Annotated in this window: 45 protein-coding genes, 1 tRNA gene and 3 pseudogenes (2 of these 49 only partly in view); 21 read left to right on the top strand and 28 right to left on the bottom strand. The window is 72.2% G+C overall.

Features of this window, described 5'->3' with window-relative positions; genetic code table 11:
• The 4 genes from JS756_RS23420 to sp36 all read right to left on the bottom strand — a co-directional run.
• Positions 1-503, bottom strand: partial view of an NUDIX hydrolase gene (locus tag JS756_RS23420; RefSeq protein ID WP_205385146.1) — the 5' portion only. The gene continues 376 nt to the left of window position 1, outside the view; 503 of the gene's 879 nt are visible here — the first part of the coding sequence; its start codon is at positions 501-503; its stop codon lies beyond the left edge, outside the window.
• Between the two features lie 206 nt (positions 504-709).
• The gene (locus JS756_RS23415) at positions 710-856 is read right to left on the bottom strand and encodes a hypothetical protein (RefSeq protein WP_205385145.1); all 147 of its coding nucleotides are present in this window, start codon (positions 854-856) and stop codon (positions 710-712) included.
• Between the two features lie 130 nt (positions 857-986).
• A complete protein-coding gene (locus tag JS756_RS23410) occupies positions 987-1,448 on the bottom strand; it encodes a RidA family protein (RefSeq protein WP_205385144.1) in 462 nt (153 codons plus the stop codon).
• The gene (gene sp36 / locus JS756_RS23405) at positions 1,445-1,609 is read right to left on the bottom strand and encodes a Sp36 family protein (RefSeq protein WP_007383662.1); all 165 of its coding nucleotides are present in this window, start codon (positions 1,607-1,609) and stop codon (positions 1,445-1,447) included. The genes JS756_RS23410 and sp36 overlap by 4 nt, the downstream gene beginning before the upstream one ends.
• 125 nt (positions 1,610-1,734) lie before the next feature.
• Here sp36 and bagA point away from each other — a divergent pair, with 125 nt between their 5' ends.
• Both bagA and bagB read left to right on the top strand, forming a co-directional pair.
• On the top strand, positions 1,735-2,712 hold the full coding sequence (gene bagA / locus JS756_RS23400) for an ATPase BagA (RefSeq protein WP_205385143.1): 978 nt from the start codon (positions 1,735-1,737) through the stop codon (positions 2,710-2,712).
• The gene (gene bagB / locus JS756_RS23395; protein WP_205385142.1) at positions 2,709-4,163 is read left to right on the top strand and encodes an ATPase BagB; all 1,455 of its coding nucleotides are present in this window, start codon (positions 2,709-2,711) and stop codon (positions 4,161-4,163) included. The genes bagA and bagB overlap by 4 nt, the downstream gene beginning before the upstream one ends.
• A gap of 371 nt (positions 4,164-4,534) precedes the next feature.
• On the opposite strand, the gene wblA is transcribed toward bagB, so the two are convergent.
• On the bottom strand, positions 4,535-4,873 hold the full coding sequence (gene wblA, locus JS756_RS23390; protein ID WP_189874859.1) for a transcriptional regulator WblA: 339 nt from the start codon (positions 4,871-4,873) through the stop codon (positions 4,535-4,537).
• Positions 4,874-5,415: 542 nt separating this feature from the next.
• Between wblA and JS756_RS23385 the strand changes: the two genes are divergently transcribed.
• Positions 5,416-7,656: a transglycosylase domain-containing protein gene (locus tag JS756_RS23385; RefSeq protein ID WP_205385141.1), complete on the top strand. Its 2,241-nt coding sequence runs from the start codon at positions 5,416-5,418 to the stop codon at positions 7,654-7,656.
• A gap of 136 nt (positions 7,657-7,792) precedes the next feature.
• Here JS756_RS23385 and JS756_RS23380 read toward each other — a convergent pair whose 3' ends face one another.
• Positions 7,793-8,257: a GatB/YqeY domain-containing protein gene (locus tag JS756_RS23380; RefSeq protein ID WP_205385140.1), complete on the bottom strand. Its 465-nt coding sequence runs from the start codon at positions 8,255-8,257 to the stop codon at positions 7,793-7,795.
• 276 nt (positions 8,258-8,533) lie between these two features.
• Between JS756_RS23380 and JS756_RS23375 the strand changes: the two genes are divergently transcribed.
• From JS756_RS23375 to JS756_RS23365, 3 genes are all read left to right on the top strand, one after another.
• Positions 8,534-9,463, top strand: coding sequence for a metallophosphoesterase (locus tag JS756_RS23375; RefSeq protein WP_205385139.1), 930 nt, complete (start codon positions 8,534-8,536; stop codon positions 9,461-9,463).
• A 324-nt stretch (positions 9,464-9,787) separates the two neighbouring features.
• Entirely contained in the window at positions 9,788-10,582 is a 795-nt protein-coding gene (locus tag JS756_RS23370) for a Pr6Pr family membrane protein (RefSeq protein WP_205385138.1), read from the top strand.
• 33 nt (positions 10,583-10,615) lie between these two features.
• A tRNA-Pro gene (locus tag JS756_RS23365) sits at positions 10,616-10,689 on the top strand.
• Between the two features lie 105 nt (positions 10,690-10,794).
• Here JS756_RS23365 and JS756_RS23360 read toward each other — a convergent pair.
• Positions 10,795-11,964, bottom strand: coding sequence for a site-specific integrase (locus tag JS756_RS23360; protein ID WP_205385137.1), 1,170 nt, complete (start codon positions 11,962-11,964; stop codon positions 10,795-10,797).
• Positions 11,964-12,152, bottom strand: coding sequence for a helix-turn-helix domain-containing protein (locus JS756_RS23355; RefSeq protein WP_205385136.1), 189 nt, complete (start codon positions 12,150-12,152; stop codon positions 11,964-11,966). The genes JS756_RS23360 and JS756_RS23355 overlap by 1 nt, the downstream gene beginning before the upstream one ends.
• Before the next feature lie 123 nt (positions 12,153-12,275).
• Between JS756_RS23355 and JS756_RS23350 the strand changes: the two genes are divergently transcribed.
• Positions 12,276-13,007, top strand: a complete 732-nt coding sequence (locus JS756_RS23350) for a transposase (protein WP_205385135.1) — start codon at positions 12,276-12,278, stop codon at positions 13,005-13,007.
• Between the two features lie 325 nt (positions 13,008-13,332).
• Here JS756_RS23350 and JS756_RS23345 read toward each other — a convergent pair whose 3' ends face one another.
• The 5 genes and pseudogenes from JS756_RS23345 to JS756_RS36910 all read right to left on the bottom strand — a co-directional run bounded on the left by JS756_RS23345 (position 13,333) and on the right by JS756_RS36910 (position 20,278).
• The gene (locus tag JS756_RS23345; RefSeq protein ID WP_205385134.1) at positions 13,333-13,770 is read right to left on the bottom strand and encodes a hypothetical protein; all 438 of its coding nucleotides are present in this window, start codon (positions 13,768-13,770) and stop codon (positions 13,333-13,335) included.
• Positions 13,767-18,032, bottom strand: a complete 4,266-nt coding sequence (locus JS756_RS23340; protein WP_307790931.1) for a DUF6531 domain-containing protein — start codon at positions 18,030-18,032, stop codon at positions 13,767-13,769. Before JS756_RS23340 ends, JS756_RS23345 begins: the two co-directional genes overlap by 4 nt.
• Positions 18,022-18,387: a hypothetical protein gene (locus JS756_RS23335; protein WP_205385132.1), complete on the bottom strand. Its 366-nt coding sequence runs from the start codon at positions 18,385-18,387 to the stop codon at positions 18,022-18,024. The genes JS756_RS23340 and JS756_RS23335 overlap by 11 nt, the downstream gene beginning before the upstream one ends.
• 411 nt (positions 18,388-18,798) lie before the next feature.
• A pseudogene (locus JS756_RS23330) lies at positions 18,799-19,846 on the bottom strand (LacI family DNA-binding transcriptional regulator).
• Positions 19,847-19,897: 51 nt separating this feature from the next.
• Positions 19,898-20,278: pseudogene (locus JS756_RS36910) on the bottom strand (helix-turn-helix domain-containing protein).
• On the opposite strand from JS756_RS36910, the pseudogene JS756_RS23325 reads away from it, so the two are divergent.
• The 6 genes and pseudogenes from JS756_RS23325 to JS756_RS23300 all read left to right on the top strand — a co-directional run.
• Positions 20,265-21,092, top strand: a pseudogene (locus JS756_RS23325) (DUF5753 domain-containing protein); the annotation flags it as partial. The pseudogenes JS756_RS36910 and JS756_RS23325 sit on opposite strands and share 14 nt — an antisense overlap.
• Positions 21,046-21,186 (top strand): DUF397 domain-containing protein, encoded by a 141-nt coding sequence (locus tag JS756_RS36905; RefSeq protein ID WP_307790928.1) that lies wholly within the window; start codon positions 21,046-21,048, stop codon positions 21,184-21,186. The pseudogene JS756_RS23325 and the gene JS756_RS36905, both read left to right, overlap by 47 nt.
• A gap of 283 nt (positions 21,187-21,469) precedes the next feature.
• Positions 21,470-22,384, top strand: coding sequence for a hypothetical protein (locus tag JS756_RS23315; protein ID WP_205385130.1), 915 nt, complete (start codon positions 21,470-21,472; stop codon positions 22,382-22,384).
• A gap of 89 nt (positions 22,385-22,473) precedes the next feature.
• Entirely contained in the window at positions 22,474-22,842 is a 369-nt protein-coding gene (locus JS756_RS23310; protein ID WP_205385129.1) for a hypothetical protein, read from the top strand.
• A complete protein-coding gene (locus JS756_RS23305) occupies positions 22,836-23,174 on the top strand; it encodes a type II toxin-antitoxin system PemK/MazF family toxin (protein ID WP_205385128.1) in 339 nt (112 codons plus the stop codon). The genes JS756_RS23310 and JS756_RS23305 overlap by 7 nt, the downstream gene beginning before the upstream one ends.
• Before the next feature lie 319 nt (positions 23,175-23,493).
• Positions 23,494-24,678: an FG-GAP-like repeat-containing protein gene (locus JS756_RS23300; RefSeq protein WP_205385127.1), complete on the top strand. Its 1,185-nt coding sequence runs from the start codon at positions 23,494-23,496 to the stop codon at positions 24,676-24,678.
• A 419-nt stretch (positions 24,679-25,097) separates the two neighbouring features.
• Here JS756_RS23300 and JS756_RS23295 read toward each other — a convergent pair whose 3' ends face one another.
• Positions 25,098-25,886, bottom strand: a complete 789-nt coding sequence (locus JS756_RS23295; protein ID WP_205385126.1) for an alpha/beta fold hydrolase — start codon at positions 25,884-25,886, stop codon at positions 25,098-25,100.
• Between the two features lie 189 nt (positions 25,887-26,075).
• Positions 26,076-26,486, bottom strand: coding sequence for a hypothetical protein (locus tag JS756_RS36900; RefSeq protein ID WP_307790924.1), 411 nt, complete (start codon positions 26,484-26,486; stop codon positions 26,076-26,078).
• A 487-nt stretch (positions 26,487-26,973) separates the two neighbouring features.
• Here JS756_RS36900 and JS756_RS23285 point away from each other — a divergent pair, with 487 nt between their 5' ends.
• Entirely contained in the window at positions 26,974-27,360 is a 387-nt protein-coding gene (locus tag JS756_RS23285) for a VOC family protein (protein WP_205385125.1), read from the top strand.
• A 234-nt stretch (positions 27,361-27,594) separates the two neighbouring features.
• On the top strand, positions 27,595-28,848 hold the full coding sequence (locus tag JS756_RS23280) for a PP2C family protein-serine/threonine phosphatase (protein WP_205385124.1): 1,254 nt from the start codon (positions 27,595-27,597) through the stop codon (positions 28,846-28,848).
• Between the two features lie 504 nt (positions 28,849-29,352).
• Here the strand turns inward: JS756_RS23280 and JS756_RS23275 are convergent.
• Positions 29,353-29,805: a DUF7144 family membrane protein gene (locus JS756_RS23275; RefSeq protein WP_205385123.1), complete on the bottom strand. Its 453-nt coding sequence runs from the start codon at positions 29,803-29,805 to the stop codon at positions 29,353-29,355.
• Positions 29,806-30,110: 305 nt separating this feature from the next.
• On the opposite strand from JS756_RS23275, the gene JS756_RS23270 reads away from it, so the two are divergent.
• Both JS756_RS23270 and JS756_RS23265 read left to right on the top strand, forming a co-directional pair.
• Positions 30,111-31,433, top strand: coding sequence for a chloride channel protein (locus tag JS756_RS23270; RefSeq protein WP_205385122.1), 1,323 nt, complete (start codon positions 30,111-30,113; stop codon positions 31,431-31,433).
• A gap of 77 nt (positions 31,434-31,510) precedes the next feature.
• On the top strand, positions 31,511-31,972 hold the full coding sequence (locus JS756_RS23265) for a potassium channel family protein (RefSeq protein WP_205385164.1): 462 nt from the start codon (positions 31,511-31,513) through the stop codon (positions 31,970-31,972).
• Positions 31,973-32,204: 232 nt separating this feature from the next.
• Here JS756_RS23265 and JS756_RS23260 read toward each other — a convergent pair whose 3' ends face one another.
• From JS756_RS23260 to JS756_RS23235, 6 genes are all read right to left on the bottom strand, one after another.
• A complete protein-coding gene (locus JS756_RS23260) occupies positions 32,205-33,503 on the bottom strand; it encodes an ArsB/NhaD family transporter (RefSeq protein ID WP_205385121.1) in 1,299 nt (432 codons plus the stop codon).
• Positions 33,500-34,735: a cation:proton antiporter gene (locus tag JS756_RS23255; protein WP_205385120.1), complete on the bottom strand. Its 1,236-nt coding sequence runs from the start codon at positions 34,733-34,735 to the stop codon at positions 33,500-33,502. Before JS756_RS23255 ends, JS756_RS23260 begins: the two co-directional genes overlap by 4 nt.
• 161 nt (positions 34,736-34,896) lie before the next feature.
• Positions 34,897-35,361, bottom strand: a complete 465-nt coding sequence (locus JS756_RS23250) for a CBS domain-containing protein (protein ID WP_205385119.1) — start codon at positions 35,359-35,361, stop codon at positions 34,897-34,899.
• A gap of 135 nt (positions 35,362-35,496) precedes the next feature.
• On the bottom strand, positions 35,497-35,697 hold the full coding sequence (locus tag JS756_RS23245; RefSeq protein ID WP_205385166.1) for a hypothetical protein: 201 nt from the start codon (positions 35,695-35,697) through the stop codon (positions 35,497-35,499).
• A gap of 16 nt (positions 35,698-35,713) precedes the next feature.
• A complete protein-coding gene (locus tag JS756_RS23240) occupies positions 35,714-40,609 on the bottom strand; it encodes a DNA repair ATPase (protein WP_205385118.1) in 4,896 nt (1,631 codons plus the stop codon).
• 226 nt (positions 40,610-40,835) lie between these two features.
• The gene (locus JS756_RS23235) at positions 40,836-42,872 is read right to left on the bottom strand and encodes a flotillin family protein (protein ID WP_205385117.1); all 2,037 of its coding nucleotides are present in this window, start codon (positions 42,870-42,872) and stop codon (positions 40,836-40,838) included.
• 307 nt (positions 42,873-43,179) lie between these two features.
• On the opposite strand from JS756_RS23235, the gene JS756_RS23230 reads away from it, so the two are divergent.
• The 3 genes from JS756_RS23230 (at position 43,180) to JS756_RS23220 (ending at position 49,895) form a co-directional block, all read left to right on the top strand.
• The gene (locus JS756_RS23230) at positions 43,180-44,265 is read left to right on the top strand and encodes a PucR family transcriptional regulator (RefSeq protein WP_205385116.1); all 1,086 of its coding nucleotides are present in this window, start codon (positions 43,180-43,182) and stop codon (positions 44,263-44,265) included.
• 518 nt (positions 44,266-44,783) lie between these two features.
• Positions 44,784-48,875 (top strand): WD40 repeat domain-containing protein, encoded by a 4,092-nt coding sequence (locus JS756_RS23225; RefSeq protein WP_307790916.1) that lies wholly within the window; start codon positions 44,784-44,786, stop codon positions 48,873-48,875.
• Between the two features lie 234 nt (positions 48,876-49,109).
• Positions 49,110-49,895 carry a glycosyltransferase family 2 protein gene (locus JS756_RS23220; RefSeq protein ID WP_205385115.1) on the top strand — a complete coding sequence of 262 codons (786 nt, stop codon included), beginning with the start codon at positions 49,110-49,112 and terminating at the stop codon, positions 49,893-49,895.
• On the opposite strand, the gene JS756_RS23215 is transcribed toward JS756_RS23220, so the two are convergent.
• Entirely contained in the window at positions 49,873-50,067 is a 195-nt protein-coding gene (locus tag JS756_RS23215) for a ferredoxin (protein ID WP_205385114.1), read from the bottom strand. The two genes, JS756_RS23220 and JS756_RS23215, sit on opposite strands and share 23 nt — an antisense overlap.
• A gap of 106 nt (positions 50,068-50,173) precedes the next feature.
• On the bottom strand, positions 50,174-51,994 hold the full coding sequence (locus JS756_RS23210) for a S9 family peptidase (RefSeq protein ID WP_205385162.1): 1,821 nt from the start codon (positions 51,992-51,994) through the stop codon (positions 50,174-50,176).
• Between the two features lie 186 nt (positions 51,995-52,180).
• On the opposite strand from JS756_RS23210, the gene JS756_RS23205 reads away from it, so the two are divergent.
• A complete protein-coding gene (locus JS756_RS23205; RefSeq protein ID WP_205385113.1) occupies positions 52,181-52,987 on the top strand; it encodes an SURF1 family protein in 807 nt (268 codons plus the stop codon).
• A gap of 85 nt (positions 52,988-53,072) precedes the next feature.
• On the opposite strand, the gene JS756_RS23200 is transcribed toward JS756_RS23205, so the two are convergent.
• From JS756_RS23200 to JS756_RS23185, 4 genes are all read right to left on the bottom strand, one after another.
• Complete coding sequence (locus JS756_RS23200) at positions 53,073-54,437, bottom strand: hypothetical protein (RefSeq protein ID WP_240204218.1); 1,365 nt, start codon at positions 54,435-54,437, stop codon at positions 53,073-53,075.
• Entirely contained in the window at positions 54,434-55,111 is a 678-nt protein-coding gene (locus JS756_RS23195; protein ID WP_205385112.1) for a SigE family RNA polymerase sigma factor, read from the bottom strand. The genes JS756_RS23200 and JS756_RS23195 overlap by 4 nt, the downstream gene beginning before the upstream one ends.
• 345 nt (positions 55,112-55,456) lie before the next feature.
• A complete protein-coding gene (locus JS756_RS23190) occupies positions 55,457-56,509 on the bottom strand; it encodes an aspartate-semialdehyde dehydrogenase (RefSeq protein ID WP_205385111.1) in 1,053 nt (350 codons plus the stop codon).
• A 28-nt stretch (positions 56,510-56,537) separates the two neighbouring features.
• Positions 56,538-57,671, bottom strand: partial view of an aspartate kinase gene (locus JS756_RS23185; protein WP_205385110.1) — the 3' portion only. 144 nt of this gene lie beyond the right edge of the window; only the last 1,134 of its 1,278 coding nucleotides appear in the window; the start codon falls outside the window, past its right edge; the stop codon is at positions 56,538-56,540.

The raw sequence follows: 57,671 nt of genomic DNA, 5'->3' as shown, positions 1-57,671 counted from the left end.
AGCAGGTCCGAGCGCAGCACCAGGCCGCGGCGGTCGAGGAACTCCGCGAACGACGTCTCACGGGCCACCAGCGCCGTGCGGTCGGCCTCCCAGTCCGCACCGGTGGTGTCACCGACCACCGAGTCCGGCGTCGATCCCGCCAGCAGCACGCCCGCCTCCTCGAACGTCTCGCGGACGGCCGCGCAGACGATCGCCTGGGCCGCCGTCTCGCCGTCGACGCCGAGCCTTTCGGCCCACCACGCGCGCGTGGGGCCGGCCCAGCGCACCAGGTGGTCGTCGTCGCGGGGGTCGACGCCGCCGCCGGGGTAGGCGTAGGCGCCCGCCGCGAAGGCCATGGAGGCGCGTCTGCGCAGCATGTGGACGGCGGGGCCGGTACCGGCGCCGGAGTCCCTCAGGAGCATCACCGTCGCCGCGCGCTTCGCCGCGACCGGCGCGAGGGTGCCGGCCGCCAGCGCGCGGATCCGGTCCGGCCACTCGGGTGGATACCACTGCCCATTCGCCATGGCCGGAGGCTATCCCGTGGCGACCGAATGTTCGAGAGGTGCCCCTGGGGCGACCACAGAAGTAACAGAGAGGACATATGACGCGAATGCTCCCGCTGCCTCGTGCGTGCCGGGGCGGGAGGGCCGAAGCCCCCGGCCTCGGGATCTCGGGACCCGGGGGCTTCGGTCGGCGGTGAGGACCGCACCACAGCACCGCGACCGCCGCGTCACTGGGCGGGGACTGCGTCGACGTAGTCCCCGTACGAGGTGACCGGGGCGGTGGCACGACCGGCGAAGGCGTGGCGCCGGGCGCCGTCGACCGGGGCCGTGGTCGTCCGCAGATTGCTCTGGGAGTCCGTGGTGACGGTCCGCACGGGTACGTAGACCGCCTGACGGCCGAACCGGCGACGCCTGGGCCGTTGACGAGGGGCACGCCAGGGCCGGGCCCGCGGCGGACACGCCGGTGACGACCGGGCCCGTGGAACCGGGCCCGGCAAGTGGTCTCTAGGCCAGCTCCACCTGGATCTCGACCTCCACGGGCGCGTCCAGCGGCAGCACCGCCACCCCGACCGCGCTGCGCGCGTGCACGCCCTTGTCGCCGAGGACCTCGCCGAGCAGTTCGCTCGCGCCGTTGAGCACGCCGGGCTGACCGGTGAAGTCGGACGCGGAGGCCACGTAGCCGACGACCTTCACCACGCGCGCGACGCGGTCCAGGTCGCCCGCGACGGACTTCACGGCGGCCAGGGCGTTCAGCGCGCAGGTGCGGGCCAGGTCCTTGGCTTCCTCGGCGGTGACCTCGGCACCCACCTTGCCGGTGACCGGCAGCTTGCCCTCGACCATCGGGAGCTGTCCGGCCGTGTACACGTAGGGGCCCGACTGGACCGCCGGCTGGTAGGCCGCGAGCGGCGGCACGACCGCCGGCAGGGTCAGACCGAGTTCGGCGAGCCTCGCCTCGACCGCGCTCACGCCGCCTTCTCCCGCTTCAGGTAGGCCACGAGCTGCTCGGGGTTGTTCGGCCCGGGCACGACCTGGACGAGCTCCCAGCCGTCCTCGCCCCAGGTGTCCAGAATCTGCTTCGTCGCGTGCACGAGCAGCGGCACGGTCGCGTATTCCCACTTCTTGGTCATGGGCCGACTTTAACCGCTGTGGCAGGTGGGACCGTCGGCCGGTCGCGGCGCCCGCGGGCCGCCGCGAGCGGTGTTGTCCACAGCCTCCCGCTTGAGCGACGCCGGGACTGGTTACGCTCGAAGACGTGAGCAGGCTCCAGGTCGTCAGCGGCAAGGGCGGGACCGGAAAGACGACGGTCGCCGCAGCCCTCGCGCTGGCCCTCGCGACGGAGGGGAAGCGGACGCTTCTCGTCGAGGTCGAGGGTCGGCAGGGCATCGCACAGCTCTTCGAGACGGAGGCGCTGCCCTACGAGGAGCGCAAGATCGCCGTCGCCCCGGGAGGAGGTGAGGTCTTCGCTCTCGCCATCGATCCCGAACTGGCCCTTCTGGACTACCTCCAGATGTTCTACAAACTGGGCGGGGCGGGCCGTGCGCTGAAGAAGATCGGCGCCGTCGACTTCGCCACCACCATCGCCCCCGGTCTGAGGGACGTCCTCCTCACCGGCAAGGCGTGCGAGGCGGTGCGCCGGAAGGAGAGGTCGGGGCGGTTCGTCTACGACTACGTCGTCATGGACGCGCCGCCCACGGGCCGCGTCACCCGCTTCCTCAACGTCAACGACGAGGTCGCGGGGCTGGCCAAGATCGGCCCGATACACAATCAGGCCCAGGCGGTCATGCGGGTGCTGAAGTCGCCCGAGACGGCCGTGCATCTGGTGACGCTGCTGGAGGAGATGCCGGTCCAGGAGACCTCCGACGGCATCGCCGAGCTGCGCTCCGCGCGGCTGCCGGTGGGCCGGGTCGTCGTCAACATGGTGCGGCCCGAGGTACTGGACGCGGCCATGCTGGAACAGGTCCGCGGCACTCCGCGTACGGCCCTCGCCCGCTCCCTGTCGTCGGCGGGGCTGGGCGGGGCGCGGCGCGGCGGGCACGCGGAGCGGCTGGTGGATCCGCTGCTCCGGCAGGCCGAGGAGTACGCCGAGCGGTACGCGCTGGAGCACGAGCAGCGCGCCGTTCTGAGCGACCTGGGCCTGCCGCTGCACGAACTGCCGCTGCTCGCCGAGGGCATGGATCTGGCGGGCCTGTACGAACTCGCCACCGAGCTGCGAAAGCAGGGGATGTCATGAGTCCGGATGCCGCGCAGGAGTCCTCGCGCCGTCTCGCCCCCACGCGCGTGCTCGACCTGGACCCGCTGCTGGACGACCCGGAGACTCGGATCGTGGTGTGCTGCGGCTCGGGCGGGGTCGGCAAGACGACCACCGCGGCGGCTCTCGGCCTCAGGGCCGCCGAGCGCGGCCGGAAGGTCGTCGTCCTCACCATCGACCCGGCCCGGCGGCTCGCCCAGTCGATGGGCATCGACTCGCTCGACAACGTCCCGCGCCGGGTGAAGGGCATCGAGGACTCCGCCGGCGGCGATCTGCACGCGATGATGCTCGACATGAAGCGCACCTTCGACGAGATCGTCGAGGCGCACGCGGATCCCGAGCGGGCGGCGGCGATCCTGGGCAACCCCTTCTACCAGTCGCTCTCGGCGGGCTTCGCGGGCACGCAGGAGTACATGGCGATGGAGAAGCTGGGGCAGCTGCGGGCCCGGGACGAGTGGGACCTCATCGTCGTCGACACCCCGCCCTCCCGCTCCGCGCTGGACTTCCTGGACGCGCCCAAGCGGCTCGGCTCCTTCCTGGACGGGCGGCTGATCCGACTTCTGACGGCGCCCGCGAAGCTGGGCGGCCGGGCCGGGATGAAGTTCCTGAACGTCGGGATGTCGATGATGACCGGCACGCTCGGCAAGCTCCTCGGCGGTCAGTTGCTGAAGGACGTGCAGACGTTCGTGGCCGCGATGGACACCACCTTCGGCGGCTTCCGCACCCGCGCGGACGCCACGTACAAGCTGCTCCAGGCTCCTGGCACGGCGTTCCTCGTGGTGGCGGCCCCGGAACGGGACGCACTGCGGGAGGCCGCCTACTTCGTGGAGCGGCTGGCGGCCGAGGACATGCCGCTGGCCGGCCTGGTCCTCAACCGGGTCCACGGCAGCGGTGCCGCCCAGCTGTCGGCCGAGCGGGCACTCGCCGCCGCGGAAAATCTTGAAGAGCCCCGCATTGTCGATCAGGTGGGCGGGAAAGCTGGACTTCGTAACTCTCCCGACACGTACGGCAGTTCAGACTCGGCGGAATCTCCCGCATCCGAGTCGACCTCCGGCCCAGGCTCCCCCGCCACGGAGGCGGCCACGGACAGCGCGGACCACCCGGCGACGGACACCCCGGCGGGCGCGGCCGACGGCGACCACCCTGCGGGTGACCGCCCGGCGGACGCACGCGCCGCGGACGACCGTCCCGTGGACGAGGTCGCCGCAGGGCTGCTGAGGCTGCACGCCGAGCGGATGCAGCTGCTCTCCCGCGAGCAGCGCACGCGCGACCGCTTCACCGCGCTGCACCCCGAGGTGGCGGTGGCCGAAGTGGCCGCGCTTCCCGGCGACGTGCACGACCTCCTGGGTCTGCGGGACATCGGTGACCGCCTCGCGGCCAACCGCCCGGAACTGCCCGACAGCGCCGGCAAGACGGTCGACACGGAGTTGTGATCCGGCGTGTCCGGTCACTTCCGGTCACGGTGCACCGGCCGGCTTCGGCGGCCGACGCCGTACCGGCACGCGCGCACCACCGAGACGTTCGTCACACGTCGGAACCCTCGCCAGAAACCGCGCCGACGCCCGCGGAAGGACCGGCACCGTCGCCCGTGACCGGGTGCCACGCCCGGGACGACGTGCGCAGCGGGAGGCGTTCACATCACCGCGCCCACGAGCAGTACCCGCGGCTGTGCCTCTGAGCGGTCCTCATGGCCCTGTCCCTGAGCCGTACTCACGGCTCCGCCGACGGAGCCGTACCCCGTCGCCGAACCCGTGGTGACGGCCGGGCTCGGGCCGATGTCCGTGGCCGCTGCCCGGTGTCCCCCTCAGCTCACCGCCGCATAGTTCTCGTAGACCTCGTCGTCGTCGAGCGGCACGATGCCCGCACCGCGCTCGTACTCCGTGCGCGCGGTCTCCAGGAGCCGGCGCCACGAGGTGACGGTCGGCCGCCGGCGCAGCAGTGCGCGGCGCTCCCGCTCCGTCATGCCTCCCCACACGCCGAACTCGACGCGGTTGTCCAGCGCGTCCGCCAGGCATTCCGTGCGCACCGGGCATCCCGTGCACACCGCCTTGGCCCTGTTCTGCGCTGCTCCCTGCACGAACAGTTCATCCGGATCGGTAGTGCGACAGGCAGCCTGCGCACTCCAGTCGGTAACCCAGCCCATACCGGCGCCGTCCTCTCCCGAATCGAGGCTCCCCCACGGCGGCAGCGGCATATTCACCGCCGCCAGTTGAGGACGTTACGGAAGGTGGGGACAGTGCAACACCCCCAGCGGGCCCAATCTTGAATGGTCCGAACGGACTATGAGGAAGCGGCAGATCACCCGGGGGAGTGAGCTGGCGACATGTGTGATCATCCTGGCAAAACGGGACAGTATTGGTGCGCCACACCGGACGCCGCATGACACACGAGGCGGATTCGGGCACGCCCCCATCAGAAAATCGGGGAACCTCCGGAACGATTCGGGGTCGCCGGACGTATTGATACGTGACCGCACTGCTGTGACAGTTGAGAGCAGCTTAGGCCAAGGCCTGTACGCATGTCCGGCGAATGCAAACGCCGGTCCTCTCATGTCGCCGTGCCGCCGCGCGCAAGCGGGACGGCCGGGCCGGCAGACGCATACAGGCGCCGCCCCGCAAGGACGCGGAGTCGCCGGGGAGCGACCGCTCCTTCGGAACGCTCAGGAGTACGGATTAGGCTGCCCCCATGCCAAAGAAGCGCTCGGGCGGTGGTCTGTCGCCAACGCAGCAGGCCGCCAAGTTCCTCGGTGTCAGTGTGCTCGCGGGAGCGGTGCTGGCCGGCATCGCCCTGCCCGCGGTCGGCGCGCTGGGCCTGGCCGCCAAAGGTTCGGTGGAGAGCTTCGACGAGCTCCCCGCCAATCTGAAGACGCCACCGCTGAGCCAGCGCACCACGATCCTCGACGCCGAGGGCGGGCAGATCGCCACGGTCTACTCCCGCGACCGCACGGTGGTGCAGCTGAAGAGCATCTCGCCGTACATGCAGAAGGCGATCGTCGCGATCGAGGACTCGCGCTTCTACGAGCACGGCGCGGTCGACCTCAAGGGTGTCCTGCGCGCGCTGAACAAGAACGCGCAGAGCGGAGGCGTCGCCCAGGGCGCGTCCACGCTGACCCAGCAGTACGTGAAGAACGTGTTCATCGAGGAGGCCGGCGACGACCCGACGAAGGTCGCCCAGGCCACCCAGCAGACCATCGGCCGCAAGATCCGGGAGCTGAAGTTCGCGATCCAGGTCGAGGAGGAACTGGGCAAGAAGAAGATCCTCGAGAACTACCTGAACATCACCTTCTTCGGCGAGCAGGCCTACGGCGTCGAGGCCGCCGCCCAGCGCTACTTCTCCAAGCACGCCAAGGACCTCACCCTTCCGGAGTCGGCCCTCCTGGCCGGCATCGTCCAGTCGCCGAGCCGCTACGACCCGGTCAACGACGAGGCGGAGGCCACCAAGCGCCGCAACGTCGTGCTGCAGCGCATGGCGGAGATCGGCGACATCTCCCAGGAGGAGGCAGACCAGGCCAAGGAGAAGCCGCTCGGTCTGAAGGTCAGCAAGCCCAAGAACGGCTGCATCACGGCCGTCAAGGGCGCGGGCTTCTTCTGCGACTACGTCCGCCAGGTCTTCCTCACCGACCCGGTCTTCGGCAAGACCCGCGAGGACCGGGCGAAGATCTGGAACCAGGGCGGTCTGACCATCCGCACCACTCTCGACCCGCAGTCCCAGGACTCGCTGCAGGAGTCGGTCAAGGACCACGTCAAGAAGAACGACGACGTGGCCACCGCCGCCAGCATCGTCGAGCCGGGCACCGGCAAGATCCTCGCCATGGGCCAGTCCCGGCCGTACGGCTTCGGCAAGAACGAGACGACGATCAACCTCTCGGTCGACCGGAAGATGGGCGGCGGCGCCGGCTACCAGCCCGGTTCGACGTTCAAGCCGATCGTGGCCGCCGCCGCGCTGGAGGGCGGTACCCCGGCGACACAGATGTACTCCTCGCCGTACCGCATGCAGTACCCGCACCCGATCTCCGCGTGCGACGGCAGGATCTGGAACGAGAAGGGCGTCTGGCTCACCAACGAGACCGCGGCCGAGGTCGGCCCGTACTCCATGAAGGAAGCCACCGCCAAGTCGGTCAACACCTACTACGTGCAGCTCATCGCCGCCGTCGGCATCTGCCCGGTCACCGAGATGGCCCAGCGGATGGGCGTCGAGCGCGCGGACGGCGGCAAGCTCCAGCAGGCCCCGTCCATCGCCCTCGGCACCCAGGAGATGTCCCCGCTCACCATGGCGAACGCGTACGCGACCTTCGCCTCGCGCGGCATGTACTGCACGCCGATCGCCATCGAGTCGATCAGCCAGCGCATCGGCGACCAGACGAAGTCGATCGAGGTGCCGAAGTCGACCTGCTCGCGGGCCATGTCCGAGAACACCGCCGACACGATCAACACGCTGCTGCGGGGCGTCGTCGAGGACGGAACGGGCCGGCAGGCGGGCCTCGCCAACCGCCCCAGCGCGGGCAAGACCGGTACCACGGACGAGCGGTACGCCGCCTGGTTCGTCGGCTACACGCCCAACATGGCCGGCGCGGTGTGGGTCGGTGACCCGGCGCACAAGCGGAAGATGCAGCAGATCTCGATCGGCGGCGTCTGGTACGGCAAGGTCTACGGCGGTCAGGTCCCCGCGCCGATCTGGAAGGACATGATGGCCGGGGCGCTGGACGGCAAGGACGCCCCCGACTTCAACCTCGTCGACATCCCCGACCCGGTCAAGGAGAAGCCGGACGACGGCAACGGCGGCGACAACCGCGACAAGCCGGGCAACGGCGGCAACCACGGCGGCCCCTCGCCCGACCCCACCTTCTCCTTCCCCGGCGGCCTGTTCCAGGGCAACGACATCGGAGGCGGCACGGGCAACGGCCGCTCCGGCGGCAACGGGCCGTGACCCCGGGCCCGCCTCACCCGCCCCACACGACGACGCCGGGGGCGTCCTCCCCGTTCGGGAGGACGCCCCCGGCGTCGTCTGCCGTCTGTCTCCGGCGTCGTCCACCGCCTGCCGACGGCGGTGCGGGCGGTCGCCTTCAGCCGGCGAGCAGCTTCTTCACCGCGGCGGCGACCCGGCCGCCCTCGGCCTGCCCGGCCACCTTCGGGTTCACGATCTTCATGACGGCGCCCATGGCCCTCGGCCCCTCCGCGCCGGCCGCACGGGCCTCCTGAACGGCCTGGGCGACGATCGCGTCCAGTTCCTCGTCGGACAGCTGCTTGGGCAGGTAGTCGGCGAGCACCTCGCCCTCCGCCTTCTCCCGCTCGGCCTGCTCGGGGCGGCCACCCTGCGCGAAGGCGTCGGCGGCCTCGCGGCGCTTCTTCGCCTCACGGGTGATCACCTTGAGGACCTCGTCGTCGGAGAGCTCGCGCTTCTCCTTGCCCGCGACCTCCTCCTTGGTGATCGCGGCGAGCGTCAGCCGGAGCGTCGAGGAGCGGAGCTCGTCGCGCTCCTTGATCGCGGCGTTGAGGTCTTCCTGCAGCTTCGACTTGAGCGTGGTCATGGCTCTGATTGTCGCAGGTCCACGACACCGACCGCCCCCGCATTTACGGCAACACGGCACCTGCCGTCCGGAAACGGGGCGTGGGATCGGGGTCTGAGGGCTGGGGGGCTGGGGGGCTGGGGCCCAGGGTTCCGGGGGTCCGGGGGCCCAAGGTTCGGGGGTCCGGCGGCCTCGAGGGGCTCTGCGGGCGGGGCGCCGCGGGGATCGTGACCGACGGGTCGCCGTGAGCGGTGACGCCTGGTCCGGCTCCCCCGCCGGGTCTGACACGATGGGGACATGCGCGCGCGATACGGAGTTCCCCTGGGAATCGCGGCGGTTGGCGCCGCCGGACTGATCTACTCCGCGGGTTTCGAGCCCCGCTCCTTCCGCCTCCGAAGGGTCACCGTACCCATCCTGCCCTCCGGCATGCGCCCGCTGCGCGTTCTCCAGGTCTCCGACATCCACATGGTCGGCGGCCAGCGCAAGAAGCAGCGCTGGCTGCGCTCGCTGGCCGGCGTGCGCCCCGACTTCGTGATCAACACGGGCGACAACCTCTCGGACCCCGAGGGCGTACCGGAGGTTCTGGACTCGCTGGGCCCGCTGATGGAGTTCCCGGGGGCGTACGTCTTCGGCTCGAACGACTACTACGGTCCGAAGCTGCGCAACCCCGCCCGCTACCTGCTGGAGAAGGCGTCCGGCCGCCACGGCCTGAACGGCAACCCTCCGGTGGTCGACGCGATCCACAACCCGTGGGAGGGCCTGCGCGACGGCTTCGACGCCGCGGGATGGCTGAACCTGACCAACACCCGCGGCGTGCTGAAGATCGACGGCGGCCTGTCGGTCGAACTGACCGGCCTGGACGACCCGCACATCCGGCGTGACCGGTACGCCCGGGTGGCCGGCGGTCCGTCGGGCGCGGCGGACGTGTCGATGGGCGTGGTGCACGCCCCGTACCTGCGCGCGCTGGACGCGTTCGCCGCGGACGACTATCCCCTGATCCTGGCCGGCCACACCCACGGCGGCCAGGTGTGCATCCCCTTCTACGGCGCCCTGGTCACCAACTGCGACCTGGACACCGACCGCGTGAAGGGCCTGTCCACGCACACGGCGGAGGGCCGCACGTCGTACCTCCACGTCTCCGCGGGCTGCGGCGCCAGCCGCTACGCGCCGGTGCGCTTCGCCTGCCCGCCGGAGGCGACGCTGCTGACCCTGGTCGAACGGGACTGACACCGGTGCCGGCGCCGGCGCCGGCGCCGAGCGGGACAGGCAGGACCGCGCACGGCGGGCACCTCCCGCACGGGAGGTGGGCACCGCCGCGGGCGGAACGAGCGCGGACGCGTCGAGCACAGGCCGAGCACGGGAGCAGGCCGATCAGACACGGGCCGAGCGGACACGGCACCGGCGAGGCAGGCAGGCAGGCAGGCAGGCAGGCAGGCAGGGACCGTACCGGCCGGGGGCGGGGCGAAGGAGCCGCACGGTAGGACCGACCAGGGATCACCCGAACAGCCCGCCCGCATCGCCCTGGATGTCCGCTTTTTCTAGCGTGAGGGCATGACCGCCCCGATACCCAAGGACATCCCGGACCTGCCCGCGGTCCCGGGAACACCCGCCCCGCTGCGCTCCCCCGTCCCGGCCGCCGCGGTGGTGACCCCCGTACGCCATCCCCTCACCGCGGCCTACCGCCTGCTCGTCGCCGCCCTCGCGGCCGGCGGCGTGACCCTGGCGGTGATGCTCGGCAGCCCGGCCCGGGTCCTGAGCTACTTCACCGTCCAGAGCAGTATCCTGCTGTGCCTGGTGTGCCTCTTCTCGGCCCGCCGCGCCTGGACGGCCCGCCGCCCGCTCCCTTCGGCCGTGACCGGTGCCGCGCTCCTGTACGTGGTGCTCTCGGCCCTGGTCTACCACCTGGTCCTGACGAACGCGGCCCCTCCGTTCACGATGGCGGACGCCACCGCCTCGACGGGATGGCACACGCTCGCCCACCACCTCCTGCACACCGTCGTCCCCGCGGCGGCCGTCCTCGACTGGCTCCTCATGACCGCCCCCGCCGCGCTCCACCTGCGCCAGGCCGCGACGTGGATGCTCTACCCCGCCGCCTACCTGGTCTTCTCCCTGGCCCGCGGCGAGCTCCTCCTCCCCGGCACCCCGGCCCGCTACCTCTACCCCTTCCTCGACGTCGACCAGCACGGCTACAAGAGCATCCTCGCCAACGCGCTGCTCCTCGGCCTCTCCTTCTACGCCCTGGCCGTCCTGCTGGTGGCCGTGGACCACATCCGCCCCAACCTCGTCCGCCACCGCGCCCACCACCACGGGAAAACCGGATTTCGTCTCCGGCCGCCGGTGGGCTAAAGTAAACGACGTCGCCGCGACGAGCAGCGACGCCGGGGTGTAGCGCAGCTTGGCAGCGCGCTTCGTTCGGGACGAAGAGGTCGTGGGTTCAAATCCCGCCACCCCGACAGCCAAGTAGCAGGCCAGAGGGCCCTTACCGATTCGGTGAGGGCCCTCTGGCTTTGCTGCGTGTCTAACTGCGTGACTATCGATCTGTGAGTCTTACCGGGTGACTACGAGTGCTGCGGATCGGTCCCGAAGATCCCGTCCATGACCACGGCACCGGTCTGGATCACGGGCCGGATCTGCTTCCGGTAGACCTCCTCGGTCACGGCCGTCCCGGAGTGCCCGACGAGTCGGGAGATCTCCTCCAACGGGACGCCGCGATCGGAGAGCAACGACACGAAGCTGTGCCGGAGCTCCCGGGGCGTCCACTCGTCGACGTTGATGCCGTCGACATCCTTGAGCGCCTGGCGGAAGGCGCGGCGGACGTTGGCGGCGTCGAGCGGCTTGCCCACGGCCGAGGAGAAGACGAGGCCGTGTTCCTCCCACTTGTCGTCAGCGGCGAGCCGGTCCCAGCCTTGATCCTCGAATTGCTGCCAGAGGGCTTCGACGCAGCGCGCCGGCAGTGCGAGCGTGCGCCGGGACTTCCGGGTCTTGGTGTCTCCGGTGCACCGGAGACACCGCCAGACGGCGATGTGGGGAGGCTGCGGCGGGTCCATTTCGGGGCGACCCTTCAGGAAGACGTGGTCCCAGGTGAGGGCTCGCAGTTCCTCGGTGCGGGCGCCGGTCAGCAGGGCGAGGACGACATAGGCGTGCATCGAGGTCCCCTCGGCGCCCTTGAGCACGGCCTCTGCTTGCGCGAACGTCAGCGCTTTGGAGGGACGTCCGGCCCGCCCCTGGGGGACCGAGCACAGCTCGACGACGTTGCGCTTGACCTTGTCCCGCGCCATGGCCCGCTTGACTGCGCGGTTCAGGCACGAGTGGATCGATTGGAGGGTCCGGGTGCTGAGGCTCTGCGCCTTCTCGGCAAGCCAGCGGTCCACGTCCTCCGCGCTGAGGTCGCGGAGCTTGCGCGCACCGAGCGAGGGAATGACGTGCCTCTCGCTCAGGAGCGTGGTGGTTTCGACGGTGCTGGGGTCCAGGCCGGCCAGGCCGTAGGCGAGCCAGTCCGTGACCGCGTCCTTGACGGTGTAGTTGGTCGGCGCGACGGCGAGGCCGTCCTCATGGTCCCGCAGTACCTCCTTTAGCTTGTTCTTCGCCTCCGTCTTGGTCCTGCCGCTCCCCCGCTTCACGATCCGCTTCCCGCTCGGGTCGAAGCCGAGGTTCGCCGTGGCGATCCAACGCTGTCTCTTCTCGTCCCAGTGCAGGCCGCCGTCACCGCGGCTACGACGCTTGGTCATCAGGCCGCTTCTCCCATCTGGTGGCGGATGAAGGCGCGTACGGCGTCGTCCGGGATGCGGCGGCATCCGTCGACCTTGATGGAGACCAGGCGGCGGGTGCGGATGAGGTCGTACACCTTGGTGCGGCCGACCTTGAGCCGGGTCATGACCTCCGGCACGGTGAGCAGTTCGGGCGCGGCAGTGGTCATGCTGTGGCTCCTTCCAGGGCGAGTTCGTCCTTCAGGGCTTCGCGGGCGGTGTCCCTGGAGTGCCCGGAGCTTGCGTCGCCATCTCCGGATGAACCACGGCAGTCGGGCCGTCTGTCCGACCGGGTGCGCGAGCAGCACGCGGTCGTCCACGCCCTGATGGATGAGGGGCTCGGGCTGCGGCCGATCGCCCGTCGGCTGGGCCTGGCCCGCAACACCGTCCGCCGCCTCGCCCATGCGGCCACCGCGGACGAGCTCCTGGTGGGACGGTGGACCGGCCGGACCAGCATCCTCGACCCCTACAAGCCCTACCTGCATCAGCGGTGGGCGGAAGGCTGCACCGTCGCCCGTCGGCTGTTCGAGGAAGTCCGCGAGCGCGGCTATCCCGGCGGCGAAAGCGTGGTGAAAAGGTACGTCCAAGGGCTCCGCGAAGCCTTCCCGCACGACGATCCGCCCCGCAAAGCGCCGTCCGTGCGCGACGTGACCAGCTGGATCACCCGCCACCCCGACCGGCTCGACGACGACCAGGCCCAGCAGCCCAAGCAGATTCTCGCCCGCTGCCCCGCCCTCGACCGAACCGCCGAACACGTCCGTGCCTTCGCCGAATTGATGAACGACCGCCGGGGCCAGGACCTCGGTCAGTGGATGGATGGCGTGCAGGCTGACGACGTGCCCGCCCTGCACGGCTTCGTCACCGGCCTCGGCCAGGACCTCGACGCCGTCGTCGCCGGGCTCAGCCTGCCCTACAGCTCCGGTGCCGTCGAGGGCCACAACAACAAGATCAAGATGATCAAGCGGCAGATGTTCGGCCGCGCCAACTTCGACCTGCTCCGCAAGCGGGTCCTCCTCGCGGCGTGAGGCCGTTCATGATCGCGGTTGTGGTGACCCTCCGTGGCTGCGGCACGGAAAGTGATCCAGAACCAGGGTTCGGCCGTCGTCGAGACCGACGACGCCATGCCCCCGCCATCGTGCGCGTGTTCAACGGCACCTCAGGCACCTCAGCCTCCGCGTGAGCCGCCGCCGTCTGTCTGAATTGCAATTCCGGCTGTACCCGTGAGCCGGGGTGGCTCTCCATGAGCTGGGCGACCGCACCAGGCAACGGCGAGCGGGTCTCAAGGCGCGTGTACGTCCGGGGCAGGGTGCTCGACGTTTCCTCGGCCTTCGTCATCCAGGCTGTCGGCACTCATCCCTTCCTGCCCGGTACGAGAGGACGGAAGGCGGCGAGGGCAGCTTCCCAGTCGGATGCGACCGGGTCTTCCGGAGGGAGGGCGGGACCCAGGTCCTCTGCCGCGCGGATCACGGCGGAGGCGAGTTCCGGCGCCGTCGTCCGTGCGACGACTCCGTCCTTACCAGCGACCGACAGGCCGTCTTTGGTCCGTCGCACGACAAGGCCGAAGGAGGTGTCGGCACCGGTGAAGCTCAGCATGCGGGCGTTGCCCCGGAGAAAGGAACCCAGGCTGTCCAGCAACTGGACGGCCGAAAGGTAGATCATCATGCCCTGATCGGGGATATGGCCGGCCGAGTCGGCCGTGCCGAGATCCCCAGTGACGGCCATGTCGCCCAGATCGAACCCGCTGGCGTCGCCCTGACCGGGCCGTACGGTGAACTGCACATTGATCACGGGGTGTAGCTCTTTCCTACCGGGAAGAAGGTGATGACGCGGTTTCCGTCCTCGGAGTCGACGATGAGCCGATATCGGGCCGACATGCCGTTCACGGTCATCCTCTTCTCGAAGGTCTGGATCCGGCGCCCGGGATCCGATACCCGCTGACCTCGCTCGATCATTGTCCTCACAGCCTTCTCCACCTGCCCACGGGTGGTCGACGGGGGCATCAGATCGCCGTGGCCGCCTTGGGCGGTCCCCGAGATGTGACGTTCGTCGATGTGCTGCCACCCCTCCTTGGGGTTCCCGTTCTCCAGCCTTGGAGTGGTGCGGCAGAGCGCGAGACCGTAGGGGTCCGTCCAGGTGAGCGGATGAGGGCCGTACCAGTACGGGTTCGGACCGGCTTCCAGACCGAGCGGATCCGGGGAGAGGTACGCCGCAGTCTCGGGATCGTAGTAGCGGTGGAAGTTCTGGTTGAGACCGGATTCCGCATCGGCGTACTGGCCGGGGAAACGCAAGGGGCAATCCACGGACTCGGCGTCGTCTGCGGGTGTCGGAAACTGTGTGCCCCAGAGGGTAGTACGCCGCTGCCAGGCGACGTCACCGTCGGGAGAGACGAGTTCGGTCGGGGTACCGATGGCGTCCGTGATGACGGCGTGGAAGTGAGTGGTATGGTCGGCCGTGGTCTCCTCGGCGAGCCGGGAAAGGAAGGACGCACCCGCAGGACCGACCACGTGGCTGCTGGTGGTCTGGGCGACGGGGCAATGTGTGCCGGGGGCGTAGTCCCACGTCGTGACGCCGCCGCTCGTGAGGAGTTGCTCGGCGAGAAGAGTCTCCTCCCATGTGAAGTCCGTTCGGTCGGCCTCCGAACCATCCGCCAGACAGCGGAACTTGGCGATGCGCCGTCCCAGCGGGTCGTAGGCATACCGCCATCGGTCACCCTCGGGCGTGACGACCTCGACGAGCCGGTCCTCCGCGTTCCAGGCGTACGCCCACGTCTTCGCCTGCCCGCTCAACAGCTTGCGCGTTTTCTGGGTCCGGCGGCCCTGGGAATCATAGGAGTACGTGGTGTCGCCTGCCCGCCGCACCAGCATGCCGTCGATGTCACGACCACCTGCGGCGACATGGGCGGCCGCGGACGCGTCAGTGAGGTTGCCGGCGCTGTCGTACGCGTAGGTCTCGCTCCAGCCATGGGCGCGTACACCCGTCACTCGGCCCATCGTGTCGATGTCGAAGCGGCGCGTGCCCGTTGTGAGCTCTCGGATCTCGGTCAGGTGGCCGTCGGCCCGGTAGGCGTACGCGCGGTGCTGCAACAGGTTGTGCGCACCCGCTGTGAGAGATTGGGCTGTAAGGCGGTCGACCGCGTCCCAGGTCTGCGTGAGGGCCACACCGCTGCCCAAGTGACGTTGTGTCTCGCGCCCTGCCGCGTCATGCGTGAAGGTCAGCGCGCCCGCTTCGGAACACAGCTGTGTCGGCCTGCCCGCCGGATCGTATGTCCAGTGCGAGGCCAGCCCTGATGGGGTCTCGCGTCGGACCCGGCGGCCCAGCGTGTCATAGGCGTACGTGGTGGTGCGGCCGTTGACGGTCTCGCTCACTATGCGGCCCATCGCATCCCGGGTGAACGCGACGTCCGCATCCGCGTTCACCGCCTGTGCGAGGCGGCCGTCCGCCGCATAAGCGAATGTCGTGACGTCGTCCGCGTCCGACCGTTGCTCCACGAGCCGCCCCAACGCGTCCCGCGCGAAGCGCAAAGTCTCCCCGGCTCCGTTGGTCCGCGCAGTCACCCGACCTGCCGCGTCGTGCGTGTACGTCAGCGTGCGGCCGTTGAAGTCCGTCTCGGTCACGAGACGACCTGACTCGTCGTAGGTGTACGACCAAGTGCGGCCCTGCGCGTTGATGACCTCTGTCAGACGCAGTTCCGTGTCGTAGGAGAACGCGTAGTGGGCGCCGTCCGGGTCGATTCTCGTGGCCGGTACGTCGAAATGGGCCGCGGTGTGCAGGGTCGTATGACCTGCTGGATCAATGTGGGAGAGAAGGTTTCCCTCCGCGTCCCAGGACCACGACTCCCGGGTGCCGTCGGGCTGCTCGCGCAGGGAGGGCTTGCCCTCCGTCGTCCAACCGAGGCGTGTGGTGTGGCCCAGCGGGTCCGTCATCTCAACCACCCGACCGAAGGCGTCCCGGCGGATGGCCGTCGTGTGGCCCATCTCGTCCGTCAGGGTGACGGGCAGGCCGGCGTCGTCGTAGGCGACCGTGCGGGTGTGGCCGAGGGCGTTGGTGATCGCCGTGGGGCGGCCCGCCGCGTCGTTCGTGTACCGCGTCTCGGCGCCGACCGGGTCCACGGTGCTGAGCAGGTTGCCCCTCTCGTCGTACGTGTGCCGCCAGACCACCCCGCCGGGCTCGACCACTTCCGTGGGCAGGCCAAGCGCGTTGTACGCAGCCCGGGCGACCGAGCCGTCGGGCAGGCTAAGTCCGGTGATGTTGCCCGCGTCGTCGTAGGCGTAACGCGTGGTGTGACCCAGGGCGTCGGTGACCGTCATAGGCTTGTCGCCGTACTCGTCCCACTCCGTGCGGGTGACATGCCCGAGTGGGTCGGTCTCCTCCACCACCAGGCCCTCGGCGTTGTACCGGTGGACCGAGGTGTGGCCCTGGGAGTCGGTGTACGTCGTGGTGCGTTCTTCGTCGTCGTACGTCAGTGTCCCGGAGAGGATGCCGTCGACGCCGTCGGTGCGGACGACGCGGCTCCGCTCGTCGTAGACGTACGAGAACCAGGTGCCGTTGCGGCCGGTCCAGCGGGTGACGCGGCTCTCGGTGTCGTAGGTGAAGCGGAGGGGTTCGCCGCTGGAGTTGATGACCTCGGTGAGGTTGCCGGCGGTGTCGTAGGCGTAGCGCATGACGAGCGTGCCCTCGTCGGGCGCGGCTGATGGGCGGTAGCGGGAGGGCGGCTCGTCCAGGAGGCGCAGGGCCGTGATGCGTGGGCCCTGGGTGTCGACGGCAACGTAGTAGCCGCCGGAGTGGCGGATGCCGAAGGGGATGCCCTCGTCGCCGCGTTCGACGTCGATGCGGTTGCCGTTGCGGTCGCTCCAGGAGTCCAGCGCCAGGTGGAAGACGCCGAAGGTCGGGGAGGGGACAGGGGCGGCGAAGGTGCGCATCACGCCGGTCGCCGGGTCGGTGACCGTCATCGCGCCGTCCGGCTTGCCGTCCCACTCCAGGGGCCAGCGCGGGCCTTTCACCGGCATCGTGGGAACGCCCGGTTCGGGCACCGGGTACACCAGGCGCATGCCGTCCGCCGCGGCGAAGACGACGCCCTCGCCGTCGATCTGGAGGCACTCGTCCAGGGTGGAGATCCAGGTCGGGCCGAAGCAGACGCCACCCCGGTACGAGGACAGGTGCGTGCGCGTGAACTCGAAGGGGAGAGCGGCCGGGAGGGTCAGATCGGTCTGCGTCATGAGCATGGCGCCGGTCGCCACGTCGATCGGCTCGCCTACGCACGGGGTGCGCTCGGCGCTGCGGGCTGCTGGCCCCAGTTCCACCAGGTCGGGGCGGAGCGACGGCGGGCGCAGTAGCGGAGCGCTGTCGAACAGCGCGCCTTCCATGCCCGCCTTCAGCACTCCGCCGCCCGCGCCGAGCGCACCGCCGAAGATCATGCCGTCCTGTGCCGCCTGGTTGACCTCGTCGAGGCTGAAACCGTGCTGGAGGCCGGTCGCCATCTTCAGGGGCTGTGCCACGGCGAGGTCGACCGTGACCGACTCGACGCCGCCGAACGCCGCGGCGACCAGCGCGCCCGCGGCGATCTCGGCGATCGTCGTGGAGACCGCGACACCCAGCGTGGCGCCGAATTCGACGACCGCCTCCGCCGCCACGGCGGCGGCCCCCGAGGCCAGGCCCGCAGTGAAGAAGGCCAGTGCCACACCGCCCGCGATGACGGCCGCGTCGATGCCGATCTGCGTCCACAGCTTGTTGATCGCGTCGTCGATGGCGTCGGCGAACTTCTCGAGTGCCTTGGCCATCTCCCGCGCGGAGTCCGCCAGGTCCTTCAGCCAGCCGTCGTCGTGATCCGTGGCGTACCGGCTCCAGAACTTCTCGAACGCCTCGATCGACTCGCCCGTGTTGTTGTGGACGACCGACGACGCACTGCGGTGCACCGGTGAGCGGACGTCGTCGACGGAACCGGCGAAGGCACGCCAGGCGTTCGCCGCATCACGCAGCTTGCCCGAGTCGGCTTCCGGCCACCACAGGCCCAACTTGAGAAGGATGTGGCGGGCCTCGTCCTCAATGCTCACCGCCACCACCGCTCTGCTCGCCGGTCTTCACCTCGGTGAACATGCCGGCGACGAGCTCGTCGTGGTCCACATGTCCGTCGGCCATGTCCACCATGGCCTCGTGAATGCTCGTCAGGCCGAGCACCAGGATGGCCGCCGCACTCTCGATCTTCTTCTGCTGCGGCTTGTAGGCACTGCCGAACTCGTTGCCCTGCTTGTCGTGCCCCCAGGGCTCCCCGAGCCCGTCCAGCGTCTTGACCAAGGTGGTCAAGGCCTTGCTCAGATCGATGGCGCCCTGGTGGAAGGCCGGTGCCGCCGCCTTGATGTCGGCGGTCTTGATGTCCAGGACCTTGCCGGGGACCTTGCCGTCGCCCATCGCTGCCGTCTCCCCCCGGTTCGCGATTGCAGCTTCCGACCCTAGGGGAGAAGGGCCAAGGAAAGGTCATATTGAAGGCACGTGCAAGTAATGTGTCGGCAGCGGGCACGCCGTGGATGAGTTCGAGTTCATCGCCTTCGTCCGACCAGGCACCAGCATTCGCCTCATGGTGGTTATGTACTGCAACCGAGCCGGCCTGTCCCACGACGGGAGGCGTGTGGCGACTTGCTCGCCGTCGAACAGCCCGCACCGCCTTCTGTAGGAACCTCCCCATACCCGGCCGGACTCCTCGACACCGGCGCCCACCCCATACGACAACGTCGGTCTCCAAGGCCACCACCGGATCTCGGAGACCGACGTCACGCAGGCCCCGAATCAACCAAGCATCACACCGGTACAGGTGCCGCACAGCTACCAGAGGGCTGCCGCGCGGGCGCACAAGAGATCGTTCAGCACACGCACTGGCGACGTCGGACAGAGAGTCAGGCGAACGTCGAGCGCCGCCTCCCACTGCTCGGTCAGCCCCAGCATGAGGCGCTGTCGCATTCCCGGGGTGACGTGGGCGTAGCGCGCCGAGACCGAGCCGTCGATGTGACCCATGCGTTCGTCCATGAGCACCGTCTCGGTTCCCAGGTCCTCCATCATCGTCCGGTGGGTGTGGCGAAGGCCGTGGGGCGTGAGTCCCTTGGCTGTCGGGAGCCAGCAGGCGTCGGCTCGTGCGCTTGCACCCCGTCCCCGTGCCGGGACGCCTGGCCAAGGCTCGCCGAGCAGGGGTACCGGCCGTGGCTCCTGCGGTGCCTTCTTCGGGTACCAGCCGGAGACCGCCGGCGTGAACAGCCAGGTCGCGAAACCGTTCCTGCGCCAGTGGGGGGGCATGCTCTGGCACGACGCCGCCCCGGACGAACCGGAGGTCCGCGATGGCCTGCTCGACCTTCGCTCGCGTGGCCTCGGTGACGCGTTCGGGGTGGTTGAGGACGTTGGACACCGTGCCGGTCGAGACGCCGGCACGACGGGCGACGTCGACGAGCTTCGCGCCCTGGTGGCCCCCGGTACGGGCCGCGCCCTGTCCTCGGAAGACGTGGGTCTTGCCGTGGCAGGGGCACGGCTTGGGCTTCGTGCGGGCGATGTGGTTGGCAACCAGCGCGGACAGGCAGTCCATCGAGTCGATGGTGCGGTAGCTGTCGTCGTGGCGCTTGTAGTTCTGCATGGTCGAGGCCGCCAGGTCCTGGGCCTCGTACCAGCGGTTCGCGTACTCACCGAAGGTCTCCTGGCCGAGGGCCGGGTCGCGCCAGTCGCCGCGACGGTACTTGTTCCCGGCCTCGGCCGCTGCCCGTTGGGCCTCGCCCTTGGTGGCGAACCTGATCGCCTTGCCGTTCTCGTCGACGACCGTGTTGTGCTTGCCGGGCGCGACCTTGTACCGGCCACGCCAGTAGTTTCCGCGCTTCTCCGCGAAACCCAAGTTCCGCTGTCCCCCTCTTCCTTGTCCTCGTCTACGGCAGGTTCGATCGGGTCACGCGACAGTGCCGTACTGCTGCTGTCGACGCGGCGGGCGGGCCCGCAGGCGGGTAGTCGGAGCAACGACAGGGCGGCGAGGTTGCGCGGAGCCGGTCTGCGTACCGGGCTCGGAGAGCGGCTCGGTCGCCCGTGCGACTGGCGGCGCGGGCTGGGCCGGCCGCTGCTCGTAGAGGCGGATGATCTCGGGGAGGTGCTCGGCGGTGAAGCGGTAGGCGCGGCCGACCCGGGTGTGCGGTATCAGGCGCCGTCGCGCGCGGTCCTTGACTCACCAGGCCGAGCATCCGAGGGTGTCGGCGACTCCTCGGGGCGGTAGAGGCGGGGCGGAGGGGCGTCGGACGGCCTGGGGGGGGACGAGCGCGGGCGTGGATCGGTGCAAGGGGGCGGCTCCTGGTCGGGAAGTCGGGGAGGGCTGCGTGGGCGGCTCAGGCGGCGCCCGGCCCCTGGAGGAGGGCGCGGACGACCTGCTGGTGGAGCTGTGGCCGTATGTGTACCGGGAGGCGTTTCCGGACTGGTCGCGGAAGTTCATGGAGTACTCGGAGCGGGCGGTGGTCATCCGTGAGTACGCGGCACATGTGGTGCCGGGCTTGTTGCAGACCGAACCGTACGCGCGGGCCGTGCTGAGCGTCGGCCGGACGCTCGGCAGCGAAGAGCAGTTGGCGGAGCGGGTCGCCGTTCGCATGGGGCGGCAGGAGCGCCTTCGTATGCCCGACCGGCCCGAGCTGTGGGTGGTCCTCGACGAGGCGGTGCTCAAGCGTCCGGACCAGGCGGTGATGCGCGAGCAGTTGGGACGCCTGCTGGCGACTGGGGCGGATCGTCATGTCACAGTGCAGGTACTGCCGTTCGATCAGGGTGAGCACGATGTGATGGGCGGCTCGCTCACCGTTCTCACCATGCCGGACGACTCGGAGATCGCCTACACCGAGGGCGCGCACTACGGCCAACTCATCGAGGATCCGGACGAGGTCAGGGGCTTCTCACTGGCCTACGGTCGGCTGCGGGCGGAAGCTCTGCCCCCGCTCATGTCACTCGACATGATCCGATCCGTGCTGGAGGACAACCGCCATGGCTCGAATCTCCCGTCCCGAACTGAACGGCGCCGTCTGGCGCAGGAGCAGTTACAGCAATCAGGAGGGTGGCAACTGCGTGGAGGTGGCCGACGGATTCCAGGAGGCCGTCGTCCCCGTCCGTGACAGCAAGGTTCCGCACGGTCCGGCGCTGTACTTCGAGGCCGCCTCCTGGGCGGCTTTCATAGGAGAGTTGAAGGCCGAGGGGCACCGTCGCTGAGCCCGCCGGGCTCTGGTCGCCGTCCGCGCGTCGGGCTCACCGGACCCCTGTCCGCGAGGGCCCGGCAGGCCGCTGACCTCCCCAAAGAACCGGGGGAAAGAACCACCCGCCCGCCCGCCCTACCCGGGCGGACGGCCCGCGTCACTCGTCCGGGTGACCGGCTTGCAGGTGCGGGATACGGGCGGTTACGTTCGCCGCGACAACCGCACACAGACTTCGGCCCCCGGCCGGGATTGCCGTCCCGATCGAGGGCCTGACCGATCAGGAAGAAGCACGCTTCCCGATGGCTGACCCGCAGTCTAACGCGCCCCTGCGCGCTGCCGCCGGAGCTCCGACCTCCGGCGTGATCCACGTCCGCACCCGGCTGACGGCCGACTTCACCGTGATCTCCAACGCCCTCGCGCAACGACGCGGCAGCGCCGTCACGGTCGGCGTCGCGGCCTACATCCTCTCCCTGCCCGACGGCACCCCCGTGACCATCACCGCCCTGTGCGACCACTTCGCCGAGGGCGAGATCCTCATCTCCCGGGCCCTCAGGGAACTCGAAGAGGCCGGATACCTGGAACGCCGCCGCGAGCGGACACCCACGGGGCAGGTCCGTACCCGCACGTACTTCTACGACGTCCCCGACGGCGCTCCCGAGCCCGAGCCCGACCCCGAGCCCGATCCGGACGGCCCGCCCGAGCCTCCCCGACCGCGTCGGCCCCGGAAGCGACCCGGCACTGCGGCGGTCACGCCCCCGTCGGCGGCCGTACCGGAAGCGGCGCCGGCGCCCGCCCCGGCCGAGACGCAGACGCCGGTCGCCGTTCCGCTCGCCGACGCCGACCCCAAGGCCATCGCCGTCCTCGCCAACCTGCGCCGGATCGACCCCCGCCTGATCCTCTCCGAACAGGAAGCCGCCCGCCTCGCCCCGGCCGTCACCCGATGGCTCGCGGCGGGCCTCCTGCCCACCCAGATCACCGACCACCTCACCGCACGGCTCCCGGACCACTTCCTGACCCGCCCGGTCGGCATCCTCGCCTACCGGCTCAAAGAGACCCCCCTGTCCGCACCGCCGAGAGGCGCGGAACACCCGGCAGGCCCGGCCGCCGTGCCCCTGCGGAACTGCGACGGCTGCGACCGGGGATTCCGCTCGGCGCAACCCGGCCGCTGCCGTGACTGCCGACGGCGTGAGGGACGCCTCCCTGCCGTCGCGTGAGGCGGCGGTCAGGGCGCTTGACCAGAAGGGACACGAGAATGACACTGGGTGTACGACAATTGTCATACACCCGGAGAAGGGAGGTAGGAGTGCCCCCGAAGACGGAGCAGAAGAGCCACGTCTCAGGTACCAAGGCCAAGAAGCGCACCTCGACCACGACAGCCCGGACTTCAGGCACCCGTCAGAAGCAAGCCGGCAGCGGTACGACAAGCGTGGCTCAGGTGCGGCTGCGTCCGGACGAACTGGCGGATCTGCAGCGAGTGATGCAGACCCTCAAGCTGCACTCGCTCTCCGACGCCTTGCGCGAGGGGCTTCGCCTGCTTTCTCGCGAGGCCACCGAGGTTGCCGCAGCTCAGGAGATCCGCGACTTCTACAAGGGTGGCCAGGCTCCGACACCCGAAGGCGTTCTGCCCTCGACCGAAGATGAGCTGGCCGCAGCCGACGAGATCGAATGGTGAACACCGGCTCGGCGCTGCGCGGCGAGGTCTGGGGTTGCGCCCTGCCCAACCCCATCGGGCCGCATCCCGTGGTCGTTCTCACGGTCAATCGCGTTGCCGAACCACTGTCGGCAGTGACTGTCGCCGTGATCACAGGGACACCCGGGCCTGCCTCCACCCATGTCCCGGTCGGCTCCGACTGCGGGGTGACCAAGTACGACGAGTCCTACGTGAACTGCACCGACCTGCACACCGTGGACAAACCAAGGCTCCGGCGGCGTCTCGGCCTGCTGGATCCGAGCGAGATGCGGCGTGTGGAGGAGTGCGTTCGCGTGATCATGGGGCTGGCGTGATCGTCACCCGCCCCAGGGAACCCCGCCCCCGTCGCACTACCGTTACTTCGCCGCGGGCGCCCACAGGGCGGCCACGATCTCCATCTGCTTGAGGACCAGGTCGACCGCCTCGCGCTCCTCCTCCGAAGTCTTCCCCACCGTGGGGCTGTTCCGGGACACCATCACCTGACGATGCCGATCTCACCTGGCCGCCGGCATCAGCAGCCACATGGGCCTCAGCAGCCCCGCCGCCCTCTGATGGCCTGGTTCGAGCGGCGGTATATCTTCGCTTCCGCGGCGCGTCGAGTATCTCTCCGCGTCGTCATAGGGAGGGAAGGACATGCGTATATCACTGCTTCGGCGCGCGGCCGCCCTGGCCACGACGCTGGGGCTCACCTCGCTCGGGCTGCTCGGCGCGGGTGCGGCGCCCGCGCAGGCCGCGGTCAGCGACTGCCCGTCGGGGTACTTCTGTGCGTGGAGGACCGGTGACGGCACGGGCTCGATGTTCAAGACGAACGCGAGCAAGGCGACGCTGGGCACGTGGGACAACAGCTTCAACACGGTCATCAACCGCACGTCCCTGACCACCTGCCTCTACGACGATGCCAACTACGGTCTGGCGAGGGGTTACAGCACCTACGAGCCGCGAGAGACCTACGCCACCAGCATGGATCCCTACGCCAGCTCGCTGAAGTTGGTCCGTACCGTTCGGGAATGCGAAGGACCCGCCTACCCGTACTGGTACGCGCCGACCGTGCCCAAGCTGTCCGGCTTCGGTGACATGAACGCCGACCGGAGATCGGACATGCTGGTCCGCGACAGAGCCGGGCGCCTGTGGTTCCTGCCCGGTGACAACACCGGCCGCCTGGTCGGTACCGGCGGCTGGAACGCGATGAACGCCCTCACCCGGCACGGTGACTTCAGCCGCGACGGCCGCGAGGACGTGATCGCCCGCGAGGCGTCGACGGGGAAGCTGTGGCTCTACCCCGGCACGGGCACCGGAGGCCTCGGTTCCCGCAAGCTCGTCGGCACCGGTGGCTGGAACGGCATGTCGGAGGTCACCGCGTTCGGTGACCTCTCAGGGGACGGCCGAGCCGACCTCGTCGCCGTGGAGAAGTCCACCGGGAAGCTGTGGCTCTACCCAGGGACCAGTGCCGGGGGTCTCGGCGCGCGCAAGCTCATCGGCACCGGCGGCTGGAACGGCATGCGGGCCCTGGTCGGGGCAGGCGACATGAACAGTGACGGGCGTGCCGACCTTGTCGCCGTGGAGAAGTCCACCGGGAAGCTGTGGCTCTACCCCGGCAAGGCTGGGTATCTCGGCTCCCGAGTGCTGATCGGTACGGGTGGCTGGAACGCCATGAGTTCCCTCACGGCCGTCGGCGATTGGTCGGCCGACGGCCACGGGGACCTTCTCGCGAAGAGCGGCGACTGGCTGGTCCAGTACCAGGGACTGGGTACCGGCGGTCTACGGCCGGGCGAGTGGAACAACGCCAGTTGGTGGGGCCTGGACAACGGAGGCTTCTGACCCGGGCCCGTGCTGAGTCGTGACTGGCCGAACGAGAGTGGGAGTTCGCGGTCGTGGCGGGAAGATGCCCGGCATGACCACGCCCCCCACGCGCCACGAGGCTTCTTCTCGACCTCGCCACCTGCCTCATCACGCACCGCCACGTCCAACGCCTTTGTCAGGACCTCTGAAGGCGCGTGCAAGTCCGGGGCAGCGTGCTCGACGTTTCCTTGGCCTTCGTCGTCCAGGCTGCCGGCACTCACCCCTTCTCGAAGGTGCTCGCCCGGGCGCCCGGTGAGGAAGCGCAGCGCGGTCGGCCAGGTCCGGCTCGGCCGGGAGGGGGTCGTGCGGCTGCAGCGCCGTAGGGAGACGAGGGCGGCTCCCCTCCCCGCGGCGTCGGGGTGGCCGGGCCGGTACGGGCCCAGGGGGCCTAGGGGGGCCTAGGGGTGGGCGTGGCAGAAGGTGCGGATCGTCTGCTGGAAGAGCTCGGGTGCCTCCAGGTTGCTGATGTGGCCCGCGCCGGGGATCACGGCCAGTTCGGCGTGCGGGATCGCCTCCCGGAAGGCGCGGGCGACGCTCAGCGGTGAGCGCGCGTCGTGCTCGCCCCACAGCAGGAGGGTCGGCACCTCGATGCGGGGCAGCAGGTCCGTCTCGTCGGCCTCGGCCATCAGGAACAGCTGCGCCCGCATCGTCTCCGGTCGGACGTCCCGGCCCATGGCCTCCAGCAGCGGCACGTACGGCGCGGGCGGATCGCCGGCGAACAGCCCCGGCAGGGTCGGGTCGAACTCCTCACGCGGGACCGCGAGCATCCGCTTCGCTCCCTCGACGCGGGCCGCGACCTCCTCCGGAGGCAGGGAGCCCTTCCAGCCGGCGTACGTGTCCACCAGCAGCAGCGTCCTGACCAGGTCCGGGCGCTGCCGGTACAACTCGAGGACGACCGTCCCGCCCCACGACAGTCCGGCGACGTGGGCGGGGCCGAGGCCCACGTCCTCGATCACGGCGGCGAGGCAGTGGGCGAAGTCCGGGAGCCCGAAGCCGGGCGGCAGGTCGCCGGACCGTCCGGAGCCGGGTTCGTCCCAGGCGACGACGGTGAACGCGTCGGCCAGATCCTCCCCCTGCGGCTGCCACATCCGGCCGTCCAGGCCGGCTCCGTGCACGAGTACCAGCGCCGGCCCGCGGCCTGTGCGCGTGTAGGCGATCCGCACGCCTCCGGCCCGGACCACTGCCATACCACTCAGGCTAGAGGCGTTCCCCGGATCCGGCCGCGGCCGGCCGAGGACCGGCCGCGTCTCGCCGCCCCGCGGGATCCGTAGGGTCCCCAGCTGCCGGTGTCCCAGGTACCTGTCCGTGCTCGTCCCCACTGCGGGGCCGGGGTGGGGTGCGCGGGAGAAGGACGAGTGCGGCAGGAGGTCCTCTCGTCAGGCGGGGAGCCAGTCGGGCCACGGGGGCGGGATGTTGCTCGCGGGGCAGAGGCCGGAGTCACCGTGGTAGCCGTCGAGCGTGCCCCGCGTCGCGAAGAGCCACCAGGCCGGCAGCACCGTGGCGGCCACCACGAACAGGACCGGCAGTGCGCGGCGGAGGGGCGCCGGCGCGCGCGGCGCCAGGCCTCGGCCGGCGGCGAACGCCACGAGCCCGAGCAGCGCTTCGACCGCCACGGCCAACGGCAGCAGGACGTTGAGCTCGAAGCGTCCGCCGGCCTCGTAGCCCGCGTCGCAGTAGGCGCGGGCCCAGACGGTCAGCGTCCAGCCGGCGCAGCCCATGGCGGCTCCGAACAGTACGGCCCCCGCCGCGGGGAGGCGGGACTCGGATCTCGCGTTCGGTGTGTCCACAGGGTGACAGGACATCACCTGCGCCCTGCGCGGTTCCGGAGTGCTCCGTAGGGCCGGGCCTGGTCGGGGACGGGAGTGCCGGGGGCCGGGACCGGGCCGGACCGGGCCGGACCGGGCCGGACCGGGCATCCGGTGGGGCGGGGGTGCGTGAGGCCGAGGCCGGCGTGGGACGGGCGGGGAAGCGGGTGCGGCTCGGGTCCTGACGAGCGGGCCGGCCGGTGGCCGGGGGCGGCCACCCCACGGCGGCGGCTACGCCCTCCCGGACGTCCAGGGCCCGGACGTCCGCGTGTCGCGTGCCCCGGGAACTTGGCGTCCAGGCATCCGGGTGTCCGCGGCGCCGTAGGGTCGGGGGCCAGGTGTGTGGTGGTGTCGGCGGGAGGCTGCCGCGGCGGGCACGGCCACCCGCGTCTGCGTGCATCGCCGTTGAGGACCGCGGTTGGCGTGTTGCAGCCCTCCGCGGACCCGCTACCCGACTGGAGGCCCTGACATGACCAGCAGGTTCACCGAGCTCGCGATCGACTGCGCCGACCCTCGCGCTCTGGCCCGGTTCTGGTGCGCGGTCCTCGACTACGAGGTGCAGGACGAGGAGGACGGGCTCGTCACCATCGGCCCCTCTGCGGTGCCCGGCGGTGGGAACGGGCGCGGGCCGGTGCCGCCGACGTTGACGTTCGCGCGGGTGCCCGAGGGCAAGACCGTCAAGAACCGGATCCACCTCGACGTCAGCCCGGCCGACCGGGAGCGGGACGAGGAGGTCCGCCGCCTGCTCGGCCTGGGGGCCCGACGTGCCGATGTCGGCCAGGGCGAGGAGAGCTGGGTCGTGCTCGCCGACCCGGAGGGGAACGAGTTCTGCGTCCTGGCGGGCCGCCGCCCCTGATCGCGGGCCCGTGCACCGGGCACGTTCGATCCGCCGGTGCCACCGTCGGGGCGGCCACGGGTGTACGCCGGGCGCCGGTGCTGGTGGCAGCCCGCGGTCCGGCCGCTCGCGGCGCCCGCGGGCGGCCAGGCGGGTGACGCAGGCCGAGCAGGCCCGGAGGGCGGACCATAGGTTGGGGGAGGGAACCGGCGAATCGGACCAGAGGACCAGAGGACCAGAAGAGGGGCCGCTCACATGGCAGCAGAGGTTGATCATGCGGCCCTGTTCGCCGCCACCCCCAGCCCCTATCTCGTCCTGGGTCCGGATCTGGTGATCGTGGACGTCAACCGCGCCTACCTGCGGGCGACCGGGCGGACGCGGGAAGACCTGGTGGGGCAGTACATCTTCAAGGCCTTCCCCGACAACCCCGACGACCCCGACGCCGACGGGGTGCGGAACCTGGACGCCTCCCTGCACCGGGTGCTCGCCACCCGCAGGCCCGACACCATGGCGCTGCAGAAGTACGACATCCCCGTCGTCAGCCGGCCCGGAGTGTTCGAGGAGCGGTGGTGGTCGCCGGTGAACACGCCGGTCCTGGGCCAGGACGGGGAGGTGGCGTGGATCATCCACCGGGTGGAGGACGTCACCGCGTTCGTCCGGGACCGGCGGGCCTCCGGAACCGCCGGTGCCGGGGACGACGGGACCGGGGACGTGGAGCGGTCGCTGGAGGCGGAACTGTACGCGCGGGCGCGGGAGCTGCAACGCCTCAACGACGAGCTCCGCAGCGCCCACACCCGGGACCGGAAGGTGGCCGTGACCCTTCAGCAGGCGATGCTCCACGCCCCGGACCTGGCACACCACGCCCACGACATCGCGGTCCGGTACCTGCCCGCCACCGGGTCGCTGAACGTGTGCGGTGACTGGTACGACGTCGTCGACCTGCCACCGGACCGGCTCGCGCTCGCCGTCGGTGACGTCATCGGCCACGGCCTGGAGGCCGCCGCGGTCATGGGCATGCTGCGCAGCGCCCTGTCGGCCGCGATCCGTGCCCTGGAGCGCCCCGCCCAGGCCCTGGAGGTCCTGGGCCTGTACGCCCGCTCGATCGAGGGCGCCCTGGGCACGACCGCGCTCAAGGCGATCGTCGACCGGCGCAGCAAGCTGATCAGCTACAGCAGCGCCGGCCATCTGCCGCCGGTGCTGGTGCACGCCGACGGCAGTACCGAGCTGCTGGACCAGGCGACCGACCCGCCGCTGGGCGCGCGGCCCGAGCATGTGCCGCGTCCGCAGGCCAGCATCCACTACCGGCCCGGCGACACCCTGGTGCTGTACACCGACGGGCTGATCGAGCGTCGGGACGAGGACGTCGACACCAGCCTGCGCCGGCTGACCGACCTGCTCACCGAGTGGTGTCGGCTGGGGGCGGAGGAACTCGCGGACACGCTGCTGGCACGGCTCGGGGTGGCCAGCGGCAGCCAGGACGACGTCGCGCTCATCGTCGTCCGCCTGTGAACCGGTGAGGGGCCGTCCTCCCGTGCGCACCGCTGAAGGGCCGTCCACCTGTCACCCGCTGAAGGGCCGTCCACCTGTCACCCGCTGAAGGGCCTTCCGTGTGCGCGCCACCGAGCAGGTGCGTGCGAGCCACCCGGGCCACGCCGTCGCGTGCGCCGCCGAAGCACCGTGCGGGCGAGCGCCGCCGGAGCGTCGTGCGGGCGGGCGCCGCCGAAGGCACGTCCGCAGGTGAGCGGCCGAGGGGACGGCCCGTGTGCAGCCGTCCAGGGGCCTCCGCGGGCGAGCCCGCGAGGGTTCGTGTGCCCATGACGTGACGCCGCCGAAGAACCGTGTGCCCATGACGTGGCACCGCCGAAGGGGCCGGGTACCCGGGGGGCCGCCGGAGGGTGATGGTCGGCCGGTGCCCGTGTGCGGGCGGACGGGCGCCCGCCGGGCCTCGGGCACCGGCGGGCGGGGTGGGACGGGCCGCCGGAGAGGGCGCGGCGGGCCGGTGCGGGCCGTGGCTCAGATCGCCGCTTCCTGCCAGGAGGCCAGCGCCCAGATCACGAAGACGTCGATCGCCATCATGATCACCGCCCAGACCGGCGCGTACGGCAGGAACAGGAACTGGGCGACGAGGCTCAGCGAGGCCAGGAAGATGCCGGCGTAGCGCGCCCAGGTCTGCTGCTGGAACAGACCGATTCCGGTGATCACGGCGAGGGCGCCGATGACGATGTGGACGACGCCCCAGCCGGTCAGGTTGAGCTCGTACACGTAGGTGCCGATCCTGGCGTACACGTCGTCCTCGGCGACGGCCGCGATGCCCTGCAGGACGGCCAGGACGCCGCTGCACAGCATCAGGACCGCGGCGAACATCACGCCGCCCGACACCCAGTCGCCACCGGAGGGCGGCTGCGACGCGGTGGAGTGGTCGGCACGGCCCTGCGGGCTGCCGGTGGGCTGTGCTGCCTGGGTCATGGGACTAGGTCCTTTCTGCGTCCCGTCGCCTCCGGATCCCGTTCCCCCGCTGCCCGGTGGCGGCGGGGCGGAGCGGCGGGGCGAGAGGGGCTGCTCGGCTTCAGCGTTGCCGTGCGCCGACCGGGCCGCCACGCGGGCCGGGCCGAACGGGTGGGCGGAACCGGTGGGCTCGATCTGCCGGTCGTCCCGGCCCGGGGTCCGACGTGCGGGGGGCGCGGCTCTGCCGTTAACTGAACGCACTCGCCGCCCCGCCCGGTCGATGACCGCCCGCCGCCGACCGCCCACCGACCCGCGGGAGCCACAGCATGGACGCCACCGCAGCCTCCGCTCCGGAGCAGACTCCCGGGCCGAACCTGCGCGAGACCCTGCTCAGCCGCGGCTACCGGCGCGGGCTCCTGTTGTGCGTGCTGCTCGGCGTACCCGTCTCGCTCGCGGCCTTCGGTTTCGTCAGCCTGGAGCACGCGCTGCAGCACTGGGTGTGGACGACCCTGCCCGAGCAGGCCGGATACGACCGCGCTCCCTGGTGGTGGCCCCTGCCCGCGCTGCTGCTGGCCGGGCTGATCCTGGCCCCGATCGTGACCCGGATGCCGGGCGGCGGCGGACATGTGCCGGTGAACGGCCTCGGCGGCCCCCCGCTCGGGCCGGAGGCGCTGCCCGGGGTCCTCCTCGCCGCGCTCGGAACCCTGCCGCTGGGTGTGGTGCTGGGTCCGGAGGCGCCGCTGATGGCGGTCGGCAGCGGGCTCGCCCTGCTGGCCGTGCGTGCCGTCGGTGCGGGCGCCGATCCCCGGGCGGCGTTGGTCCTGGCCACCGCGGGTTCCACCGCCGCGATCTCCACCATCCTCGGCGGACCGGTCGTCGCGGCGGTGATGGTGATAGAGGCCGCCGGGCTGGCCGGGCCCCAGATGGTCATCCTGCTGCTGCCCACCCTGCTCGCCAGCGCCACCGGTGCCCTGGTCTTCACCGGCTTCGGCCAGTGGACCGGTTTCAGTACCGGCGCGCTGACCCTGCCGCAGATCCCGCCGAGCGCCAATCCGGATGCCGGTGACTTCCTGTGGGGTGTGCCGGCCGCGGCGCTGGTCGCGGCGATGGTCTCCCTCGCCCACGGCCTCGGCCGCGTCACGGCCGGATGGACCGGACGGCACACCTGGTGGCGCACGGTCGCCTGCGCCTCGGCGGTCGGCGTGAGCATCACGGCGTACGCGCTGCTCACCGACCGTTCACCGGAGGAGGCGGCGCTCTCCGGTCAGGCCGGCCTCGCCGACCTGGCCGCGGACCCGCACGCCTGGTCCGTGGCAACGCTGCTCGCGCTCGCCCTGTGCAAGGGCCTGGCCTGGGGCGTCAGCCTGGGTTCGCTGCGCGGCGGTCCGATCTTCCCCGCGCTGCTGATCGGCACGGCGATCGCGATGGCCTGCTCCGGGCTTCCCGGCCTCGGTGTCACGCCGGCACTCGGCGTGGGTCTGGCGGCGGCGGCCGCAACGGTCACCGGGCTGCCGCTGACCAGTGCCCTGCTGGCCATCCTGCTGCTGGGCAAGGACGCCCCGGACCAGACACCGCTGATCGTCGTGTCGTCGGTGGTGGCGTTCGTCGTCGCGCAGGCCGTGCGGCGCCCGAAGCGAGCCGGGTCGTGACCGGCCCGGGGCACGGCGTCCGTGCGACGTGGCACAGCGTCCTGCCCTGGCTGCTGCAGCCGACCGCGGCGACGGCCATGATCGCCGCCTACTTCCTGCTGCCCATCGACAGGCTCGGCCCGCGCCACCCGCTGCTGAGCTGGATCCTGTTCGGCGCGGCCCTCGCGCTGATCGCCGTGCTGCTGCTGCGGCAGATCCGCGACGTGCTCCTCGACCGGCCGGACACCCGCCCGGGCCTGGTCATCCCGCTCCTGATCTGCCTGTCGGTGCTGGTGTTCGCCACCACCTACCTGGCTCTGGCCAAGCGCCCCGGCGAGTTCTACGGCCTCTCCACCCGCGTCGACTCCCTGTACTTCACCGTCGTCACGCTCGCGACCGTCGGGTACGGCGACATCCATCCGCAGGGGCAGCTGGCCCGGCTGGTGGCCGTCGTGCAGATCCTGTACGGCTTCGTCTTCGTCACCGCCGGGGCCACGGCCCTCAGCCGCCGGGTGCACAATCTGCTGGCCCAACGCATCGGGGACGGCGGCGACGGCTGAGCCCCCGCGCCCCCGGGCCGCCCCGAACCGCCGGCACGACGGCAGGTCGTGACGACGGCGGCCGGCGTGACGGCCGGTCCGCCGAACCGTCGGTGTGACGACCACCGGTCCACCGGATCTCCTGCCCGCACGACCACCGGGCCCCCAGGCCCCCGGTCGGCACGCCGCACGGGCCCCGAAACACACCGCCGCCGTCACCCGTCGGTCGCCCCGCCGCCGTCGCCCCGCCCGGTCACGCCAGCGCGAAGTACCGCAGCCACACGTAGAGGAGCGAGATCGCGACCGTCACGGCCGTGACCACCAGGCCGTACTTGGTGAACTGCCAGAAGGAGATCGGCTGGCGGTTGCGCTCGGCGATGCCGAGGACGACGACGTTGGCGGAGGCGCCGATCGCCGTGGCGTTGCCGCCGAGGTCGGCGCCCAGGGCCAGGGCCCACCACAGGACGTGGTCGCTCGCGCCGCCCATCTCGTGGACGAGGTCGGCGGTGATGGGGGCCATGGTGGCGACGTACGGGATGTTGTCGACGATGCCGGACAGGATCGCGGAGCCGCCGAGCAGGGTGAGCGAGCCGCCCAGTTCGTTGCCGCCGATCGCGTCGGCCAGGGCGCGGGAGATCTCGTCGACCACGCCCGTGTCGATCAGGCCGCCGATCATGACGAACAGGCCGGCGAAGAAGGCCAGGGTGGCCCATTCCACTTCGGCGAGGACGTCGTGCGTCTCCACGGCGGTGACGCCGACCAGCAGGCCGGCACCGAGCAGGGCGACGACGCTCGGCTCGAAGTGCAGCACCGGGTGCAGGACGAAACCGGCCACGACCAGCGCCAGCACGATCAGGCCCTGGAGCAGCAGCCGCGGGTCCTTGATCGCCTCCCGCTCCTCCAGCGCCATGATCTCGGCGGCGCGGTCGTCGTCGTAGACGAAGTACTTGCGGAACATCACCCGGCACAGCACCAGCAGGACGCCGATCAGCACGATGACCAGCGGGGCCAGGTGGACCAGGAAGTCGTTGAAGGTCAGGCCCGCCCGGCTGGCGATGATGATGTTGGGCGGGTCGCCGACGAGCGTGGCCGTGCCGCCGATGTTCGACGCCAGGACCTCGGCGATGAGGAACGGGGCGGCGGGCAGGGCCATGCGCTCGCACACCAGCAGCGTGACCGGGGCGATCAGCAGGACGGTGGTGACGTTGTCCAGCAGGGCGGAGGCCACCGCCGTGATGAGCACCAGCATGGCCATGACCCGGAAGGGTCTCGCTCTGGCCCGTTTCACCGCCCAGATCGCCAGATACTCGAACATGCCGGTCTTCTTCAGCACGCCGACGATCATCATCATGCCCATGAGCAGGAAGATGACGTTCCAGTCGATGCCGGATTCCTCGGAGTAGAACGCCGAGACGTCGTCCGTGGCCCCGATCGCGAGCATCAGGCCCGCGCCGCCGAGGGCAACGGCGACGCGGTGGATCTTCTCGCTGATGATGAGCGCGTAGGCACCTACGAAGACGACGATCGCCGCCCAGCTCTGCCAGTCCTTCACGTTCCTCCGTTCGCTGAAGCGGGCGTCCGGGTCTCCGACGGCGGTCCGTCCGGGATTCCGGCCAGGTCTTCCACATCGAACGCCCGTGCGATCGGCACGTCCGTCGAGCTGTGGGCGATGATCGAGAAGGCGATGCACACCGCGATCAGGGTGAAGGCCTCCTCCGCCTGCGGGATGCCGGACTGCAGCACCAGCAGGCCGTACACCACCGAGGCGAAGCCCTTGGGGCCGAACCAGGCGGCCACCAGCTTCTCCTTCCGGGAGATGCCGGTGCCCAGCAGCGACAGCAGCAGTGACGCCGGGCGGATCAGGAAGATCGCCAGGATCACCGCAGCGTAGCCGCCGAGCGACAGGTCGCCGAAGAGGCTCGGGGTCAGCAGTGCGCCGAACACCAGCAGCGCCGCGAACTTCGCCAGTTCCGCCAACGCCTCGCCCAGCGGCTCGAAGGACGCCTTCGCCTCCGGGGAGACGTGCGCGAGGGTCGCGCCCGCCGAGAAGGCGGCGAGGTAGGGGTTGGCGTGGGTCAGGTGGCAGGACGCGTACAGGATGATCCCGACGGCCAGCGGCAGCAGCTGCTGGAGCTTGGGCTCGGCGCCCAGCAGGGGCACCCGGACGAGCACGTTGACGACCAGCGGGAGGACGATACCGAAGACCAGGCCGAGCAGCAGCTCCAGCCCGATCGTCCCCGGCGAGGCCTCCATGCCCGGCGCCGTCGGCCCGGCCGCGGCGATCAGCACCAGGACCACCGGCAGGGCCAGGCCGTCGTTGATGCCGCTCTCCACGTTCAGCAGCTGCCGCAGCTTGGCGGGGACCTCGGCGCGTCCCACGATGGCCGAGGCGAACACCGGGTCGGTCGGTGCCAGCACCGCTCCCACCAGGAAGGACGTCGTCCAGTCCAGGCCCACCAGGTAGTGGGTGACCAGGCCCATGAAGACGAAGGCCAGCGGCATGCCCAGGCCCAGCGCCCGGGCCGGGTGCTTCCAGCTGGCGCGCAGCCTCGGCAGCGACACGTGCATGCCGTCGGTGAACAGCACCGCGAAAAGTGCCAGGTCAGCGGTAACAGAAACGATCCCGCTGTCCGGGGTGATGTGGATCAGCCCGAGAAACCCGTCACTGACGAGGGCCCCGCCGACCAGGAAGAGGAACGACGTCGACAGCACCGTGCGCGCCGCAAGGCCCGACAGCAACACCGCGACCAGCAGCGCAACGCCGAACACCACCACCAGCACCATGACGGACACTCCCGACCAAACGAGACAACTGTTCCCTGCTCGCCGACCAGGCTTCCCGGCACACCGCTGGGAACCTTACCTGTCCTTGATACGACTTTGTCATTTCGTCGAGCTGCACCCCTGCGGGCCGGGGATTGCCGGGTCCCGGCAACAAGGCCCGCTCAGGCGGAGCCGACGGCGAGCAGACGCTCCAGAAGATGTGACGCGGTGATCACACCGAGCAGTCTCGCACCCGCCTTGTCCCGGTCCACGACCGCCACCAGAGGACTGCGCAACTGTGCCATCTGCGCGGCGATCTCCAGCGCGGTGTCGTCCGGCGCGGCGACCACCGGCGGCGGTGTCGTCTTCGACAGGCAGTCGCGCACCTTGCGGCCGGCCAGGCTCTCGCAGAGCCGGTCGGCGTGACGCTCGTCGATCACCGCGGCCAGCGTCGGGTCCTCGACGACGTAGCCGGGCACCAGGATCTTGATCATCTGGGAGGCCGGCAGGATCGCCCGGGGGGCGCCCAGCTCGTCCACGACCAGCAGCGCGGGCAGCCGGTGCTCGGCCATCAGCCGGGCCGCCTCCAGCGCATCGCTGTCCAGACTGATCGTCTCGTACTGCACCGCCAAGTCACGCGCCCGCACAGCCGGCTCCCGTCCCCGTCGTCCTCGGCCGCGCCCGCCACCTGGGGCGGGGCCGCCGTTCGTCCTACCGGCACCATACCGCCGCAGCCGCGCCCCGAATCCTGCGGAAGGGCCGCGTCCGGCGCGGAGGGCGCCTCACTGCCGGGCACGCCGCAGGCGGTACCGGCGCGGGCGCCCCCGGCGGCGCGGCACGGGGACGTCCCGGGCCGCCGCGGCCTCGGCGCGCAGGGTCTTGGGGCTCGCCGCCATGTACCGCCGGTCCCGGCGGACGAGGACGGCCGTGCCGGCCGCGACGATCAGCGCGGCGGCGGCGAGCGGGACGAGGAAGGACGTCACTGCTCCCGATGCTCCTTCACTGCTGCTCCTCCCGTCCGGCCGCGTGCCGGGCCCGGGAGTTGGCCACCAGGTGTCGCGGGTCGGCTGCCCGGGTGATGGCGGCCTCAATCGCGGCGATCCGGTCGGCGAGCAGCCCGAGGGCGCCGACCGCACGGGCCATCGGGTCCTCCTCCGGACCGCCCAGGGCGCGGGAGCGGACGTAGCCGGCCTTCAACTCGGCCCAGCGGGCGGCCTGGTCGGCGTTCTGCGTGCCGCGCAGCTCGGCCAGCTTCAGCAGGTTGGACTCGGCGCCGCCGGTGAGGGTCTGGGCCTCGGCGGTGAAGTGGTCGTCGATCACCGCGTCGACCTCGGCGTCGTTCATGACCGGCCGGATCCGCTGGGCGATCCGGTTCATGGTGCGGTAGGAGCCCTGGAGCCGGAACGGCGGTTCGGTGCGGGTGGCCTCGGACTGCGCCGCGGAGGCGATGTAGGCGGCGTTGACCGCGAGGACGGTCTCGCGCGCCCGCAGCAGGTTCCGCAGGACGGCCGTGATCCGCTCCGCCTCGGCGGGAGCGTAAGGGTGGTTCAGCCGGTCCGTGCGGGCCGTGGGGTCGTCCGCGGCGAGGCGGACGAACAGGTCGAGGTCCGCCCGGTCGCGGCCGGCGAGCGGCGCGGTCACCGGGTTGGAGGTGAGCGCGTTCTCCAGGAAGCTCAGCGCGAACAGGTCCTGCTTGCCGTGGAGGACGTCGCCGAGGTTCCACACGTCGGCCCGGTTGGCGAGCATGTCGGGCACCTGGAAGCGGGCGCCGGACTCGGTGTAGGGGTTGCCGGCCATGCAGACGGCGAACCGCTTGCCGCGCAGGTCGTAGGTGTGCGGCGCGCCGTCGCGCACGCCGTCGATGCGGCGGGTGGTGTCGCACAGCGGGATGAACTTCTGCAGCAGCTCGGGCGAGGTGTGCTGGATGTCGTCGAGGTACAGCAGGGTGTTGTTGCCCGCCGCCAGCGCAAAGTTGATCTTCTCGATCTCCTGCCGGGCGGTGGCGTCGGGCGCCTCGGCCGGGTCGAGCGACGTGACGGACCGGCCCAGCGCCGGGCCGCTGATCTTCACCAGCATCAGGCCCAGGCGGGCGGCGACGTACTCCAGGAGCGTCGTCTTGCCGTAACCGGGCGGGGACACCAGCAGCAGCAGCCCACCGGTGTCGGTGCGCCGGTCCTCGCCGACGGTGCCGAGTTGCTTGGCGAGACTGTCGCCGATGAGCGGCAGACAGACCTCGTCGATGAGCCGGCCCCGCACGAACGCCGCCATGGAGCGCGGGCGGTGGTCGTCGAGGCGCAGCCGGGTCCGTTCGGCCGTCACCAGGGTGGTGCGCCGGCGCTGGTAGGCGCGGAACGCGGGGACGTCCCGGTCGGCGAAGCGGCCGGTGCGGGCCAGGAACTCGTCGATGCGCAAGCGCAACCGGCCTTCGGCGACACGGGGGTGGGTGCCCAGCAGTCCCGCGACGACCGTCTCCGGCTCGGCGTCGGACGCGTACCGCGGCAGGTCGGGGCAGAGCTCGGCGGCCACCGCCTCGGCCAGGTCGCCGGGGCCGGGCGTGAGGCCCGCGGCGTGGGCGTACGCGGTGAGCCAGGCCTCGGCGAGCTGGCGGCGCGCGGGCAGGTCGCCGACGGCCGCGAGGTCGTCGGCGTAGGCCGCGCTGCCCGCCGTCCGGCGGAACTTGTCCAGCAGGGTGCGGGCGGCGGCGCTGATCACGAAGCCCTCGGGGCCGGTCGTCAGCTCCTCGACGAGGTACGCGGCGGCGGCCCCGGCCTCCTCGCCGCCGATCGCGCGGGCCAGCTCGTCCCGGAGGTCGGCGAGCGCGGGGGCCAGGCCGAAGGTGTCCCGCGCTCGGGCCAGGGACACCGCGCGCCGGGTGAGGGACGCGCGCTCGTCGGCCGTCGCCGCGTGCGTCCAGAACAGTTGGGCGGCGGCCCGCGCGGCGGGTTCGTGCCGCAGCGGTCCGGCCTGCTCGTACAGGGGCAGCAGGGCGGCGAGGACTGCGGTCGTGTCGTGGTCGTGGATGCCGCGCTCGTAGCCCTCGTCGTAGGACTCCTCCGCGGCCCCGCGCACCAGGGCGGGCAGGTCGTCGGCCGCGGCGAGGGCCGCCGGGCCGTGGCTGCGCAGCAGCCGCGCGGCGAGGTGCTCGGCCCGGTACACCGCCGGGGACTCGGAGGCCAGGTGCCGGTCCCAGTAGGGGCGGGTGTCGGCGAAGGCGGGGTCGGTGACGGGGGCCCGGTAGTCGGTGCCGGTGACGGCGAAGGCCAGGCCGTCGCCGTGCGGGACCAGAGTGAGGTCGAGGGGCTCGGTGGTGACGGCGAAGCGGTGTCCGCCCAGGCGCAGGGCGCGGCCGCCGTCGGCGAACAGGTCGGCCCGGTCGCGCAGGGTGCGCACGGCCTCCTGCTGCGCGGCCTTCAGCCGCCCGTCGAGCTCCTCGGCCCGTACCACGTCGCCGAGTTCGCGCAGTTCGCCGGAGGTGCGGCGGACCTTGGCGACCATCGGGTCGGAGGCGAAGTACGTGCTGACGGCGTCGGCGTCGGCGAGCGCGCCGGCACGCCGGGCCACGGTGTCCAGGACCCGGCCGGCCAGGGCCGCGAGCTGCTCGGCGCGGCGGGCGCGGGCGTCCACGAGGGACTGCTTGCGGGCGGAGAACGCCTCGTGGACCTCGGTGCGCCGGTCGGCCAGTTCGGTGAGGAAGTCGTCGAACTCCGCGAAGCGGGACTCCAGCGTCTCCACCCGGGCCAGGACGAGGGCCAGTCGGTCGTCGCACGCCTCGGGGGTGCCGGCGTCGGCGAGGGCCCCGGTGACGGTCTGCGCGAGCAGGGTCAGCTCGGCGGCGAACTCCGCCCGCCCCTCGCTGTCGCGCAGGCTGCGACGGCGGGCGTCGAGGACGGCGCGGACCCGGTTGAGGCCGCCGAGCACCTCGGCGATGCGCTCCAGCACGGCCGTGCGGACGGTGGCGTCGGCGATGTCGAGACCGGACACGACCTCGGTGACCGTGCGCAGCGCGTTCGCGAGGTCCTCCAGCCGGGCCTCCACGGCCGCCGCCTGCGCCACCGCGGTGAGCGACTCGGCGTCGGCGGCGAGCTGTTCGACGTCCCGCAGGGACGCGGTGAAGGCGTCCTCGCGCGCGAGGTGGTCCACCGCCCGCCGGCCGAAGGAGGCCAGGTCGGTCTCCGCCTGCGCGGCGAGCTCGTCGATCCGGGCGGTGTCGGCGTACGTGAGGTCCTTCAGGGTCAGCAGGTGGCCCTGGGCGTGCCGCAGCTCGGTCAGCCCCTCCACCCAGGTGGAGGCGTCGCGCGGCGCCTCGCCGCGCAGCCGCCGCACCACCGCGGCGAGGCGTTCGGCGGCCTCCTCCAGGGTCCCGTTGGCCTGCCGGGTCAGTTCCTGCACGGTCTCGAACTCGGCCTGCACCTGCTCGGCGGTGCCCCGGACGGCGTCCAGGGGGGAGCGCAGATCGCCCAGTTCGGGCTCGCCGAGCCAGTGGTGGGTGTCCGCGGCCCGTACGCACGCGGCGGCGAGGGCCGCGTACACCTCCGCCGTGGGGGTGGTCTCGGCGGCGGCGCGGGTGACGGACAGGCAGTCGGCGATGCCGCGGACGAGGTCGGCGTTGCCGACGCGGGCGAGCGGGCCCTCGCCCACGGGCTCCGCGGCGGCGTGCGTGTCGGAGACGTACGGGGTGTTCCACAGCTGCACCGGGTGCACGCGGGCCGGCTCGTCGCCGTCCGCACGCAGCACCACCAGTCCGCCGTCGTCGAACAGCGCCCAGCCCTGGCACAGCAGGGGCGCGGCGGCCTCCTTGCGGATCGTGTTGTACGACAGCAGCAGGGTGCGGCCCTCGGCGCGGTCGTGGAAGGCGTACAGCACGTCCTCGCCGTAGGGCGAGCGGACCTCGGCGGCGAACCCCAGGCCCGTCGCGTCGAGGTCGAACGTCTTGTGCGCACCGCCCGCCAGGCAGTAGCCGCCGGGGAAGACGATGCCCTGGTCGTCGGGGAGGCGGCGGCACGCCCGACCGATCCCGTCCAGGCGGACGGCGGTCCGGGTCAGGGTGTCGAACACCAGGTACCGGTGGCCGTCCTCCTTGTAGGGGCGGATCCGCAGCAGGAGCAGCGCGCCGACGCGCGCGTGCGCGATGTCGGCGTCGCCGAGGGACTGCAGCGGCTCGTCCACCGCCTCGGTCAGGAGCTCGTCGCCGGCCTCGGTGCGCACGGTGAGGGCGCCGCCGACGGTCGAGACGAGCAGCTCGCCCTGCACCCGCACGTGCGGACGGGAGCCGAGGACGCCGAGGACGTGGTCGTCGCGGGTGGCGTCGGTCCAGTCGAAGTCGTGGGAGGGCGGGAAGACGTCGTCGCGCTCGCCCCGGGCGTCCAGGAACGACACGGCCCCGTCGGCGGCGACGGCCCAGCGCAGTACCCGGATGTCGCCGGTCTTCTCACCGGTCTGGAAGACGGCGAGCAGCCGGTCCTCCAGCCGGCGCAGGCCGAGCAGCCGCGCCTGCCGGTAGTAGCGGAAGAGCGCCGCGAACTCCCGTACGAAGGCGGGGTCGTCGAGCAGACCCGGCACCGCGTCGTCCGGCCGCCGGTTCAGGTCGCGGTCGTACAGGGCGAGGACGTCCGCGACGGACGGCTCCTCGCGCAGTCCGGTGAGGCCGGTAGAGCCGAACAGCAGGTGCTCGCCGACGGGGACGAGGTCGCGGGGCACCGCGGCGCGCTCGGTGCGCAGCCGTCCGGTGCCGGTCAGGTCGAGGTGGGTGGCGCCGAACTCCGCGGTGCGGCGGGCGTTCAGCGCCTCGGCGCGGCGGGCGAGGTCGGCGGCCTGTGCGGCGAGCCGGTCGCGCAGCACCTCGTAGGTGCCCGCGTCGACGGCGTCGTACTGCTGCTGGTCCAGGCCGGTTGCCATGGAACTCGGTCCCTTCCGAGGAGGCGGGCCGGTGTGCGGTGTGTCGGGGGGGCGGGTCCGGGCGGCCGGTCCGGGCGGCCGGTCCGGCGGTGCGGCCCGTACGGGTGCGGGCCCGGGCCCTGGGGCCCGGGGCGCCGCCCCGCCCCGTGGCGGGCCGGGAGCTGCCGTCCCCTGTGCGGCAGCTCCCCGCCCCCCGTCGGTCGGCCCGGCGGTGCCGGGCCGGCGGTCAGGCGCGGACCGGCGTACCGTTCAGCGCCCCCAGCGGCGTGTCGGCGAGGCCCAGCTCGCCCGCCTTGTCCAGCAGTTGCTGGAGCTGACCGGCGCTCGTGCCGCCGCTCTTCATCAGCTTCATCAGCAGCGCGGACACCGTCAGGTTCTGCACGTCCGCCGTCGAGACCGAGCCGAGGACGCGGCTGATGTCGTCGGTGAAGCTCGACGTGCCGTCCAGCCACGGCTTGACCAGCGTCCGTGCGGTCTCGGAGTGCTCGACGAACCCGTCGACGCCCTTGCCCAGCGCGATCGAGCCGACCAGCCGGTCGAAGAAGACCGACTCGCCGCCGACGATGTCGATGTCGGCGTTCTCCAGCCCGGTGGCGAGCACCGTGGCCTGCGCCTCGGCGACCTGCCGCTGCACGTCCAGCCCGGCGAGCCGGATCTCCTTCTCCGCCTCCAGCCGCAGCCGGTACTCCTCGTGCGTGCGGGACGCCTCGTCCAGCGCGGCCATCGCCGCCGCCTTCTCGGTGAGGCCCGCGGCCTCCGCCTTCAGCTTCTCCCCGATGGCCTGCGCCTCGGCGAGCGCCTTCGCCCGGACGCCCTCGGCCTCGGCGCGCAGCCGTGCCTGGGTGGCCTCGGCCTCGGCGCGGCCGGCCTTCTCGATGACCTCGGCCTCCTTGTCGCGGACCGCCACGGCGGCCAGCCCCTCGGCGGCGGCCTCCGCCCGGACGCCGTCGGCCATCCGCAGCTTGGCCTGTGCGTCGAGGTCGGCGCTCTTCAAGCGGGCCTCGGCGAGGGTGAGTTCCTCGGCGGCACGGTGGACGGCTGCCTGCTCGGCGGCCTCCGCGGCCTTGATGTCCTTGACCAGTTTCTCCTGCGCCTCGGCCTCCGCCGCGATGACGACGGCCTGGCGCCCGCGCTCCGCTTCCTCCACGGCCCGCAGCTTCTTGATCGACTCCTCCTGCTCGGCGACCGTGCGGTCCACCGCGACGCGCTCGCGGATGACCTCGGCGATCTCCCGCTTCTCCGCCTCGACCTCCTTCTCGGCGGAGATCCGGGTCAGCTGGGTCTCCCGCTCGCGTGCGATGGCCTCCAGGAGCCGGTCCTTCTCGATGCGCTCGTTCTCGACGGCGATGACCCGCTCGCGGTTCTTCGCGGCGACGGCGACCTCGCGGGCCTGGTTCTCGCGCTGGACGCCGAGCTGCTCCTCGGTGCGCAGGAAGGCGGACTGGGCGCGCAGCCGCTCCTCCTCGACGACCCGCGCGGTCTCGGCCTCCTCGCGGGCCCGGGACGTCTCGATCTCCCGCTTCTGCTTGATCTCGGCGTCGACCTGCCGGCGCTCCAGCTCCAGCACGGCCTCGCGGGCGTCGACGTTCTGCCGGGTGATCTCCTTCTCCTCGTTGCGCTGGGCCTCGTTGGTGCGCACGTGCTCCACGGCCGTCAGCTCGGTGATCTTGCGGATGCCCTGGGCGTCGAGGACGTTGGCCGGGTCGAGCTGGCCGAGCGGCGTCTGCTCCAGGTAGTCGATCGCGGCGTCCTCGAGGTGGTAGCCGCTGAGGTCGACACCGATGACCTCGATGATCCGGTACCTGAGCTCCTCGCGCTTGGTGTAGAGGTCGGTGAAGTCCATCTGCTTGCCGACGGTCTTCAGCGCCTCGGAGAACTTCGCGTGGAACAGCTCCTGGAGGGTGCGCTGGTCGCTGGCCCGGGCGGTGCCGACGGACTGGGCGACCTTGACGACGTCGTCGACGGTCTTGTTGACCTTGACGAAGAACGAGATGCGGATGTCTGCGCGGATGTTGTCCCGGCAGATCAGGCCTTCCTTGCCGGCCCGGGTGATCTCGATGGTCTTCACCGAGATGTCCATCACCTCGGCCTTGTGCAGCACCGGCAGCACGACCTGCCCGGTGAAGGTCACGTCGACCTTGCGCATCTTGGAGACGATCAGCGCTTTGCCCTGTTCGACCTTGCGGAACAATCGGGAGACGAGCAACAGCGCAAGGGCCGCCAGGACGAGGAAGACGGCGGCGGACACGCCGATGACAGACATGGCACACGTCCTTCGGGCACAGGGCGTCAGGAACGCCGGGCAAGCAGAAACGACAGGCAGAAACGACATTCGAAGGGGGAGGAACAGCGGAGCGACGGGGCGCCGCCCCCTCGGCGGTCGGACCGGACACCTGCCGGTGTCCGGCACCGATCTCTCCGCAGTGCTCCCCGCGACTCATGGTGCACGCCGACCGACCGTCGGCGCATTGCCGGTTTCCGGCAGAGTTCACTAGGGTCTGCATGCCGGTCGGTGCCAGGATGAGCCGACTGCGCGTCAGAACCACGGCGAGGAACACGGGGGACACGGCATGAGCGAGCGGGACGTACCGGCACCGCGGGCGGCACGGGAGATTCCCGAGCGGTATCTGGACGGCTGCGCCCGCATCCTGGCCGAGGTGTCGGCCACGGGCCGCCGGCTGACCCGCGAGGAGGTCGAGTCCCGCCGCGCACTGGGCGAGCAGGCCGCGGAGGCCGGCCACGGGCTGCGCGCCCTCGTCGGCGCCCACCTGTCCGCGGCCCGCGCGGCCTGGCCGTCCGCCTCCGGCACGGCCGCCGAGGCGCTGGGCGCCGTCCAGCAGATCGTGGACGCCTTCGCCGAGGGCTACGAGCGCGCCCAGCGCCTGGCGGTCCGTCAGGAGGAGGCGGCGCGGCGGGAGTTCATCGACGACCTGCTCTACGGCCGGAGCGACCTGGGCCGGCTGGCCGAGCGAGCGGAGCGGTTCGGGCTGCGCCTGTCCCACGCGCACGCGGTCGCCGTCGCGCAGGGCCCGGCCGCCTACGACGAGGGCGACCCGGTGGCCCGCCGGGTCGAGCAGGCCCTCATCGCCCGCTTCGGCGACCGCAACGTCCTGCTCACCACCAAGGACGGCCGGCTGCTGTGCATCGCGCCCGGCCACCAGCAGGAGGTACTGACGCACTTCGCGAAGCAGGCCCACGCCGCCACCGACGGCGGCCAGGTCGCCCTCGGCCGCGCGCAACCGGGCCCCGGCGGCGTCGTCCAGTCCTACGAAGAGGCCCTCAACGCCCTGGAACTGGCCACGCGCCTGGACCTCGACGCCCCCGTCCTGCACGCGGCCGACCTGCTCGTCTATCCCGTCCTCACGCGTGACCGGCAGGCCATGGCCGACCTCGTGGTGGGAACCCTCGGTCCGCTCACCGCCGCCCGCGGGGGCGCCGAACCGCTGCTGGACACGCTCACCGCCTACTTCGACTCCGGCTGCGTCGCAGCGGAGGCCGCCCGCCGCCTCTCGCTGAGCGTGCGGGCCATGACCTACCGTCTGGAACGCATCCACAAGCTCACCGGGGCCGACCCCTCCGACCCCGCCCACCGCTACATGCTCCAGACCGCGGTCATCGGCGCCCGCCTGCTGGACTGGCCGTCCCGGCAGCTCTGACCTCGGACACCGTCCCGCGGGGGCGCCGTCCTACACGGGCGACCGTCCCGGGCGGACGCCGGCCCGCAGGAGCGCCGGGCGGGGGTGGTGCGCGGGCCGCTCGGGCACCGGGCGGATCCGGCGGGAGCCGGGGTCCGGCGGCGGTGACGTCCGGCTGTCGGTGCCCGGCGCCATACTCTTCGGCACCGGTCCCTCCCCTCGTGGGGACCGGTGCCGAGAACAGTGGGGGGCGGCTTCTTCCCCGGCCGGGGGCCAGGGTCGGGAGGAGGGCGGAACCGGGCGGCGGCGGGTGGCGGGACGGTGCCGCGGGAGTCACGGAAACGGTTCCGCGGCATCACCGAGCGTGTCGCCGGGCACTCGCGCGGGCGCCGTGCGGCCCTCGGCTCCCGTGCGGAGATCCTGCCAGGTGAGTGGTGCCCGCCGGGGGTTCCGGTCCTGCCGGAGACACCTTCGCCGCAGGTCAGACGTATAAAGTGAGTTTTCCGGTCCGGAAGTCCGGACGTGTGTGGAGGTGACGGGTGGAGACCGTGGGGTCCGGGCCAGGGGCACGCACGGCCTTCGCCGAGCGGCTGGCGCTGCTGTACAAGGAGGCCGGCAACCCTCCGCTGAAGCGGGTGTCCGAATCGGTCGGCCGGTTGCAGCGCGTGGACGAGCGGGGACGGCCCGTGCGCGTCTCCGCACAGCGGATCAGTGACTGGCGGCGGGCCAGGAACGTGCCGGCCCAGTTCGCCGCGCTCGCCGCGGTGCTCCAGGTCCTCATCCCCGAGGCGCGGCGCGAGCAGCCGATACCGGCGTCCCCCGGGCTGTACGACCTGCCCCAGTGGCAGCGGCTGTGGGAGCAGGCCGTGGCCGGACCCGCCGGTGACCGGCCGGGAACCGGCGCCGAGGACACCGGGCGCCCGGCCGCGCAGGCCCCCGCGGTGCCCGGTGGGGTGTGCCCGTACCGGGGACTCGCCTCCTACCGGCGCGAGGACGCCCGGTGGTTCTTCGGCCGCGAGCGCAGCACGCGGGCGCTCGTCGGCCAGCTCGCCGCGACCGAGCGGGCCGGGGGGCTGGTCATGCTCGTCGGGGCCTCGGGGGCCGGGAAGTCGTCCCTGCTCAACGCGGGACTGGTACCGGCGCTCCAGACCGCGGACGAGGCCCGCGAGGTCCTCCAGCTGGTGCCCGGCGCCGACCCACTGGCCGAGCTGGCCCGCCATGTTCCCGAGCTCGCCCCTGTCGTCGCAGCGCAGCGCGGACCGGACGGAACAGATACGGCGGACGGGCCGGACAGGCCGGGGGGAACGGACGGACCGGAGGGGCCGGCCGAGGAGGCCGGGCCCGCGTCGCGCACCGCGGCCGACGGCCTCTCCGCCCCCGCGGCGGACCTCGCGCCCGCCGTCCGCCGTGCCCTCGCCGCCCGGGCCGCACGGGTCGGCGCCGCCCCCGGCGCCCGGCCGGTCGTGATCGTCGACCAGTTCGAGGAGACCTTCACGCTCTGCCCGCGCGAGGCGGACCGGCGCACCTTCGTCCGGGTGCTGCACGCCGCGTGCACGCCCGCCGCGCCCGGCGAGCCGGCGCCCGTGCGCGTCGTGCTCGGGATCCGCGCCGACTTCTACGAGCAGTGCCTGAGCCACCCGGAGCTGGCCGACGCCCTCCAGCACCGGCACATGGTGCTCGGCCCGCTGACCACCGCCGAGCTCCGCGAGGCGGTCGCCGGCCCGGCCAGGGCCGTCGGTCTGGAACTGGAGCCGGGCCTGGCCGAACTGATCGTGCGGGAGGTCAGCGCCGACGGCCCGCGCGGGGCGCACGACGCGGGGGTGCTGCCGCTGCTGTCGCACGCGATGCTCGCCACCTGGCAGCGACGCAAGGCGGCCCGGCTGACGCTGGCCGGGTACCGGGCGGCCGGCGGCATCCGGGGGGCCGTCGCGGCGACCGCGGAGCGGGCGTGGGCGGAGCTGGATCCGGCGGCCCGCACCGCGGCGCGGCTGCTGCTGCTGCGGCTGGTGCGGCTCGGTGAGGACACGCACGCCACGCGTCGGCGGGGCGCACGGCGACAGCTGGCGCGGGAGTCCGCGGACCCCGGCAGGACGGAGGAGTCGCTGGAGGCACTGGTACGCGCCCGGCTGGTGACACTCGACGCGGACACCGTGGAGATCACCCACGAGGCGCTGCTGACCGCGTGGCCGCGGCTGCGGGACTGGATCGACGAGGACCGGGGCGGCAACCTGCTGCGGCAGCGGCTGGAGGAGGACGGCCGGTCCTGGGAGGACTCCGATCGCGACCCGTCGCTGCTCTACCGCGGCTCCCGGCTGGAGCAGGCGCACACGTGGGCGCGATCGGCCGGGGACACCTTCCTGACCCGCAGTGCGGTGGAGTTCCTGGCCGCCTCGGTCCGGCTGCGGCGGCGCACCGTGTGGATCGGCCGGGCCGCCGTGGCGGCGCTGGTCGCACTGGCACTCGTGGCGGCGGGCGCGGCGGTGGTGGCCTGGCAGCAGCGCGACGACGCGGTGTTCGAGCAGGTGCTCGCCGAGGCGGACCGGGTCCAGGACACCGACCCGTCGCTCTCGGCCCAGCTGGACCTGGTGGCGCACCGGCTGCGCCCGCACGACCGGGACACCGACAACCGGCTGGTGTCGATCGTGAACGCGCCGCTGGCGACCCCGCTGACCGGCCACACCGGCGCCGTGTACCTCACCTCCTTCAGCCCGGACGGGCGGCTGCTGGCGACCGCCAGCTACGACCGCACCGTCCGGCTGTGGAACGTCGCCGACCCCACCCGTCCCACGCCCCTCGGCGGGCCCCTGACGGGCCACACCAGTTGGGTGAGCAGTGCCGTGTTCCGCCCCGACGGCCGGGTCCTGGCCAGCGCCGGGGACGACGGCACGATCCGCCGCTGGGACGTCACCGACCCGGCCCGGCCGCGTCCGCTCGGGGCGCCCCTGCCCGGTCGGCACGGCACCGTCTACCTGATCGCCTTCAGCCCGGACGGCCGTGTCCTGGCCTCGGCCGGCGAGGACCGCACCGTCCGCCTGTGGGACATGGCCGACCCGGCCCGCCCGAGGCAACTGGCCACGCTGACCGGCCACACGGCGGCCGTGCGCTCGGTCGCCTTCGCCCCGGACGGCCGTACGGTGGCCACCGGCGGCGACGACGGCAGCGTGCGGCTGTGGGACACCGCCGACCCGGCCCGGCCGCGGATGCTGACCACGCTGACCGGGCACACCGGAACGGTGCACTCCGTCGCGTTCAGCCCAGACGGCCGCACCCTGGCCAGCGGCAGCAGCGACGACACCGTCCGCCTGTGGAACACGGCCGACCCGCGGCACGCCGGCCAGCTCGGCGGGCCGCTCACCGGGCACACCGGCCCCATCTGGTCGGTGGCGTTCAGCCCGGACGGCGCGCTGCTCGCGGCGGCCAGCGCCGACAGCACGGCGAGCCTGTGGAGCGTCACCGACCCGGGCCACGCGGCGCAGATCGGCGAACCGCTGGCAGGGGCGAGCGGCGAGATGTACGCGCTGGGGTTCAGCCCCGACGGGCACACGCTCGCCACCGGCAGCGGCGACAGCAAGGTGCGGCTGTGGGCGGTGCCCGCGGCGGACATGGTCGGCCGGGACGGCGCTTTCCGCCCGGACGGGAAGGTGCTGGCGACGGCCGCGCGCGACGGTCGGCTGCGGCTGTGGGACGTGGGCCGGCCCGGGGCGCCCGTGCCGCTGGGCGAACCGTTCATGCCCGCCGACGACGTCGAGCGCAAACCGGTGTTCTCCCCCGACGGCCGCATGCTCGCCGTGCTGACGGCGGACCACGAGGTGTACCTGTGGAACGTCACCGACCCCGCCCGGCCGGTCGCCGCCGGGCCGCCCGTCGTCCTGCGGACCCGTTTCGCGGACGCGGTGGCCTTCAGCCCTGACGGCCGCACGCTCGCCACGGCCTACGAGGACCGCACCGTCCGGCTGTGGGACGTCACCGACCCGGCCCGCACCGTGCCCGTCGGCGCGCCCCTGACCGGCCACCGGGGCTACCTGAACGCCCTGGTGTTCAGCCCCGACGGCCGCACCCTGGCCAGCGGCAGCGCGGACGGCACCGTGCGGCTGTGGAACACCGCCGACCCGGCCCGCACCGTGCCCGTCGGCGCGCCCCTGACCGGCCACACCGGCCCGGTGAACGCGCTCTTCTACAGCCCGGACGGCCGCACGCTGGCCAGCGGCAGCGACGACGACACCGTACGGCTGTGGAATGTCACCGACCCGGCCCGTGCGCGGCAGTTGGGCCCGCCGCTCACCGGGCACACCGAGGCGGTGGTGTCCCTGACCCTCAGCCCCGACGGCCGCACACTGGCCAGCGGTGGGAACGACAACACGGTCAGACTGTGGAACATCGCCGACCCCGCGCACGCCACGCCGATCGGCCAGTCGATGAGCCCCAACGCCAAGGCCGGCAACTTCCTGTCGTTCAGCCCCCGCGGCGGCATGCTCGGGGTGTCCAGCGGCACCGGCACCGTGCGGTTGTGGAACCTGGACGTCGACCGGGCGGTGCGACGCATCTGCGCGACCACGCGGGGAGTCCTGACGGAGCGGAAGTGGCGCGAGTACCTGCCCCGGCTGTCCTACGACCCGCCTTGCGACGCCTGACCGAACCCCGGGTTGAAGTGATCCGGGTCACATGGCACACCCTCAGTCCGGCGGGCGGCTCCCACAGGCGGGGCAGCCCTGTTAGCCTTGGCCACAGCCCGATCGCTGGTGCATCCCCCGTCGCCAGCGGTCGGGCCTTTTTCATGGGCCGGCGCCGGGGTGCCGTAGCCTGATCATGTGCCCCAGGCCCACGACGAGACCCCAACTTCCCTTCGCCGCACGCCTGGAGAGGCCGTGGGCGCCGCCGTGCCGGACCGGCGCGTCGTCGTCGTCACCGCCGTTCACGCCCCCTCGGCCCGCTATCTGCCGCAGGCCCACGCGTCGCTGTGCGAGCAGCGGCTGCCCGACGGCTGGGACTGGCGCTGGGTCGTCCGGGAGGACGGCACCACCGACGCCGTACGCCCCCACGTCCCCGACGACGAGCGGATCGTCTTCCGCCAGGGGCGGCCCGGCGGACCGGGGGTCGCCCGCACGATCGCCCTGTCGGACGCCGACGGGACGTACGTGAAGATCCTCGACGCCGACGACCGGCTCACACCGGGTGCCCTCGCCCGCGACCTGGCGGCCCTGGAGGCCGACCCCGGACTGGGCTGGGCCACGTCCCGGGCGCTGGACCTGCTGCCGGACGGCTCCACGGCCGGCTTCCCCGGCGATCCGCCCGAGGGCCCGATCGAGCGCGGTGCCGTGCTCGACTTCTGGGCGGCCAACGACCACCGCGCCCAGGTCCATCCGGCGACCCTCTTCGTCCGCCGCGACCTGCTGCTGGCCCTCGGCGGCTGGATGGCCCTGCCCGCCTCCGAGGACACCGGCCTGCTGCTCGCGCTGAACGCCATAAGCCGCGGCTGGTTCTCGGCCGACACCGGGCTGCTCTACCGCAAGTGGGACGGCCAGATGACCGGCCAGAGAGCGCACACCGACCCGGCGGAGCGCCGGGCCCGCATGGCGGTGGTGGCGGCGCGGGCTCGGGCGCTGGCGAAACTGGGCTGGAACTGGCCGGCTATCCCTGCCGCCCCAGCATGATCGCCTGCGACGGGCAGCCCTCCGCCGCGCGCCGCACCGCAGGATCGTCGCCGTCGTCCTCGCGGCCCGGCAGCACCGCGCCGAAGCCGTCGACGACCGTGAAGACGGACGGAACCCGGTAGACGCAGTCGCCGGAGCCGTAGCACCGCTCCGGATCCACGGAGATCTTCATCTGCACTCCCGTACGTACGAGGGGCCGTCACCGGCCCTGCTGCCCCGCGCGGCACCCGGCCGAAACCCGGGCGGGTCCCCCGCCCGGCCGGTGCACCGCACGAGTTCTACCGCGGCAGATGCCGCCGGGCGAAGTCCAGTTCCAGCCCGACCTGCCTGATCCGCTCGTCGACCACCAGCGAACCGTGCCCGGCGTCGTACCGGTAGACCTCGTGGACGGCGCCGCGGGCGGCCAGGCGGTCGACGTAGTTCTCGATCTGGCGGATGGGGCAGCGGGGGTCGTTGACGCCCGCCGAGATGTGGACGGGGGCCCTGACCTCGTCGACGTAGGTCAGTGGCGACGACGCCGCGAAGCGCTCCGGGACCTCCTCGGGCGTGCCGCCGAGCAGGGTCCGGTCCATCGCCTTCAGCGCCTCCATCTCGTCGTGGTAGGCCGTGACGTAGTCGGCGACCGGGACCGCCGCGATGCCCAGCGTCCACGCCTCGGGCTGGGTGCCGAGGCCGAGGAGGGTGAGATAGCCGCCCCAGGAGCCGCCGGTGAGGATCAGCCGGGCGGGGTCCGCGAGGCCGGAGGTGATCGCCCACTGGCGGACCGCCTCGATGTCCTCCAGCTCGATCAGGCCCACCCGGTGCTTCAGCGCGTCCGTCCAGGCCCGGCCGTAGCCGGTGGAGCCGCGGTAGTTGACGCGGACCACCGCGTAGCCGTGGTCCACCCAGGCTGCGGGACCCGCCGCGAAGGAGTCGCTGTCGTGCCAGGTCGGTCCGCCGTGGATGTCGAAGACCGTCGGCAGCGGGCCCTCGGCCCCCGCCGGCCGCTGCACCAGGGCGTGGATGCGCCCGCCGGGGCCGTCCACCCACACGTCCTCCACCGGCACCGAGCCGGGCGACTTCATGCCGGGCGGATCCAGGACCACCCCGCCCGCCGTGGACCGCACCACGGGCGGCTCCGCCGCCGACGACCACAGGTACTCCACGGTGCCGTCGGGGCGGGCCGTCGCCCCCGAGACGGTTCCCGGCGGGGTGGGGATCCGCTCCAGCGCACGGTCGGTCAGGTCGTACCGGTACAGCTCGCTGCGGGCCTCGAAGCCGTGCGCGACGAGCAGGGCGCTGCCGTCCGGGTACCACTCGGCGCTGACGTCGCCCGGCAGGTCCAGGGCGAGGTCGCTCTGCTCCCCCGTCGCCACGTCCCACACCAGCGGCTCCCAGCGGCCCCGGCGCTGGTGGCCGATGAGCAGGCGGGTGTCGCCGTCGACGGGCGCGAAGCCGAGCACCTCCAGGCCCAGCTCCTTCGTGCCGCCCTCGGTGTCGTCCAGTTCGGCGACCGCCGTGCCGTCGGGTCGCACCACCCGCAGCGCCGAGTGCATCGCGTCGCCGTGCTCGGTGTGCTCCAGCGCGATCAGCGAACCGTCGTGGGAGAGGTCGCCCACGCCGGCCGACTCGCGGTGCCGGTAGATCTCCACCGGCGGCTCGCCGGTCCGGGCGAGGTGGATCGTGGTGCCCTCCTCGTCCGTGGAGCGGCCGACGACCGCCGTCCGGCCGTCCCGGCCCAGGGCCAGGCCCGCCGGGTAGGAGGGGTCCAGGCCCGGCGCGGCCAGCTCGTCCTCGCCGCCGGAGAAGGGGCGGCGGCGCCACACGCCGAACTCGTCGCCGTCCTTGTCGTCGAACCACCAGATGCCGGCGCCGTCCGGGGAGAGCACGCCGTCCGTCGTGCCGTTCGGCCGGTTGGTCACCTGGTGCTGCTCACCGGTCGAGCGGTCCCAGGAGTACAGCTCGTACGTGCCCGTGGCGTTCGACACGAACAGGGACCGGTGCGGGGCGTCCTGCGCCCAGTCCGGAAGGGACACCCTCGGCGCCCGGAACCGCTTCTCCCAGTCCGGCATCTCCCGCGGGGCACCCCCGGAAGTGTCACCGGAAACGTCCTCAGACATCAGCGCGCCCGCCTCCCGGTCCCCTGTGGTGGACCTGTTGCTCTCAGTCATGTGGCCATCCTGCCCGCTCGGGCCTGGTATCGATCGCCCAGGTCCCCAGCCTGTGGACATCCCGCCCGGACCCGCGGCGCGGGATGGACGAGCCCGCGTGCGGGAACCGCCGCGGGGCACCGTACCGTGGAGGACGTGTACCGGTTCCTGCTGACGCCCCGCTGGTGGGGGATCAACGTCTTCGTGCTGCTGGCCATCCCCTTCTGCGTGTTCATGGGGTCCTGGCAGCTGAGCCGGTTCGAGGCGCGGGTCGACGAGCACCGCAGCGCCGAGGCCGATGCCGCCGCCGACCGCGGGGCGCCGGCCCGCCCGCTGGCCGACCTGCTCCCCGTCGACAAGCAGACCTCCGGCAAGCAGGTCACCGCGACCGGCCGGTACGGCGAGCAGCTCCTCGTCCCCGACCGGGAACTGGACGGCAGGAGCGGCTTCTACGTCCTGACCCTGCTGCGCACCGACTCAGGAAAGGCCCTGCCGGTGGTCCGCGGCTGGCTGCCGGGCATCGCCGACCCGGCGAAGGCGCCTGCCCCGCCGAAGGGCGAGGTCCGTGTCACGGGAGCGCTCCAGGCCTCGGAGACGCCCGGCGACAACGGCGTCAGCGCCCGCGGCGGGCTGCCGTCCGGGCAGACGGCTGCGATCAGTGCGGCCTCGCTGGTGAACCTCGTGCCGTACGACCTGTACGACGCGTGGGTCACCCTGGACCGGGCCGACGCCGGGATGACGGCCGTGCCGGCCGCCTCGCCCTCGGGCAGCGGGCTGGACCTGAAGGCGTTCCAGAACCTCGGCTACACCGGGGAGTGGTTCGTCTTCGCCGGGTTCGTGGTGTTCATGTGGTTCCGGCTGCTGCGGCGCGAGGTGGAGTACCAGCGGGACGCTCGGCTGGGGATCGTCCCCGAGCAGGAGTCCGCGCCCGTCCCGGCGCCGGCCCGGGCCCCCGGGGCGTGAGGGGGCGCGGCCCGTCCCGTCGCCGGAACGGGCTCCCGTCCTCCGCCTCTACCACCGCGGCTCCGGTCCCGCGGCGGCTCCGCTGCTACTGCGACAGCAGCCCCGTGCGGTACACCGTGCCCGCGCAGGCGTGCGGCACCGTCACGGTGACGGGTTCCGTGCCCGTCGCCGGGGTGTAGGAGACGACGACACCGCCGTCCGTGCCGTCCTCGGTGACCAGCTGGGTCGTGGTGCCGGTGTCGCCGCCGGTGGACGTGCCGGGGGCGACGCCGGTGGAGGCCGGGCTGGGCGAGGGAGCGGACGAGGACGTGCCGGTGCCGTCGCCCCCGCCGCCGTCGGCGCCGCCGCCCCCGCCGGTGGTGGGGCAGGTCTCCTCCGGGACCCAGGCGAACCGCACGTCGAACGCGGAGCCGGGCGCCAGGACCAGTTCGGGAAGGCTGAGCGAGGGATCGGGCAGATCGGGGGCGGCGTCGCCCGCGGTGTGCTGCACGACCGTGATCCTCGCCGGGTCGGCGGCGCCCTTGGCGAGGAGGGCCATGTTCCCCGCACCGCCCACCACGCACTTGGCGCCCGAGACGTTGACCAGGTGGAACGCGCCGTACACGATGCCGGCGGAGTCCGGGACGTCGGCGGTGGCCGTGGCGCTGCCGAGCTGGCCGGCGGTGCACCGCGGAGGATCGGCGGGGCCGGTGGCCCGCGGGTCGGGGGCCTGCGAGGCGGCGGTGCCCGGGCCGGCGCTCCTGCCCTGGCCGGTGTCCTTGCTGCCGCCCTGCCCCTTGCCGGTGCCCGCGCCGGATCCGCTGCCGGTCGCGCCCTCCTTGCCGTCGGAGCTCTTGCCCTCGCCGGTGCCGCCCTGGACCTGCGAGCTGTTGCCGGCGATGGAGGGGTCGGCGACGGTGCCGGTGGCCTGGGAGACGTGCAGCAGTGCGGGGACGGCCGTCCCCAGGAAGAGGGCCGCGGCGGCCGCGCCGACGGCCGCCTGGCGCTTGCGCGCCCGGCGTGCGGGGACCGCCCGCTGCAGGTGCTCCAGGACGCCGTCGCGCGGCTCGATCTCCTGGACCGCGTGGTGCAGCATGCGGCGCAGCGCCAGCTCGTCCGAGTCGAGCCCGCCCGGGCTCTGGTCGTCCAGGCCGTCGTTCACAGTTCCGTTCCCAGCGTGCAGGTGTTTCGGATCGTGCGTGCGGGGCCACCGCGCAGGCTCGGCTCCCCGGTCCGGCGCGGGGCCGAGGTCCGGCGTAGGGCCCCGGTCGGGCGGCCCGTCCGGGTACGGCACACCGCCCGGGTCCGTGGCGGGGCACTCGCCGGTGGGCCGGTGGTCCGGGGACCGCTCGGGCCGCGGGCGGGCGTGCGCGTCCGGGGCGCGGCGGGCTCCCGGGTCGCGCCGCGCGTCGTCCCCGCCCGCTGCCCCGTACCCGTCCGTGCCCCCGTTGCCGCCCGTGCCGTCCGTCATGCCCGGGCCTCCATCGCCTTGCGCAGCGCGGCGATGCCACGCGAGCCGTACGCCTTGACCGAGCCCAGCGAGATGCCGAGCGTCTCGGCGACCTGGGCCTCGGTCATGTCCGCGAAGTAGCGCAGCACGAGCACCTCGCGCTGCCGGCGCTGGAGCCCTTTCATCGCCTTGATCAGCGAGTCGCGCTCCAGCAGGTCGTAGGCGCCCTCCTCCGCGCTGGCCATGTCCGGCATGGGCTTGGACAGCAGCTTCAGGCCGAGGATGCGTCGGCGCAGCGCCGAGCGGGAGAGGTTGACCACCGTCTGACGCAGATAGGCGAGCGTCTTCTCGGGGTCGCGGACCCGCTTGCGTGCCGAGTGCACGCGGATGAAGGCCTCCTGCACGACGTCCTCGCAGGAGGCGGTGTCGTCGAGGAGGAGGGCGGCGAGGCCCAGCAGCGAGCGGTAGTGGGCGCGGTAGGTCTCGGTGAGATGGTCGACGGTGGTGCCGGCGGCCGCGGTCCGTCCGGCTCCGTCGCGCTGACTGGGTATGCGGGCGGGCCGCGCTGCGGGCATGGGCGCGATCACCGGCATGCCGCCGGGCGCACCTGGCCTGCGGGATCGGCGGCCGCCCGCGGACGGGGGCCGCGAGGCCGTCCCGCGCGCCGCCGCAGTGAAGTCGAGTACCTGTGCCACGCCAGTTGGACACGCTTCCCCCCGTCGGGGTTGTACGTGCCGGGCGTCACTTCTGCGCCGACCATGAGTCCCGCTCTTCCCCTAAGTCCGAACGAACGGGCGTCCCCACGCCCGCTCCAGGCCGTCCCCACGTCCCGGATGACACGCGTCACCTCCGCCCCAGCACAGGGCCACCGCAAAGACGCTCCCCGCACTCCGCGCGGTTGCGGAGGGCGGGGAGGAAAATCTTCGGCCGCCCCGGGGCGGTACTCAAGTGGTCCGGACCATTGCCCTGATCACATCAATCATGCAGATCTTATAAACGGACCGCGGGAGAGACACTCGATTTCCCGCCGCGGAAGGGCCCTACGCCAACTCCTCCGCCACCAGTTCCGCGATCTGCGCGGTGTTCAGCGCGGCCCCCTTGCGCAGGTTGTCGCCGCACACGAACAGCTCCAGCGCCGTCGGGTCGTCCAGTGTCCGGCGCACCCGCCCCACCCAGGTCGGGTCGGTGCCCACCGCGTCGGCGGGCGTGGGGAACTCACCGGCGGCCGGGTTGTCGAACAGCACGACACCGGGCGCGGTGGCGAGGATCTCCTGCGCGCCGTCGACGGTGACCTCGCCCTGGAAGCGGGCGTGCACCGTCATCGAGTGCGTGGTGACGACCGGCACCCGCACACAGGTGACGGCGACGGGCAGCTGCGGCAGCCCGAGGATCTTGCGGGACTCGTCCCGCACCGTCATCTCCTCCGACGACCAGCCGTCCTCGCGCAGCGACCCGGCCCACGGCACCACGTTCAGCGCGACCGGCTCCGGGAACGGCCCCGTCCGGTCACCGACCGCCCGCCGCACGTCGCCCGGGCCGGTCCCCAGCTCGGTACCTGCGACGAGGGACAACTGCTCCCGCAGCGTGTCGATCCCGGCCCGGCCGGACCCGCTGACCGCCTGGTACGACGACACCACCAGCTCGCGCAGCCCGTACTCGGCGTGCAGCGCGCCCAGGGCGACGATCATCGACAGCGTCGTGCAGTTGGGGTTGGCGACGATCCCGCGCGGCCGGTTCCGCACGGTGTGCGCGTTGACCTCGGGCACCACCAGCGGCACGTCCGGATCCATCCGGAAGGCCGCGGAGTTGTCGACCACCACGACGCCCTTGGCCGCGGCGACGGGTGCCCACCGGGCGGAGACGTCGTCGGGCACGTCGAACATGGCGACGTCGACGCCGTCGAAGGCGGCTTCGTCGAGCGCCGCCACCTCGACCTCCTCACCGCGCACGGACAGCTTGCGGCCGGCCGAGCGCGGCGAGGCGATCAGACGGATCTCGCCCCAGACGTCCGCCCGCTGGGACAGGATCTGGAGCATGACAGCGCCGACGGCCCCGGTCGCCCCCACGACCGCGAGCGTCGGTCGGCCCTTCATCGCCGTGCGCCTCCGTGACGTCGGGCGGTCATCGCCCGGTGCCTCCGTAGACGACGGCCTCGTCGGTGTCGGAGTCCAGCCCGAAGGCGGTGTGCACGGCCCGGACGGCCTCCGTGACGTCGTCGGCGCGCGTCACGACCGAGATGCGGATCTCGGAGGTCGAGATGAGCTCGATGTTCACGCCCGCGTCGGACAGCGCGGTGAAGAAGTCCGCGGTGACACCGGGGTTGGTCTTCATCCCGGCGCCCACCAGCGAGATCTTGCCGATCTGGTCGTCGTAGCGCAGCGAGTCGAAGCCGATGCCGCCCTTGTTCTTCTCCAGCGCGTCGATGGCCTTGCGGCCCTCGGTCTTCGGCAGGGTGAAGGAGATGTCCGTCAGTCCGGTGGACGCGGCGGACACGTTCTGCACGACCATGTCGATGTTGATCTCGGCGTCGGCGATGGTCCGGAAGATGGACGCGGCCTCGCCCGGCTTGTCCGGCACACCGACGACCGTGATCTTGGCCTCGGAGGTGTCGTGTGCGACACCGGAGATGATGGCCTGCTCCACCTTCTTCTCCCCTTGCTGAATCGGCTCGTTGCTGACCCACGTGCCCTGCAGCCCGCTGAAGCTGGAGCGGACGTGGATCGGGATGTTGTAGCGGCGGGCGTACTCCACACACCGGTGGAGCAGCACCTTGGACCCGGACGCGGCCAGTTCGAGCATGTCCTCGAACTGGATCCAGTCGATCTTCCGAGCCTTCTTCACCACGCGCGGGTCGGCGGTGAACACGCCGTCGACGTCGGTGTAGATCTCGCAGACCTCGGCGTCGAGCGCGGCGGCCAGCGCCACGGCCGTGGTGTCGGACCCACCGCGCCCGAGGGTGGTGATGTCCTTGCTGTCCTGGCTGACGCCCTGGAAGCCGGCGACGATGGCGATGTTGCCCCCGTCCAGCGAGTCGCGGATGCGGCCCGGCGTCACGTCGATGATCCGCGCTTTGTTGTGGACCGAGTCGGTGATGACACCTGCCTGGCTGCCGGTGAACGACTGGGCGCTGTGCCCAAGGTTCTTGATCGCCATGGCCAGAAGTGCCATGGAGATCCGCTCTCCGGCGGTCAGCAGCATGTCGAGCTCACGCCCGGCAGGGATCGGGGAAACCTGCTCGGCGAGATCGATCAGCTC

Source organism: Streptomyces actuosus (assembly GCF_016921115.1).
Classification (GTDB): Bacteria; Actinomycetota; Actinomycetes; order Streptomycetales; family Streptomycetaceae; genus Streptomyces; species Streptomyces actuosus_A.
This window is presented reverse-complemented; position numbering and strand designations above follow the sequence as displayed.

What these genes read in the sequence shown, in the direction of transcription:
- sp36 (WP_007383662.1), bottom strand. Translation starts at nt 1,609, where the DNA reads ATGACCAAGAAGTGGGAATACGCGACCGTGCCGCTGCTCGTGCACGCG.
- bagB (WP_205385142.1), top strand. Translation starts at nt 2,709, where the DNA reads ATGAGTCCGGATGCCGCGCAGGAGTCCTCGCGCCGTCTCGCCCCCACG.
- wblA (WP_189874859.1), bottom strand. Translation starts at nt 4,873, where the DNA reads ATGGGCTGGGTTACCGACTGGAGTGCGCAGGCTGCCTGTCGCACTACC.
- JS756_RS23385 (WP_205385141.1), top strand. Translation starts at nt 5,416, where the DNA reads ATGCCAAAGAAGCGCTCGGGCGGTGGTCTGTCGCCAACGCAGCAGGCC.
- JS756_RS23380 (WP_205385140.1), bottom strand. Translation starts at nt 8,257, where the DNA reads ATGACCACGCTCAAGTCGAAGCTGCAGGAAGACCTCAACGCCGCGATC.
- JS756_RS23375 (WP_205385139.1), top strand. Translation starts at nt 8,534, where the DNA reads ATGCGCGCGCGATACGGAGTTCCCCTGGGAATCGCGGCGGTTGGCGCC.
- JS756_RS23370 (WP_205385138.1), top strand. Translation starts at nt 9,788, where the DNA reads ATGACCGCCCCGATACCCAAGGACATCCCGGACCTGCCCGCGGTCCCG.
- JS756_RS23360 (WP_205385137.1), bottom strand. Translation starts at nt 11,964, where the DNA reads ATGACCAAGCGTCGTAGCCGCGGTGACGGCGGCCTGCACTGGGACGAG.
- JS756_RS23355 (WP_205385136.1), bottom strand. Translation starts at nt 12,152, where the DNA reads ATGACCACTGCCGCGCCCGAACTGCTCACCGTGCCGGAGGTCATGACC.
- JS756_RS23335 (WP_205385132.1), bottom strand. Translation starts at nt 18,387, where the DNA reads ATGGGCGACGGCAAGGTCCCCGGCAAGGTCCTGGACATCAAGACCGCC.
- JS756_RS23315 (WP_205385130.1), top strand. Translation starts at nt 21,470, where the DNA reads ATGGCTGACCCGCAGTCTAACGCGCCCCTGCGCGCTGCCGCCGGAGCT.
- JS756_RS23305 (WP_205385128.1), top strand. Translation starts at nt 22,836, where the DNA reads ATGGTGAACACCGGCTCGGCGCTGCGCGGCGAGGTCTGGGGTTGCGCC.
- JS756_RS23300 (WP_205385127.1), top strand. Translation starts at nt 23,494, where the DNA reads ATGCGTATATCACTGCTTCGGCGCGCGGCCGCCCTGGCCACGACGCTG.
- JS756_RS23295 (WP_205385126.1), bottom strand. Translation starts at nt 25,886, where the DNA reads ATGGCAGTGGTCCGGGCCGGAGGCGTGCGGATCGCCTACACGCGCACA.
- JS756_RS23285 (WP_205385125.1), top strand. Translation starts at nt 26,974, where the DNA reads ATGACCAGCAGGTTCACCGAGCTCGCGATCGACTGCGCCGACCCTCGC.
- JS756_RS23280 (WP_205385124.1), top strand. Translation starts at nt 27,595, where the DNA reads ATGGCAGCAGAGGTTGATCATGCGGCCCTGTTCGCCGCCACCCCCAGC.
- JS756_RS23275 (WP_205385123.1), bottom strand. Translation starts at nt 29,805, where the DNA reads ATGACCCAGGCAGCACAGCCCACCGGCAGCCCGCAGGGCCGTGCCGAC.
- JS756_RS23270 (WP_205385122.1), top strand. Translation starts at nt 30,111, where the DNA reads ATGGACGCCACCGCAGCCTCCGCTCCGGAGCAGACTCCCGGGCCGAAC.
- JS756_RS23265 (WP_205385164.1), top strand. Translation starts at nt 31,511, where the DNA reads ATGATCGCCGCCTACTTCCTGCTGCCCATCGACAGGCTCGGCCCGCGC.
- JS756_RS23255 (WP_205385120.1), bottom strand. Translation starts at nt 34,735, where the DNA reads ATGGTGCTGGTGGTGGTGTTCGGCGTTGCGCTGCTGGTCGCGGTGTTG.
- JS756_RS23240 (WP_205385118.1), bottom strand. Translation starts at nt 40,609, where the DNA reads ATGGCAACCGGCCTGGACCAGCAGCAGTACGACGCCGTCGACGCGGGC.
- JS756_RS23235 (WP_205385117.1), bottom strand. Translation starts at nt 42,872, where the DNA reads ATGTCTGTCATCGGCGTGTCCGCCGCCGTCTTCCTCGTCCTGGCGGCC.
- JS756_RS23230 (WP_205385116.1), top strand. Translation starts at nt 43,180, where the DNA reads ATGAGCGAGCGGGACGTACCGGCACCGCGGGCGGCACGGGAGATTCCC.
- JS756_RS23215 (WP_205385114.1), bottom strand. Translation starts at nt 50,067, where the DNA reads ATGAAGATCTCCGTGGATCCGGAGCGGTGCTACGGCTCCGGCGACTGC.
- JS756_RS23210 (WP_205385162.1), bottom strand. Translation starts at nt 51,994, where the DNA reads ATGTCTGAGGACGTTTCCGGTGACACTTCCGGGGGTGCCCCGCGGGAG.
- JS756_RS23200 (WP_240204218.1), bottom strand. Translation starts at nt 54,437, where the DNA reads ATGACGGACGGCACGGGCGGCAACGGGGGCACGGACGGGTACGGGGCA.
- JS756_RS23190 (WP_205385111.1), bottom strand. Translation starts at nt 56,509, where the DNA reads ATGAAGGGCCGACCGACGCTCGCGGTCGTGGGGGCGACCGGGGCCGTC.